General features: G+C 64.8%; 53 protein-coding genes and 1 tRNA gene (1 of these 54 cut by a window edge). 23 read left to right on the forward strand and 31 right to left on the reverse strand.

All coding sequences use genetic code 11. From position 1 onward, the window contains the following. Together GSQ89_RS02500 and purD are read right to left on the reverse strand one after the other, a co-directional pair. Nucleotides 1–331: S4 domain-containing protein (locus tag GSQ89_RS02500; RefSeq protein WP_174254820.1), on the reverse strand; the 331-nt coding region annotated here is incomplete at its 3' end. Next, nucleotides 328–1596 carry a phosphoribosylamine--glycine ligase gene (gene purD / locus GSQ89_RS02505; RefSeq protein WP_158921678.1) on the reverse strand — a complete coding sequence of 423 codons (1269 nt, stop codon included), beginning with the start codon at nucleotides 1594–1596 and terminating at the stop codon, nucleotides 328–330. The genes purD and GSQ89_RS02500, both read right to left, overlap by 4 nt. A 60-nt stretch (nucleotides 1597–1656) precedes the next feature. Between purD and xseA the strand changes: the two genes are divergently transcribed. Beyond that, nucleotides 1657–3192: an exodeoxyribonuclease VII large subunit gene (xseA, locus tag GSQ89_RS02510; RefSeq protein WP_158921680.1), complete on the forward strand. Its 1536-nt coding sequence runs from the start codon at nucleotides 1657–1659 to the stop codon at nucleotides 3190–3192. A 109-nt stretch (nucleotides 3193–3301) separates the two neighbouring features. Here xseA and GSQ89_RS02515 read toward each other — a convergent pair whose 3' ends face one another. From GSQ89_RS02515 to urtA, 14 genes are all read right to left on the reverse strand, one after another. Then, complete coding sequence (locus tag GSQ89_RS02515) at nucleotides 3302–3688, reverse strand: carboxymuconolactone decarboxylase family protein (RefSeq protein ID WP_158921682.1); 387 nt, start codon at nucleotides 3686–3688, stop codon at nucleotides 3302–3304. Nucleotides 3689–3742: 54 nt separating this feature from the next. Then, the gene (gene ureG / locus GSQ89_RS02520; RefSeq protein ID WP_158921684.1) at nucleotides 3743–4366 is read right to left on the reverse strand and encodes an urease accessory protein UreG; all 624 of its coding nucleotides are present in this window, start codon (nucleotides 4364–4366) and stop codon (nucleotides 3743–3745) included. Further along, entirely contained in the window at nucleotides 4363–5025 is a 663-nt protein-coding gene (locus tag GSQ89_RS02525) for an urease accessory protein UreF (protein ID WP_216855974.1), read from the reverse strand. The genes ureG and GSQ89_RS02525 overlap by 4 nt, the downstream gene beginning before the upstream one ends. Continuing rightward, complete coding sequence (locus GSQ89_RS02530) at nucleotides 5009–5482, reverse strand: urease accessory protein UreE (RefSeq protein ID WP_158921686.1); 474 nt, start codon at nucleotides 5480–5482, stop codon at nucleotides 5009–5011. The genes GSQ89_RS02525 and GSQ89_RS02530 overlap by 17 nt, the downstream gene beginning before the upstream one ends. After that, the gene (ureC, locus tag GSQ89_RS02535; RefSeq protein ID WP_158921688.1) at nucleotides 5482–7191 is read right to left on the reverse strand and encodes an urease subunit alpha; all 1710 of its coding nucleotides are present in this window, start codon (nucleotides 7189–7191) and stop codon (nucleotides 5482–5484) included. The genes GSQ89_RS02530 and ureC overlap by 1 nt, the downstream gene beginning before the upstream one ends. Further along, nucleotides 7191–7499: an urease subunit beta gene (locus GSQ89_RS02540; RefSeq protein ID WP_158921690.1), complete on the reverse strand. Its 309-nt coding sequence runs from the start codon at nucleotides 7497–7499 to the stop codon at nucleotides 7191–7193. Before GSQ89_RS02540 ends, ureC begins: the two co-directional genes overlap by 1 nt. A 70-nt stretch (nucleotides 7500–7569) precedes the next feature. Further along, nucleotides 7570–7938: a DNA-binding transcriptional regulator gene (locus GSQ89_RS02545; RefSeq protein WP_158921692.1), complete on the reverse strand. Its 369-nt coding sequence runs from the start codon at nucleotides 7936–7938 to the stop codon at nucleotides 7570–7572. 157 nt (nucleotides 7939–8095) lie between these two features. Then, on the reverse strand, nucleotides 8096–8398 hold the full coding sequence (locus tag GSQ89_RS02550) for an urease subunit gamma (protein WP_158921694.1): 303 nt from the start codon (nucleotides 8396–8398) through the stop codon (nucleotides 8096–8098). A gap of 13 nt (nucleotides 8399–8411) precedes the next feature. Next, a complete protein-coding gene (locus GSQ89_RS02555) occupies nucleotides 8412–9218 on the reverse strand; it encodes an urease accessory protein UreD (protein WP_216855975.1) in 807 nt (268 codons plus the stop codon). Between the two features lie 7 nt (nucleotides 9219–9225). Beyond that, nucleotides 9226–9921, reverse strand: a complete 696-nt coding sequence (gene urtE, locus GSQ89_RS02560; protein ID WP_158921696.1) for an urea ABC transporter ATP-binding subunit UrtE — start codon at nucleotides 9919–9921, stop codon at nucleotides 9226–9228. Between the two features lie 15 nt (nucleotides 9922–9936). After that, nucleotides 9937–10683 carry an urea ABC transporter ATP-binding protein UrtD gene (urtD, locus tag GSQ89_RS02565; protein ID WP_158921698.1) on the reverse strand — a complete coding sequence of 249 codons (747 nt, stop codon included), beginning with the start codon at nucleotides 10681–10683 and terminating at the stop codon, nucleotides 9937–9939. Then, entirely contained in the window at nucleotides 10680–11798 is a 1119-nt protein-coding gene (gene urtC, locus GSQ89_RS02570; protein ID WP_158921700.1) for an urea ABC transporter permease subunit UrtC, read from the reverse strand. Before urtC ends, urtD begins: the two co-directional genes overlap by 4 nt. Then, nucleotides 11795–13399, reverse strand: coding sequence for an urea ABC transporter permease subunit UrtB (gene urtB / locus GSQ89_RS02575; protein ID WP_158921702.1), 1605 nt, complete (start codon nucleotides 13397–13399; stop codon nucleotides 11795–11797). Before urtB ends, urtC begins: the two co-directional genes overlap by 4 nt. A gap of 69 nt (nucleotides 13400–13468) precedes the next feature. Next, a complete protein-coding gene (urtA, locus tag GSQ89_RS02580) occupies nucleotides 13469–14806 on the reverse strand; it encodes an urea ABC transporter substrate-binding protein (protein WP_158921704.1) in 1338 nt (445 codons plus the stop codon). A 314-nt stretch (nucleotides 14807–15120) separates the two neighbouring features. On the opposite strand from urtA, the gene GSQ89_RS02585 reads away from it, so the two are divergent. Next, nucleotides 15121–16089, forward strand: coding sequence for a 2-hydroxyacid dehydrogenase (locus GSQ89_RS02585; RefSeq protein ID WP_158921706.1), 969 nt, complete (start codon nucleotides 15121–15123; stop codon nucleotides 16087–16089). Here the strand turns inward: GSQ89_RS02585 and GSQ89_RS02590 are convergent. From GSQ89_RS02590 to GSQ89_RS02600, 3 genes are all read right to left on the reverse strand, one after another. Continuing rightward, complete coding sequence (locus tag GSQ89_RS02590) at nucleotides 16086–17291, reverse strand: MFS transporter (protein WP_158921708.1); 1206 nt, start codon at nucleotides 17289–17291, stop codon at nucleotides 16086–16088. The genes GSQ89_RS02585 and GSQ89_RS02590 overlap by 4 nt on opposite strands. Nucleotides 17292–17295: 4 nt before the next feature. Continuing rightward, complete coding sequence (locus tag GSQ89_RS02595; protein WP_158921710.1) at nucleotides 17296–17619, reverse strand: PRC-barrel domain-containing protein; 324 nt, start codon at nucleotides 17617–17619, stop codon at nucleotides 17296–17298. A gap of 513 nt (nucleotides 17620–18132) precedes the next feature. After that, entirely contained in the window at nucleotides 18133–19020 is an 888-nt protein-coding gene (locus GSQ89_RS02600) for a DMT family transporter (RefSeq protein WP_158921712.1), read from the reverse strand. Nucleotides 19021–19125: 105 nt separating this feature from the next. Between GSQ89_RS02600 and GSQ89_RS02605 the strand changes: the two genes are divergently transcribed. After that, nucleotides 19126–20430: a UdgX family uracil-DNA binding protein gene (locus GSQ89_RS02605; RefSeq protein ID WP_158921714.1), complete on the forward strand. Its 1305-nt coding sequence runs from the start codon at nucleotides 19126–19128 to the stop codon at nucleotides 20428–20430. On the opposite strand, the gene GSQ89_RS02610 is transcribed toward GSQ89_RS02605, so the two are convergent. Next, complete coding sequence (locus GSQ89_RS02610; protein WP_158921716.1) at nucleotides 20427–20810, reverse strand: VOC family protein; 384 nt, start codon at nucleotides 20808–20810, stop codon at nucleotides 20427–20429. The two genes, GSQ89_RS02605 and GSQ89_RS02610, sit on opposite strands and share 4 nt — an antisense overlap. 218 nt (nucleotides 20811–21028) lie before the next feature. Between GSQ89_RS02610 and GSQ89_RS02615 the strand changes: the two genes are divergently transcribed. Both GSQ89_RS02615 and GSQ89_RS39985 read left to right on the forward strand, forming a co-directional pair. Further along, nucleotides 21029–21118: transfer RNA gene (locus GSQ89_RS02615), tRNA-Ser, on the forward strand. Nucleotides 21119–21203: 85 nt separating this feature from the next. After that, complete coding sequence (locus GSQ89_RS39985) at nucleotides 21204–21335, forward strand: DUF1993 family protein (RefSeq protein ID WP_158921718.1); 132 nt, start codon at nucleotides 21204–21206, stop codon at nucleotides 21333–21335. 119 nt (nucleotides 21336–21454) lie between these two features. Here the strand turns inward: GSQ89_RS39985 and GSQ89_RS02625 are convergent, their stop codons facing one another. The 5 genes from GSQ89_RS02625 to GSQ89_RS02645 are packed head-to-tail and all read right to left on the reverse strand — an operon-like array spanning nucleotide 21455 to nucleotide 26035. After that, nucleotides 21455–22825 carry an MmgE/PrpD family protein gene (locus GSQ89_RS02625; RefSeq protein WP_158921720.1) on the reverse strand — a complete coding sequence of 457 codons (1371 nt, stop codon included), beginning with the start codon at nucleotides 22823–22825 and terminating at the stop codon, nucleotides 21455–21457. A gap of 13 nt (nucleotides 22826–22838) precedes the next feature. Next, nucleotides 22839–23630: an enoyl-CoA hydratase-related protein gene (locus GSQ89_RS02630; protein ID WP_158921722.1), complete on the reverse strand. Its 792-nt coding sequence runs from the start codon at nucleotides 23628–23630 to the stop codon at nucleotides 22839–22841. Further along, nucleotides 23627–24742 (reverse strand): serine hydrolase, encoded by a 1116-nt coding sequence (locus GSQ89_RS02635; protein ID WP_216855976.1) that lies wholly within the window; start codon nucleotides 24740–24742, stop codon nucleotides 23627–23629. The genes GSQ89_RS02630 and GSQ89_RS02635 overlap by 4 nt, the downstream gene beginning before the upstream one ends. Nucleotides 24743–24776: 34 nt before the next feature. Then, nucleotides 24777–25379, reverse strand: a complete 603-nt coding sequence (locus GSQ89_RS02640; RefSeq protein ID WP_158921724.1) for a TIGR04282 family arsenosugar biosynthesis glycosyltransferase — start codon at nucleotides 25377–25379, stop codon at nucleotides 24777–24779. Then, a complete protein-coding gene (locus GSQ89_RS02645; RefSeq protein WP_158921726.1) occupies nucleotides 25376–26035 on the reverse strand; it encodes a TIGR04283 family arsenosugar biosynthesis glycosyltransferase in 660 nt (219 codons plus the stop codon). The genes GSQ89_RS02640 and GSQ89_RS02645 overlap by 4 nt, the downstream gene beginning before the upstream one ends. Before the next feature lie 682 nt (nucleotides 26036–26717). On the opposite strand from GSQ89_RS02645, the gene GSQ89_RS02650 reads away from it, so the two are divergent. From GSQ89_RS02650 to GSQ89_RS02680, 7 genes are all read left to right on the forward strand, one after another. Beyond that, nucleotides 26718–28226 carry a sugar ABC transporter ATP-binding protein gene (locus tag GSQ89_RS02650; protein ID WP_158921728.1) on the forward strand — a complete coding sequence of 503 codons (1509 nt, stop codon included), beginning with the start codon at nucleotides 26718–26720 and terminating at the stop codon, nucleotides 28224–28226. After that, a complete protein-coding gene (locus tag GSQ89_RS02655; protein WP_254073045.1) occupies nucleotides 28219–29259 on the forward strand; it encodes an ABC transporter permease in 1041 nt (346 codons plus the stop codon). Before GSQ89_RS02650 ends, GSQ89_RS02655 begins: the two co-directional genes overlap by 8 nt. Nucleotides 29260–29279: 20 nt before the next feature. Further along, nucleotides 29280–30404, forward strand: coding sequence for a substrate-binding domain-containing protein (locus GSQ89_RS02660; protein WP_158921732.1), 1125 nt, complete (start codon nucleotides 29280–29282; stop codon nucleotides 30402–30404). 5 nt (nucleotides 30405–30409) lie between these two features. After that, nucleotides 30410–31645, forward strand: a complete 1236-nt coding sequence (locus tag GSQ89_RS02665) for an LVIVD repeat-containing protein (RefSeq protein ID WP_158921734.1) — start codon at nucleotides 30410–30412, stop codon at nucleotides 31643–31645. Next, on the forward strand, nucleotides 31642–32325 hold the full coding sequence (locus GSQ89_RS02670) for a GntR family transcriptional regulator (RefSeq protein WP_158921736.1): 684 nt from the start codon (nucleotides 31642–31644) through the stop codon (nucleotides 32323–32325). The genes GSQ89_RS02665 and GSQ89_RS02670 overlap by 4 nt, the downstream gene beginning before the upstream one ends. A 23-nt stretch (nucleotides 32326–32348) precedes the next feature. Next, the gene (locus GSQ89_RS02675; RefSeq protein WP_158921738.1) at nucleotides 32349–33413 is read left to right on the forward strand and encodes an amidohydrolase family protein; all 1065 of its coding nucleotides are present in this window, start codon (nucleotides 32349–32351) and stop codon (nucleotides 33411–33413) included. A gap of 185 nt (nucleotides 33414–33598) precedes the next feature. Beyond that, nucleotides 33599–33880: a hypothetical protein gene (locus tag GSQ89_RS02680; protein ID WP_158921740.1), complete on the forward strand. Its 282-nt coding sequence runs from the start codon at nucleotides 33599–33601 to the stop codon at nucleotides 33878–33880. A 93-nt stretch (nucleotides 33881–33973) separates the two neighbouring features. Here GSQ89_RS02680 and GSQ89_RS02685 read toward each other — a convergent pair whose 3' ends face one another. Continuing rightward, nucleotides 33974–37537 (reverse strand): PAS domain S-box protein, encoded by a 3564-nt coding sequence (locus tag GSQ89_RS02685; RefSeq protein ID WP_158921742.1) that lies wholly within the window; start codon nucleotides 37535–37537, stop codon nucleotides 33974–33976. A gap of 202 nt (nucleotides 37538–37739) precedes the next feature. Between GSQ89_RS02685 and GSQ89_RS02690 the strand changes: the two genes are divergently transcribed. Both GSQ89_RS02690 and zwf read left to right on the forward strand, forming a co-directional pair. Further along, a complete protein-coding gene (locus GSQ89_RS02690; RefSeq protein ID WP_158921744.1) occupies nucleotides 37740–38546 on the forward strand; it encodes an enoyl-CoA hydratase-related protein in 807 nt (268 codons plus the stop codon). 35 nt (nucleotides 38547–38581) lie between these two features. Beyond that, complete coding sequence (gene zwf, locus GSQ89_RS02695; RefSeq protein WP_158921746.1) at nucleotides 38582–40165, forward strand: glucose-6-phosphate dehydrogenase; 1584 nt, start codon at nucleotides 38582–38584, stop codon at nucleotides 40163–40165. 128 nt (nucleotides 40166–40293) lie between these two features. Here zwf and GSQ89_RS02700 read toward each other — a convergent pair whose 3' ends face one another. After that, nucleotides 40294–40740, reverse strand: coding sequence for a hypothetical protein (locus GSQ89_RS02700; RefSeq protein WP_158921748.1), 447 nt, complete (start codon nucleotides 40738–40740; stop codon nucleotides 40294–40296). Nucleotides 40741–41147: 407 nt separating this feature from the next. Between GSQ89_RS02700 and GSQ89_RS39990 the strand changes: the two genes are divergently transcribed. Further along, nucleotides 41148–41618, forward strand: a complete 471-nt coding sequence (locus tag GSQ89_RS39990) for an RcnB family protein (RefSeq protein ID WP_371734207.1) — start codon at nucleotides 41148–41150, stop codon at nucleotides 41616–41618. A 32-nt stretch (nucleotides 41619–41650) separates the two neighbouring features. Further along, complete coding sequence (locus GSQ89_RS02710; RefSeq protein ID WP_216855978.1) at nucleotides 41651–43063, forward strand: DUF2252 domain-containing protein; 1413 nt, start codon at nucleotides 41651–41653, stop codon at nucleotides 43061–43063. On the opposite strand, the gene GSQ89_RS02715 is transcribed toward GSQ89_RS02710, so the two are convergent. Both GSQ89_RS02715 and GSQ89_RS02720 read right to left on the reverse strand, forming a co-directional pair. Continuing rightward, nucleotides 43053–43820, reverse strand: a complete 768-nt coding sequence (locus tag GSQ89_RS02715) for a hypothetical protein (RefSeq protein WP_158921750.1) — start codon at nucleotides 43818–43820, stop codon at nucleotides 43053–43055. The two genes, GSQ89_RS02710 and GSQ89_RS02715, sit on opposite strands and share 11 nt — an antisense overlap. Before the next feature lie 27 nt (nucleotides 43821–43847). After that, a complete protein-coding gene (locus GSQ89_RS02720) occupies nucleotides 43848–44855 on the reverse strand; it encodes an AraC family transcriptional regulator (protein WP_158921752.1) in 1008 nt (335 codons plus the stop codon). A gap of 127 nt (nucleotides 44856–44982) precedes the next feature. Between GSQ89_RS02720 and GSQ89_RS02725 the strand changes: the two genes are divergently transcribed. The 5 genes from GSQ89_RS02725 to GSQ89_RS02745 all read left to right on the forward strand — a co-directional run bounded on the left by GSQ89_RS02725 (nucleotide 44983) and on the right by GSQ89_RS02745 (nucleotide 51058). Next, complete coding sequence (locus tag GSQ89_RS02725; RefSeq protein WP_158921754.1) at nucleotides 44983–45873, forward strand: SDR family oxidoreductase; 891 nt, start codon at nucleotides 44983–44985, stop codon at nucleotides 45871–45873. Between the two features lie 130 nt (nucleotides 45874–46003). Further along, entirely contained in the window at nucleotides 46004–47365 is a 1362-nt protein-coding gene (locus GSQ89_RS02730) for an aspartate aminotransferase family protein (protein ID WP_216855979.1), read from the forward strand. A 58-nt stretch (nucleotides 47366–47423) separates the two neighbouring features. Beyond that, nucleotides 47424–49145 carry a gamma-glutamyltransferase gene (ggt, locus tag GSQ89_RS02735; protein ID WP_254073046.1) on the forward strand — a complete coding sequence of 574 codons (1722 nt, stop codon included), beginning with the start codon at nucleotides 47424–47426 and terminating at the stop codon, nucleotides 49143–49145. Nucleotides 49146–49264: 119 nt separating this feature from the next. Continuing rightward, nucleotides 49265–49909, forward strand: a complete 645-nt coding sequence (locus tag GSQ89_RS02740; protein WP_158921758.1) for a hypothetical protein — start codon at nucleotides 49265–49267, stop codon at nucleotides 49907–49909. A gap of 198 nt (nucleotides 49910–50107) precedes the next feature. Beyond that, nucleotides 50108–51058, forward strand: coding sequence for a hypothetical protein (locus GSQ89_RS02745; protein WP_158921760.1), 951 nt, complete (start codon nucleotides 50108–50110; stop codon nucleotides 51056–51058). A 113-nt stretch (nucleotides 51059–51171) separates the two neighbouring features. Here GSQ89_RS02745 and GSQ89_RS02750 read toward each other — a convergent pair whose 3' ends face one another. Both GSQ89_RS02750 and GSQ89_RS02755 read right to left on the reverse strand, forming a co-directional pair. Continuing rightward, nucleotides 51172–52857 (reverse strand): methyl-accepting chemotaxis protein, encoded by a 1686-nt coding sequence (locus GSQ89_RS02750; RefSeq protein ID WP_158921762.1) that lies wholly within the window; start codon nucleotides 52855–52857, stop codon nucleotides 51172–51174. 157 nt (nucleotides 52858–53014) lie between these two features. After that, complete coding sequence (locus GSQ89_RS02755; protein ID WP_158921764.1) at nucleotides 53015–54223, reverse strand: MFS transporter; 1209 nt, start codon at nucleotides 54221–54223, stop codon at nucleotides 53015–53017. Nucleotides 54224–54442: 219 nt separating this feature from the next. Between GSQ89_RS02755 and GSQ89_RS02760 the strand changes: the two genes are divergently transcribed. Together GSQ89_RS02760 and atpA are read left to right on the forward strand one after the other, a co-directional pair. Next, nucleotides 54443–55024, forward strand: coding sequence for a F0F1 ATP synthase subunit delta (locus GSQ89_RS02760; RefSeq protein ID WP_158921766.1), 582 nt, complete (start codon nucleotides 54443–54445; stop codon nucleotides 55022–55024). Between the two features lies 1 nt (nucleotide 55025). Beyond that, on the forward strand, nucleotides 55026–56536 hold the 5' portion of the coding sequence (gene atpA, locus GSQ89_RS02765) for a F0F1 ATP synthase subunit alpha (protein ID WP_158921768.1). 22 nt of this gene lie beyond the right edge of the window; 1511 of the gene's 1533 nt are visible here — the first part of the coding sequence; the start codon lies at nucleotides 55026–55028; its stop codon lies off the right edge, out of view.

Genomic DNA, 56536 nt, shown 5'->3' on the forward strand with positions numbered 1-56536 from the left:
CGAGCCGCCCGACGCTGATCACCCGCGGCAACTGGTGCTTCAGTTTGTCGAACACCGTCGGCCGCCCTTCGGGGTCCTTGTGAGTGGTCACCAGCCCCTCGGGCTTGTGGTAGCGCCACACCCGCGTGCGATCCGGCTGGTCCACCACCTTGCCGTTCACCTGCACCACGTCGCCGGGGGAGATAAACGTCGCCGGATGCGTCACCACCTTGCCGTTCAGCTTGATCCCGCCCTCGGCCAGCATCCGTTCGGCATCCCGCCGGCTGGCCACACCCGCTCGGGACAGCCACTTGGCGATCCGGTCGCCGCGTTTTTCGTCAGTGTCACTCACAGCGCGCGCGCACCGATGTCGCGACGGCAGAATCCGTCGGGCCAGACGATCGCATCCACAGCAGCGTATGCGGCATCCCGGGCACCCTTGATATCCGGGGCGGTGGCACACACCGTCAGCACCCGCCCGCCTGCCGCCAGGATAGACCCGTCCGGCTTCGCTTCGGTGCCGGCATGGAAGACCGACACACCCGGCACCGAAGCGGCCGCATCCAGGCCGCGGATCACCGAACCCCGCTGCGGCGCCTCCGGATAGCCCCGCGCGGCCATCACCACGGCGACCGAGGCCAGATCGTTCCAGCGCAGGTCGAAATCCCGCAACTCGCCGTCGCAGGCCGCCTGCAGGGCCGGCAACAGATCGGACTTCATCCTGGCCAGCAGAACCTGGCACTCCGGATCGCCGAACCGCACATTGAATTCGATCAGTTTCGCCCCTTCCTCGGTCAGCATCAGGCCGGCGAACAGGATACCGCGAAACGGCATCCCCTTGCGCGCCATTTCCTTCAGCGCCGGCCGGATGACCTTGTCCATGCACGCGTGTTCCAGATCGGCTGGGAAACTGGGCACCGGCGTATAGGCGCCCATTCCGCCGGTGTTCGGCCCGGTATCGCCGTCGCCGACCCGCTTGTGGTCCTGCGCCGATCCCAGCAGCAGAGCGTCCTCACCATCGCACAACGCGAACAGCGAGACTTCCTCGCCCACCAGGCATTCCTCGATCACCACCGCCGCGCCCGAGTCGCCAAATACCTTCCGGTCCATCATGGCGTCGATCGCGGCCAGCGCCTCATCTTCCGTCGCCGCGACAACCACGCCCTTGCCGGCCGCCAACCCGTCCGCCTTCACCACCACTGGTGCGCCGCGTCGGCGTACGAATTGCCTGGCCGCGTCGGCGTCCTCGAACCGTTCCCACAACGCTGTGGGGATCCCGGCTGCATCGGCGATTTCTTTGGTGAAGGTCTTGCTGCCCTCCAGTTGCGCCGCCGCGCGCGAGGGGCCGCAACAGGGGATGCCGCCGGCCTCCATAGCGTCGGTGATCCCGGCGACCAACGGGGCTTCCGGGCCGGGAACCACCAGGTCGATCGCATTGTCCTGGGCGAACCCCACCAGCGTCGGGATATCCAGGGCGCCGATATTCACGCACTCCGCCACCGTCGCGATCCCCGGATTCCCCGGCGCGCAATACAGCTTCGTCAGCAGCGGACTACCCGCCAAGGCCCAGCACAACGCGTGCTCCCGCCCGCCCGATCCGACGACCAGCACCTTCATCGCACTCTCCTGTTCACGCGTCCGGTTTCCTGCGCGCACGCCGTAGCATAGGCTGTGGATATGGACGACCCACGCCCCGCCCCGGTTTCCAATATGCCGGAATACACAGTCTCCGAAATCTCCGGGGCGGTGAAACGCACGCTGGAAACCACCTTCGGCCGCATCCGCATCCGCGGCGAGTTGACCGAGGTCAAGCGGTATCCGTCCGGCCATATCTATCTGTCGCTGAAGGACGAAGGCGCCAAAATCGCCGGCATCGTCTGGAAAAACGCCGTCCCCCGGCTCGGCATGGTCCCGGAGAACGGCACCGAGGTGATCGCCACCGGCCGCATTACCGCCTACGGCGAACGCTCCTCCTACCAGCTTATCATCGAGCGGATGGAATATGCCGGCGTCGGCGCCCTGCTGGCCCGAATCGAGATGATCCGTCAGCGCCTCGCCGCCGAGGGTGTCTTCGATGCCGACCGTAAGCGCCCCCTGCCCGGCCTGCCGCGCGTTATCGGCGTCGTCACCAGTGAGCGGGGGGCGGTCATCCAGGACATCAAGACCACCATCGCCCGCCGTTTCCCGACCTCCATCCTGGTCTGGCCGGTGCCGGTCCAGGGCGAGGGCGCGGCCGAACGCATCGCCGCCGCCATCGCCGGCTTCGACGCCATGCCGGAAGGCGGCGATCCGCCTCGGCCCGACGTTGTGATCGTCGCCCGCGGCGGCGGCAGCCTGGAAGACCTGATGGCGTTCAATGAGGAGATCGTCGTCCGAGCGGCGGCGGCCTGCCGCATCCCGCTGATCTCCGCCGTCGGACACGAGACCGACACCACACTGATCGACTTCGTCTCCGACCGTCGCGCACCTACGCCCACCGCCGCGGCCGAGATGGCGATCCCTGCCCGATCCGACTTGATTGCCGATCTGGCCCAAAAGGCCGCGCGATTGGTCGGCGGGTTGAACCGGCTGGCACAGGAAAGCCGTCTGCGCCTGGCCCGGGTCGAACGCGGCATCCCCGACCTGCCGGCGCTTCTGGGGTCCGCGCGCCAGCGGTTGGATGATCGGACCGAACGGGTGCTTCTGGCCCTGCCGTCGCTGGTGGCCCGCCGGCGCGTCGTGTTGACGTCGGTCGAACGCCGGCTGCCCGATCCGCGGACATTAACCGCCCGAGCCCGCGAAACCGTCAGGGACCGGGACCTGCGATTGCGCCTGTCCGCCCCCGGGCTGGTCGCCGCCCATCGATCCAACCTGGACCGGACATCGCAGCGCCTCGCCGGCGCCGTGCATCGCGCGCTGACCGTCCTGCGCGGCCAAGCGGAGCGGGTCATGGGCCGCGTATCCGAGGCGCCGCTGCGAGCGTCACTGCGCGAGGCCCGAGCGCACCTCGCCGGCCTGGGGCCGAGATTGGAGTCGGCATCGCCGATGGCCCTGCTGCAACGCGGCTACGTGCTGGTGACCAATCCCGCCGGCCGGCCGGTCACAACCGCCGCATCGGTCAAACCCGGCAACAAACTGCGGCTACACTTCGGCGACGGCGAGGTCGATGTCACTGCCCAGGGCGGCACCGGACGCGGCCATTCCGCGGCAACACAAGACCAACTGGACCTATGACCGATCGGTCGTCGGGTGCTGTCATTGCGAGACTCGTAGCGACGCGGCAATCCCCGAACCCACAGACACCGCGGGAAAAACGCGATGCCAGCGGGACCGAAGCATCCCCCTACTCGGCCGCGACTTCCTTGAACGTTTCGATCGCGGTCAATAGCGCTTCGCGCACCAGCGGCGCACCGACATAGCCGGCAAGGTGCAGCAAGGCCTCGGACAGTTCATCCTCCGTCCAACCCTGGTTGAGCGCGAACCGCAAATGCAGTTTCAGTTCGGGATCACGCCCCTGTGCCGCATCTGAAATGACACAGATCAACGCTCGTGTTTTCAGATCCAGCCCTGGTCGGGTCCATAGCGATCCGAATATCGCTTCCTGCGTGTAGGCGGCGAATTTCTCCATGATCGGATGCTGATAAACGTTCTTGTCGAGCTTATCCGCATACGCATCGCCCATCAGTTTCCGCCGCATCGCTCGGCCTTGGGCGCGTCTGTCATCAGCCATTTTGATATCCCTCCCGCTGGTCGTCGCCAGTGTCCAACAACAAGGGAGGTTTGGCTAGACCGACCGCAGGCCGCCCTGCTTTTCGACGAATGCGGCAATGTCAGCGACGCCCTTCCCCGCTCGGACATTCGCAAATACGAACGGCCGGTCACCGCGCATCTTTTTCGCGTCCCGGTCCATCACCTCCAGGCTAGCCCCGACGTAAGGCGCGAGATCGATCTTGTTGATCACCAGCAGATCGCTGCGCATGATCCCCGGGCCGCCCTTGCGCGGGATTTTATCGCCTGCCGAAACGTCGATCACATAGATCGTCAAATCCGCCAGTTCCGGACTGAATGTCGCTGCCAGATTATCGCCGCCCGATTCGATCAGGATCAGATCCAGGGCGGGAAATCGCTTCCGCAGATCGGCGACGCCCGCCAGGTTGATCGATGCATCCTCCCGGATCGCCGTATGTGGGCACCCGCCAGTCTCGATGCCCATGATTCGTTCCACCGGCAACGATCCCGCTCGGGTCAGAAATTCCGCGTCTTCCTTGGTATAGATATCGTTGGTGATCGCCGCGATGTCGTAACGATCACGGAAATGCTTGCACAACGCGTCCATCAGCGCGGTCTTGCCGGTACCGACCGGGCCGCCAATACCAACCCGCAACGGCCCGTTCGGAGAAATCGTCATGATCGGAACAACCTCGTGTACTGGGTCTCATGCCGCATGGCGGCCAGATCGGATCGGAACGCGCAGCCGCCAACATCGTCGAGCGTCGCATCGGCCGTCGCGGTGGCCGTCGCCAGGATAACCGGTTCCAGCGCCGCCAAAACCCGCAAACCAGCCGTTTGTCCGAGCGGGACCAGGCGCACGGCCGCCGAAATCAGGTTGGTCGCGAACGCCTGCAGATAGGCAACAGCCGTGTCGTCCTCTGGAACGCCTCGCCCCCCAGCCGCTGCACCCACGGCAACAGCGTACGGTGCATCTTCCGGCAATTCAATCGCTGTCCACGGCGCCACCGCAAGCTGAAACGCCCGCCCCTGGTTCAGTGTCTCATCACGACGTTCCCGAGCCGGTGCAGACGCCGTTGCAAGGGCAACAATCTCCTGCAACGCCGCGCGATCGGCCGCCGCCCGATGCGCATGGCGCAACAGTATCGTATCGGAACGGCCCGAACCGCATACCAATACATCCGTCAACCAATGCAGCAGACTGTCGCCATCCATGACGTCGCCTGCTTCGACCGCCCATTCCAGCCCATGCGAATAGGCGAACGCACCCGTCGGAAACGCCGGCGACAACCATGCCAGCAGATTCAGCAGAGGCCTGTGGTCAGTGGTGGTGGTCATCGTCGTCGTCATGGTGATGATGATGGCCGCCGCCGGAATATGCGCCAGCTTCGGGGTCAAACGGTGCCTGGATCAGGTCTACGTGGCCGCCCAGTCCCTCGACCATTTCGCCGATCACATGATCGGCCCGAATGCGGATCCGGTCGTCCAGCAACTGCACCGGTAGATGGCGATTTCCCAAGTGCCACGCAATCCGGACCAGTTCCCCATCCTCATGCGCGTGGATTTCCATCAGGTCTTCCGCTTGCGCACAAATCCGCACCACACCCGTCGAGACCGACAACCCGTCGCCATCGCGCAACCGCACCGCCTGAGGCAGATCGATCAGTACCTCCGCCCCCAGGACCGTTGTTAGAACGATCCGACGCCGGAAACGCCGGTCATAGTCGATCATCACGCGATCGACCTCCCGTGCCACGTCCCAGCTACCCGCCGGCAGGATGGTTTCGGCGCGCATCAGAACAGGAAATACCGTTGTGCCATCGGCAAAATCGTCGCTGGCTCGCACGTCAGCAGCACCCCATCCGCTCGGACTTCATACGTTTCCGCATCGACTTCGATCACCGGAGTCGCATCGTTATGGATCATCGCCTTCTTGCCGATCCCACCGCGCGTGTTCGACACCGCCGCCAGACGGCGTTCCAACCCCAGCGCCTTACCAACCCCCGCCTCGATCGCCGCCGCCGAAACGAAGGTGATGCAGCTTGCCGCCATCGCTCGCCCGAACGCGCCGAACATCGGCCGGTAATGCACCGGCTGCGGCGTCGGGATGGACGCGTTCGGATCGCCCATAGGCGCACAGGCGATCGATCCACCCTTGATCACCAGATCAGGCTTCACCCCGAAGAACGCCGGCGACCACAACACCAAATCCGCCAGCTTTCCCACCGCGATCGATCCGATCTCGCTCGCGAATCCCTGCGCGATCGCCGGGTTGATCGTATATTTGGCAATGTACCGCTTCACGCGCGTATTGTCGTTGCGCTCGCTGTCCCCCGCCAGAGCGCCGCGCTGCATCTTCATCTTGTGCGCGGTCTGCCACGTCCGAATGATGACCTCACCCACCCGCCCCATCGCCTGGCTGTCCGACGACATCATCGACAGCGCGCCCAGGTCGTGCAGGATGTCCTCAGCCGCGATGGTTTCCTTGCGAATTCGGCTTTCCGCGAACGCAACGTCCTCGGGGATCGAGCTGTCGAGGTGATGGCACACCATCAGCATATCCAGATGCTCATCCAGCGTATTCGCCGTGTATGGCCGCGTGGGATTGGTCGAACTGGGCAACACATTCGGCAGCCCCGCCACCTTGATGATGTCAGGCGCATGCCCGCCGCCGGCGCCTTCGGTATGGAAGGCATGGATCGTGCGTCCCTTGAACGCCGCGATGGTGTCTTCCACGAAGCCGGACTCATTCAGCGTATCGGTATGGATCATCACCTGAACGTCGAAACGATCAGCCACCGACAGGCACGTATCGATCGCCGCCGGAGTCGTGCCCCAATCCTCATGCAGCTTCAGGCAACACGCACCGGCGCGGATCATCTCCTCCAACGCCTGCGGCTGGGATGCGTTCCCCTTGCCGGCAAAGGCGATGTTGACCGGCAACCCCTCCGCCGCCTGCAGCATGCGCGCCATATGCCAGGGTCCTGGCGTGCAAGTCGTCGCCGCCGTCCCGGTCGCCGGTCCTGTCCCGCCGCCCACCAACGTGGTGATACCGGCCGCGATCGCATCGTCCACCTGTTGCGGACAGATGAAATGAATATGCGAGTCGATTCCCCCGGCCGTCAGGATTTTCCCCTCGCCGGCGATAACCTCCGTCCCCGGCCCGATGATGATATCGACGCCGGGCTGAACATCGGGATTGCCGGCCTTGCCGATCGCCGCGATCCGGCCGTTCAGCAGCGCCACATCAGCCTTCACGATGCCCCAGTGGTCGATGATCAGCGCATTGGTAATGACCGTATCGACTGCGCCCTGCGCCTGCGAGTAAGGTGACTGCCCCATCCCGTCGCGGATCACCTTGCCGCCGCCAAACTTCACCTCCTCACCGTAGAGGGTGAAATCCTTTTCCACCTCCACGATCAGATCGGTGTCGGCCAGCCGCACCCGGTCACCCGTCGTCGGGCCAAACATGTCGGCATAGGCCGCGCGGGTAATACGAGCCATCAGTCCAACGCTCCCATCACATCGCCGCGAAAACCAAACACCAAGCGCTTGCCTCGATACGGTATCAGAGTGACCTCTCGGGACTGCCCCGGTTCGAACCGCACCGCGGTGCCCGCCGCGATATCCAGCCGCTGCCCTTTGGCGACGCCGCGATCGAACGACAGCGCGGCATTCGTCTCGGCGAAGTGGTAATGGCTGCCGACCTGGATCGGCCGGTCACCGGTATTGGCCACCGTCAGCACGGAACGCGGCAAATCAGCGTTCAATTCGATGTCGCCTGGTTCAGGGAGGAGTTCGCCGGGGATCATGCAACGTCCTATGGTCGGCACAGTGACAAACTTGTATACTAATCAGCACGATCGATCGCGCCAGTGGCTTCTATGCCGCCGTCGCACTTTCCGCTGCCAATACGCGCTTTACGACTTCAGGTTCCCGCTCGATAACCGCCAAATACGCCAACAATGCGCTATCCGATCGGGATCGCCCCTGCTCCAGATCGCGCAGCCGACCAACATTGATCCGGTATTCGGCCGCAAACCGAGCCTGGCTCTGCCCGGTTCGCCGGCGTATGGCCTGAGTACGGCGCGCGGCGGCAACACGTGCCATTTCATCCGCCGTCCAGGGCAAATTATCCGGGTCCGACAGTGCGGCCGCGGTGATTTCCGCGTCGGTCATCGCATCGAGCCGGGCCAGCGCTTCGGCACTTATGCGGGGTGGATTGTGCGGATCAAGTGTGAAACGAGCCATACATCTTGCTTTCCATCGTGTTATACCCCGAAAGACCGACATTCGGCATGGCCCCTCGCCGTCATGGTGGGCGAAGGCCCGCCATCCATGCCTCTGGCTGGAACAACCAAAGGCGTGGATGCCGACCGTCGTCGGCATGACGAGTTGGTCCCGGCATCTACCGTATCGGCTCATGCACGGTGACCAACTTGGTCCCGTCCGGGAACGTCGCCTCCACCTGCACATCGTGGATCATCTCCGAAATTCCCGGCATCACCTGATCGCGCGTCAGCACCTTCGCCCCCGCTTCCATCAGGTCGGCCACGCTGCGCCCATCCCTCGCCCCTTCCACGACGAAATCCGTGATCAGCGCTACCGCCTCGGGGTGGTTCAGCTTCACCCCCCGTTCCAGCCGTCGCCGGGCCACCATCGCAGCCATCGATATCAGCAGTTTGTCTTTCTCTCGCGGAGTCAGGTTCATTCCGGCAACCTCATCAACACAGCCATACGCGCGGCAACGGACGATTCTCCCGCAGCACGTTCAGCGCGGCAACCACCGTCCCTCGCACACCGGCGCTATCCGGTCCCAGGATACGCGCAACCAACATGCCGTTCCACACGCTGGCCCCGGCCTCGGCCGAACCCAGCGCCGCCCGCACTTCATCCAGCCGTTCCCCGGCATCCGGTGCCACATACACCACCGTCGCAACCACCCTGGCACCGCCGCCAATCGCCGGCCGTGCCATGGCCGCGTCGATGTCGCCATCCAACCGGACCGCGTCATGCAGCAGCAACGACCCGCCGACCCGAACCCGGATCAAATCCCGCAGCCACCCCTGCCGGACCCGTTCACCCATTGCCGTTCGGCCGAACACCAACGTCTCGACACCCAGAAATCGGGCGTCCGCCGCCAGATTGACCTCCAGTTGCCGGTCCAGCGCGGACCGGTCGAACAGGATCGTCTCCTGCGGCAGCCACTCCAGAAACCCACCCGGCTCCACCGTCAACCGAGTCCGCACAAACGACGGCGCATCACCCGGCAACGCCCGGTAGAACCGCTCCGCCGCCTGTGCCGCGATCGTCATCCGGCCGCCGGCCGCAACGCCAAACGCCAGATCCAGCCGATCCCCACCGGCGACACCGCCGCCGGTGTTCAGCATCACCACATCCATCCAACCCGGAACGATCCGCCGTGGAAACCGAGCCTTGAGGCAGCCGGCCTGGCGGAGTTCGTCGAGCACCGTCTCGGGGCCGAATCGCTTGACCACGACACGCAGTTCCCCGACTGCACGCTGCAGCAAACTAGGTTCAGACAGACAGCCGCCGTCGTACATCAGCCTCGTCCAGGTCCTCTCGCCGCCCGGACAGAACCACGTCACCCCGGTCCAACACGACCATCGTTTGCGCCAGTTCCTGGGCGAAATCGAAATACTGTTCCACCAGCAGGATGGCCATATCGCCCCTGGCGCGCAACAGCGCGATCACCCGCCCGATATCCTTGATGATGCTGGGCTGGATACCCTCGGTCGGTTCATCCAGCACGATCAGCCTTGGCTTCATAACCAGCGCCCGAGCGATGGAGAGCTGTTGCTGCTGGCCGCCGGACAGGTCGCCGCCACGTCGGCCCAGCATTGTCTTCAGCACCGGGAACAGGTCGAAGATTTCATCCGGAACTTTCCGCTGCCCGCGCGGCAAGACGGCAAACCCGGTCTCCAAATTCTCCTTGACCGTCAGCAGCGGAAACACGTCGCGCCCCTGCGGCACCCACGCGATTCCCCGTTTTGCCCGGTCGTACATCGGCAGGCGGGAAATCTCCTCGCCCTCCCACTTGATCGAACCTGACGAAATCGGGTGCGCCCCGGTGATCGCCCGCAACGTCGAGGTCTTGCCGACGCCATTGCGGCCCATCAGGCACGTCACCGCACCCACTTCCACCTTCAGCGAAACCTGCCGCAGCGCGATCGCCGCGCCGTAATGCAGATCGACTTTTTCAAAGTCCAGCATCAGCGCCCCCCAATCTCAGCGCCCAAGGTACACTTCGATTACCTTCGGATCTTCGCTGACGAAATCCAACGACCCCTCCGACAGCACCGATCCTTCGTGCAGCACCGTTACCTTCACCCCCAACGCTCGGACGAAGGCCATATCGTGCTCCACCACCACCACGCTGCGGGTCTTGTTGATCTCCCGCAGCAGCACCGCCGTCTGTTCGGTCTCCGCGTCCGTCATGCCGGCCACCGGTTCATCCACCAACAGAAGCTTGGGTTCCTGGGCCAGCAGCATCCCGATCTCCAGCCATTGCTTCTGCCCATGCGATAAATCCGCCGATCGCCGCTTCCGCTGATCGGTCAGCCGAGTCGTTTCGAGGATCGATTCGATCCGCCGCTTCTCCTCCGGCGTCTCGCGCGCGAACAGGGTGAACCGCGCGCCTCGATCCCCCGCCAGAGCCAACAGCAGATTGTCCCAGACCGTATGCGGCTCGAACACCGTGGGCTTCTGGAACTTCCGTCCGATCCCCAGAGAGGCAATGGCCGGCTCATCCAACCTGGTCAGGTCGGTATCCTTGCCGAACACCACCTTGCCCGAATCAGGACGGGTCTTGCCGGTGATCACGTCCATCATCGTGGTCTTGCCGGCGCCGTTCGGGCCGACCATCGCCCGCATCTCGCCTTCTTCCAAGGTCAGCGACAACGCATTCAGTGCCTTGAAGCCGTCGAAGCTGACGGTGACGCCGTCGAGATACAGCAGGGTGTCGCCTTCGCTCATCCCGTCACCTCATGCGCCGCGGCGACCGCCGGGGTTTCTGGTTCCGGCTCCTTGGGTGCGCTGGTCCGGACCAATCCCATCACCCCGCGCGGCAGGAACAGCGTCACGAAAATGAACATCGCCCCCAGCGCGTAGAGCCACACTTCCGGCAGCGCGCCAGTGAACCAGGTCTTACCGAAGTTGACGATGATTGCGCCCAGGATCGCACCCACCAGCGTGCCACGGCCGCCGACTGCCACCCAGATCACCGCCTCGATCGAATTCCCCGGCGCGAATTCGCTCGGGTTGATGATCCCGACCTGGGGCACATACAGCGCGCCGCCGATGCCGGCCATGATCGCGGACAGCACCCACACCACCAGCTTGTAGGATTCCGGCCGGTATCCCAGAAACCGTGTGCGGCTCTCGGTATCCCGCACGGCGATCAGGATTTTGCCGAACCGCGAGTCCACAACAAACCGCGCCAGCAGAAACTGTCCGCACAGCACGACGGCGGAGATCACCAACAGTGCCGACCGGGTCGAGTCAGCCTGCACGTTGAACCCCAGGATGTCCTTGAAGTCCGTCATCCCGTTGTTGCCGCCGAATCCCATGTCGTTGCGAAAGAACGCGAGCAACAGCGCGTAGGTCAGCGCCTGGGTGATGATCGACAGATAAACGCCGGTGACCCGAGACCGAAACGCCAGCCAGCCGAACACGCCGGCCAGGACCGCGGGTACCAACATCGCCATTAAGATCGCGAAACCGAACCATTCGAAGCCGGTCCAATACCAGGGCAGCGCCTTCCACCCCAGGAACACCATGAAATCCGGCAGGTTCGGATTACCGTAAACGCCTCGCGTGCCGATCTGGCGCATCAGGTACATGCCCATCGCGTAGCCGCCCAACGCGAAGAACGCCGCATGGCCCAGCGACAGAATGCCGGCGAAACCCCAGACCAGGTCGACGGCCAGCGCCAGCATCGCGAAGCACAGATATTTCCCGGCCAGCGCGATCACATAGGTCGGGACATGCGCCGCCGACGCCGCCGCCGTCATCTGGTTCAGCAGCGCCAGGACCAGGGCGGCGCCCATCACGGCGATGAGGGTAATGAAACTGGTGCGATCGAGCTTCATGCTTCCACCGCCCGTCCCTTCAGCGGGAACATGCCGCGCGGATTGCGCTGCACGAACAAGATCAGCAGGACCAGCACGATGATCTTGCCCAGCACCGCGCCGGCGATCGGTTCCAGGAACTTGTTGACGATGCCCAGGGTCAACGCGCCCAGCGTCGTGCCCCACAAATTGCCGACGCCGCCGAACACCACCACCATGAAACTATCGATGATGTAGCCCTGCCCGAGATTGGGCGACACGTTGTCGATCTGCGACAGTGCCACGCCGGCGATCCCGGCGATCCCGGAGCCCAGCCCGAACGTCAGCGCATCGATCCATGGCGTACGGATGCCCATCGCCGCGGCCATGCGCCGGTTCTGCGTCACCGCCCGCATCCGCAGGCCCAGCGGCGTGTAGCGCAGCGCGGCCATCAGCGCCGCCACGACCAGGAAGGCGAAAATGATGATATAAAGCCGGTTCCAGGTCAGCGTCAGGCCACCCAACTGGAACGCGCCGCTCATCCAGCCTGGTGTATCGACATCCTGGTTGTTGGCGCCGAACAACGACCGTACCACCTGCTGCAACACCAGCGACAAGCCCCATGTGGCCAGCAGAGTCTCCAGAGGACGCCCATACAGCCAGCGGATCAGGCTGCGCTCGATCACCACGCCGACGGCACCGGACACCAGGAACGCCATCGGCACCGCGATCAGCAGGCTGATGCCGTACAGCGACGGCAGATAGGCGTGCATCAGTTGCTGGACGACGAAGGTCACATAGGCGCCGATCATCACCATCTCGCCGTGCGCCATGTTGATGACGCCCATGACGCCGAAGGTGATCGCCAGGCCGGCGGCAGCCAGCAGCAACACCGAACCCAGGCTGATGCCGTAATAGACGCTCTGGGCGACGCTCCAGATTTGCAGGAAATGATCGATCGAAACCACTGCCGCGGCGGCGGCGGTACCCACCGGCCCGGACTGACCGGCCAGCGCCGACAGCACGCTGCGCGCATCCTGATCGCCGCGTGCCCGCAGGGTCGCCACGGCGTCCAGCTTCTCCGCCTCGCTGGCATCCGGCGCGGACAGCAACGCCGCCGCCTGCGCCTGCTCCATCAGCCGCTTCACAGCGGGATCGGATTCCTTGGCCAACGCTTTTTTCAACGCCGGCAAGGCAGCCGGGTCATGTGAGGTAAACACCGCGGTGGCGGCGTGCAGCCGTGTCGGGGCATCCGGCGCAAATAGCTGCAATCCGCCGAGCGCGGCGTCGATCGCGCTGCGGACCGCGTTGTTGACGCGGACCTTCTTCACGTCGTCGTCGGTCACATCCGGCGCTTTTGCCCCGGTATGCGCGTCGACATAGCTGCCGTCCGGCTGCTGGATGAACAGCGCGTGGTCGTCGTTGGCGTACAGCGTGCCATCATGCAGCGCACCGATCACCACGGCCGCTCGGGGATCGCCGGACTCCGCAAGCTGTTCGATGCCGTGCCGGACCGAATCGAAACTCTCCGGTGAAATCGCCAGGGCCGAGGCTGACAACGCGTCATAGGCATCGTCGGCGTGCGCGCGCGATCCTGGCAGCACCAGAACAATCAGCAGCAGCAATGCGATCAGCCGAGGCATCGCGAACCCTTCACTGAACGGAAGAAAGAGGAGGCGGCCGGGGAGAAACGACCGCCTCCGTTCCGGCAATCAGGCCTTCTTGCCGGAGGTGCAGGTACCGGTCTTCACGTTGAACGCACCGCATTTCAGCGGCGCGCGCCAATCGCCGATCAGGTCCTTGGTGTCCTCGACATAGGGCGACCATTCCTGGGCGACCACGAGGCCGGGCGTTTCCGAAACGATGTTGAATTGCCCGTCCGGCTGGATCTCACCGATCAGCACCGGCTTGGTGATGTGGTGGTTGGGCATCAGCGCCGAGTAGCCGCCCGACAGGTTCGGCACCGAAACGCCGATCAGCGCGTCGATGACGGCATCGGGATCGGTGGTCCCGGCCTTCTCCACACCCTTCACCCACATGTTGAAGCCGATGTAATGCGCCTCCATCGGATCGTTGGTGGTGCGCTTGGGGTTCTTGGTGAACGCCTTCCATTCCTTGATGAAGGCCTTGTTCTCACGGGTATCGACGCTCTCGAAGTAATTCCAGGCCGCGAGGTGGCCGAGCAGCGGTTTGGTATCGACACCGGCGAGTTCTTCCTCACCCACGCTGAACGCCACCACCGGGATATCGGTCGCCTTGATCCCCTGGTTGCCCAGTTCCTTGTAGAACGGCACGTTGGCGTCGCCGTTGATGGTGGACACCACCGCCGTCTTCTTGCCGGCCGACCCGAACGTCTTGATCGACGACACGATGTTCTGCCAGTCGGACTGACCGAACGGCGTGTAGTTGATCATGATATCTTCCTGCGCCACACCCTTCATCTTCAGGTAGGCTTCCAGGATCTGGTTGGTGGTGCGCGGGTAGACATAGTCGGTGCCGGCCAGCACCCAGCGCTTCACCTTGTTTTCCTTCATCAGGTAATCCACCGCCGGGATCGCCTGCTGGTTCGGCGCCGCACCGGTGTAGAACACGTTGCGGCTGCACTCCTGCCCCTCATACTGCACGGGATAGAACAGGATGCCGTTGAGTTCCTCGAACACCGGCAGCACCGACTTGCGCGACACCGACGTCCAGCAGCCGAACACCGCCGCGCATTTGTCGACCGAGATCAACTGGCGGGCCTTTTCGGCGAACAGCGGCCAGTTGGACGCCGGATCGACCACCACGGCCTCCAGCTTCTTGCCCAGCAGGCCGCCTTTCTTGTTCTGCTGTTCGATCAGCATCAGCATGACGTCTTTCAGCGTGGTCTCGCTGATCGCCATGGTGCCGGACAGCGAATGCAGAACACCGACCTTGATGGTGCCGCCGGTGGCCTGCGCTTCCGCCGGGGTTGATGCGGCCTTGACGGCACCGACCGCGGCGAGTGTTGCCGCGGCGACGCCTAACCGGCCGAGACCGCGACGGGAGAGAATGGGTTCGTCCAATGACATCAGTGCCTGTTCCTGTGCCTGTTGTTGTTTCGGTTTCCCCGTCGGATGGACGGCAAAATCAGACATGCAACCAATGTGCCACAGACACGCCGCCGTGATCGCAGCCGCATTAGGGCCGCATATCTGACCAACACAGGGCAGATTTTCCGAACCTAGAATCTAAATCACTCATTTGCTCATAAATTCGTCATATTTGATGCGATCGATACGATCCGTTGATGCCTATTATTTAGGCCATACCGCGCAGCCCTCTCGTTTGGCCGATGAAGCGAACCGGTCTAGGCTGTCGTCCTCAACGCAATCAGGGGAAGCCTATGGCCAGGATCATCATCGCGGACAATCCATTGAACGAAATCAGCATCGCCCAGGAGTTGCTGCCACCCAGCCTCGACGCGGTGATCGCCCGCCATGGCAGCCCGGAATTCAACGATGCGCTGACCGATGCCGTCTGCCTTGTCGGCTTCGGCGACGGCACGATGGACGACGCTTTCTACAAATCCGCCCCGAATCTGAAGCTGGTCCAGCTTCTGTCCGCCGGCTATGACCGCTGCGACATTGAAGCCGCCCGCCGCGCCGGCGTGCCGATCTGCAACAACGGCGGCGCCAACTCCACCGCGGTCGCCGAACACGCGATCCTGCTGATGCTCGCCGTCTCTCGTCGCCTGGTCTGGCAGCACGCCAACGTCTCGGCTGGGCGCTGGCGCGGCAACAACGTCGACGACGTCAAGCTGTATGAACTGAAGGGCAAGACGGTGGGCATCGTCGGCCTGGGCACCATCGGCAAGAAGACCGCCAAGCTGGCCAAGGCATTCGGCGTCGATGTGCAGTACTACGATGTTGCCCGCCTGACGGAGGGGCAGGCCGACGAACTCGGCGTCCGCTTCGCCCTCCTGGAAGAATTGCTCCGCACCTCCGACATCGTGTCGCTGCATGTGCCGCTGAGCAAAGCAACCAAGCATATGATCAGCACCGAGCAGTTGAAGCTGATGAAGCCCAGTGCCTACCTGATCAACACCTGCCGCGGTCCGGTAGTCGACGAACCCGCGCTGATCGAGGCCTTGACCAACGGCACCATCGCCGCCGCCGGCCTCGACGTCTTCGACCAGGAACCGCCGCCGCCGAACAATCCACTGTTTTCGCTGCCCAACGTCGTCCTGACCGCGCATTTGGCCGGGCCAACCTACGACACCCAGTTCTCCCGCTTCCGCAATGCCTTCGACAATTGCCAGCGTGTCATTCGGGGCGACAAACCGCTGTGGGTCATCCCCGAACTGGCGGACTAGCGCTCGTCCTTGGCTGGCCGTGTCTCCGGCATGGCCAGCCAAATCACCAAGGTACCGACCGCACCGACCGCGGCGAGGACGATGAACGCCGCCTGCATCCCGACGCCGTCGGCGATGGCACCCGACAGGGTCGTGCTGGTTGCCGCCCCGACATACATCGCCAGCGCCAGAATCCCGATACACAGATTGAAATGCGCCGTCCCGATCGTGAGGTCGGCGGCCAGCAGTGGCAGAAGCACGCCGAACGCGGCGGCGCTGACCCCGCTGATGGCTTGACCCATCACCAGCGGCCATGCACCCGGCAGTACCGCCAGCAACAGCCCACGCAGCGGCAACGCCCCCCAACCCAGCAGCAGAAGCCGCTTTCGGCCAACCGCCTGCGCTGCTCGTCCCACCCATGGCGACATCAGCGCTACGACGCATTGCGGCACCACGATGCACGCGGCGATGATCAGATTGGCGAAATGCCCGGCACGCATGGTCACCTCCGACCCGGCCAGCGGCAGCATCGCGGTGTTGGACAGGTGGAACAGCATCACGCAAACGGCGAAGATCAGCAGCCGGCGATCGGACAGCAGTCGCTTCAGGCCGGCGATATCCATCATCCGGCTGGTGGTCTGCGCCCGCGCATGGGCGCCCGCCCCGATCGACCACAGCGCGACCAATGCGGGAACGCACAGCGCGGCGGTCAGGAAGAACACGAACCGCGACGAGAAATACGCGCCCGTCACCCCCATGACGGCGGCGGCGAGGCCATTGCCGATCGACCCAAAACGGGCGTTTCGCCCCAGCCGCTCCCCCAGCCCGGCATGACCGACCAAATGAAGGCTGATCGCCGCGATCGCCGGGGTGATCACGCAACTGGCGATGCCATGCAGCATCTGTGCAACCAGCACCGGCAGTTGGTTCGGCCGCAGCGCCAACAGCAGCGCGGCGACGATGATGCCGATCAGCGCCCAAGATGCGGCCGTCCGCTTGTTGCGCATCGAGTCCACCAGCGCACCTGCCGGAAGCTGGCTGATCAGCGACGTCATGGTGCCTAATGTCAGGGCATAACCGATCTCGATCTGCGTCCATTTATGCGTGGTCAGATAGACGGCGACAAATGGACCGAACCCCGTCTGCACATCCGCCACGAAGAAATTGACCAGATCGAGGGCTCGGTTTGCTCCGAGGCGCGGGAAAGCAAAACGTTGGGCCATATGGTTAATGCGCGATTGGAACGATGTCCGCGGGCGTGACGACGGGCGCCGCCTTGTTGGAATCCAGGAACTCGGGGGCTGCCTTGATCTGATCGGGGGTCATCTCCAGCGAAACCTTGTGCTTCGGGTCCCCGGGATTGAAGCGAAGGACACTCCAATGCACGGCGACCTTGCGGTTGCCGACACCCATGAAGCCGCCGAAATCGATAACGGCGGCCTGCGGTTCGCCGTTTGCATCCACGAGCACATCGACCAACCGCCCGATTTCCTTGCCTTTCGGATCGGTCACGCGTTGCCCGAGAATCGCCTCCGCGATCTCGGGCGCCACGGATTGGATGGAGCTTCGCAGCGGGGTCTTGGCAGCAACCGGGGGCGAAGCCGCCGGGACCGCACCTTGCAACGGAGCCGGGGCGGCAACCGGCGGTGAACTGGGGACAGCACTTTGCGACGGAGCCTGGGCAGTAGCCGGAGGCGAAGCCGGAACAGCACCTTGCGACGGAGTCGGTACAGCAGCCGGCGGTGAACTGGGGACAGCACTTTGCGACGGAGCCGGGGCAGCGACCGGCGGTGAAGCCGGAACTGCACTTTGCGACGGAGTCGGGACAGCAACCGGCGGCGAACCGGGGACAGCGCTTTGCGACGGAGTTGGGGCAGCAACCGGTGGTGAACCGGAGTCATTACCTTGCGATGGCGCTGCGTCCGCTCGCGCAACCACGCCGGCCGCCAAAGCAGTGACAGTTCCAATGACCATAGCCAATCGCCGCATCTCCGCCCCCGGGGTCCAAGGTTTCAGGTCGACATCAGCCAAGCTGTGATCAAGCAGCCGGAGGCGTCAATCCGTTCACGTTGGGGTGGGGTTCGGAAGCGCCCGAGGGCGCCGTGCCGTTCTAAATGAGGCCAGCACGATCCCCGCTGCGATCAGCGCGATCCCAAAGGCATGGTAGGTGCGGAATTGCTCATGCAGGAAAAACACGGCCAATATGCTGCCGAACAGCGGCATCAGATGCATGGACTGCCCCGCCGGGCCGGCGCCGATCAACTCGACCCCGCGATTGAAGAACAGGTAGGCGATGAAGGACGGCAGCACGGCGGTATAGGCGATCCCCAGATATGACGGCAGGCCGCCATGAATACGAGCGCCGGCGGCAAACTCCCACAGCATGAACGGCAGCATCATCAGCGATCCCAGACCCATCGCGGCCACAAGGAAGCTCAATGGATGCACCTGCGGCCGCTTGCGCAGCGTCACGCAGTAAAAACTGTAGATCACCAGGGCGACCAGGACCCAGATGTCGCCGCGGTTCAGGCGCAGATGCGCCAGCGCCTCCCACGACCCATGCCCGGCGATGGCGGCGACGCCCGCCAGCGACACCAACACGCCCAACGCCTGCCGGGTCGTCGGCGTTTCGCGGAACAGCATGTAGGCCCAGACGATGATGATCAGCGGCGTCGCCGATTGCAGCAGCAGCACATTCAGCGCTGTCGTGCTGGTCAGACCGATGTAGGACATCGTGTTGTAGGACGCGATGCCGGTCGCCGACAGCACCAGCATCATCTTCCAGTGCCGCAGCATCACCGGCAGATCGGTCTTCAGGCGGGGCCACGCGAAGCCGACCGCGATTACGAACGCGCCGGTCCACCGCCAATACGCCAGCGCCACTGGTGGAACCTGCCCGGCCAGCCCGCGCGCGAGCACGATATTGCCCGCCCAGAACAGATTGGCTGCCACCAGCAGCCCCCAAGCCGAATGCCATAATGACCGGACCATAAGCTACCCAACATAGTTTGAACCGCGGGCTTGGAAAGCCAGCCATCCTGGAGTTTGCTGCTTCGTATGCAACGGATCGTGCTCAAGAGCGAGACGGACTGGGAAGGCTGGCGCCAGGCAGCGCGCGCCCTTGTCCTGACCGGCGTCGAGCCGGACGCGCTGACCTGGGCGGTTGGCGGCAAAACCGCCCCCCTGCCCGACGCGACCGGCAGCTTCCATGTGCCGCGAGCGCTGGTGTCGCTGGCGTCACAGGCGATCCAGGCGCGCGACGCCGAACGCTTCGGGCTGCTCTACAGCCTGGTATGGCGGGTCAACGCCGGCGAGAAATTGCTGGAGGACAATAGCGACCCCGACCTGTCGCTGGCCAGACGGATGGCGCTGACGGTCCGGGCCGATGCCCATCGCATGCGCACCAACATGCGGTTCCTGGCGGTGCCCGAGGACGGCGGAACGCGCTTCCTCGGCTGGTTCGAACCGGCCCATTTCGTGCTGCAAGCGAACGCCCAACTGATCGTGCGGCGGTTCCCCGACCTGACGCTGTCGATCGTGACACCGGACGGGGCCGCACACTGGGACGGCACGTCGCTGCTGTTTGGCTCCGGCCTGCGCCACGCCGAGGACGACGAAGCGCTGCAGGCCTGGTGGGAACGCCACCGAGACACGCTGCTCGAACAGGCGACGGAAGATGTCTCGGTTCCCGAAGCCGAGGCGGTGGACGAAGCGCCCCGGTCACCCGACCTGCCTGCCCTGGGCTCGGTTGTCCTGCACGCCACGCCCGATCGGGCAGTACTGCGTTCGGCAAGGGAGGCGTCGGCCTGTCGCCGATGCCCGCTGTACGAACCGGCGACACAGGTCGTTTTCGGTGAAGGACCCGCGGATGCATCGGTCATGTTCGTCGGCGAGCAACCAGGCGACCAGGAGGACGTCATCGGGCGTCCGTTCGTCGGCCCCGCGGGCCAGATGATGGATCGGGCGATGGAGGAAGCCGGCATCGACCGCCGAACGGTCTACGTCACCAATGCCGTCAAGCACTTCAAGTTCACGCCGCGCGGCAAGCGCCGGATTCACCAGACGCCGGAGGTGCCGGAAATCCAGGCATGCCGCTTCTGGCTGGATGTGGAACGCACGCATGTGCGGCCCCGGTTTCTGGTGGCGATGGGCGGATCGGCGGCACGCAGCCTGCTGGGCCGAGCGGTGACGATCGGGCGGGAACGGGGCCGGCCGATCCAGATGCCCGACGGGCAGACCGTCTTCGTCACGGTCCACCCGTCGTTCCTGTTGCGTGTGCCGGACGAGGCAGCCAAGGCCCGCGAATACGCCGCCTTCGTGCGGGACCTGAAAGCGATCCGCGCGCTGATGACGGCAGATTAGCCCCGCTGGATCAGCTCGATCGACACGTTCTCGGGCGCGGTCAGGAATGCAATCTGCACGCCCGGTCGGTTGACCGTCACATCCATCGTGAAGTGCACGCCTTTCGCCTTCAGTTCGGTGACCGCCGCCTTGATGTCGGGGACAGTCAGTCCGAAATGGTCCAGCCCGAAATACGGCGATGACGGCGCCTCACCAGCCTTCCCCGGCTGGGCCTTGGCGATGAATATCTTCTGGCCGGCAAGGTTGAGATCGATGCGCGTCGACCCATCGGCCTGGTTGGATCTGATGACCTCGGCGCCCAGCTTGTCCTGGTACCATACCGCGGTCGCCTCGGGATCGGGCGAGCGCAGATGGATGTGTTCCCAGTTGAATTTCGTCATATTTCCCCCAAACGGTCTGGTTCGACGGCATTAATCCACCACGGCGCAGCTTGGGCAAGGGGCGCGGCCGGCTCGGGTATGGATCCCCCGTCGGCGGGATCAATTGATCTTAAAAATGCGCGCCAAACCGCCGCGACGTGTTTCTGGCGCTTGCATAAGGGGGGTGTAACCGGCTAGGTCACGCCTCCGACGCGACAAGCGCTTGCGCTTGTGTCACTGGAGAGGTGCCAGAGCGGTCGATCGGGGCGGTCTCGAAAACCGTTGTGCCTTTGCGGGTACCCAGGGTTCGAATCCCTGCCTCTCCGCCACTTTCGCGACAGAACCGCGAATACAAAGCATCGCGCGTCCGATGTGGGTGTTTGCTGTCGATCCCGCCTACCGACAACGCCCTTGATGCCCTACTGGGCCACCGCCTTCGCCATGCCCGATCTCTATTTCCATGTCGCAACGGCCCATGGCCTGCTCCGCCATAAGGGTATTGAGATCGGCAAGTTGGATTATTGGGGGTGGCAGCCTTGTGAATAAGTATCCTGCCAGAAAATCCACTGAAAACAAAGAAGTCGCTCACCGAGCGCTAACTGCCTAAAGGCAACAGCCGCAAATCCGGCGAAGCAACTTCCATTTTCTTCCTTGCGCAGGCGGCTTTACCCGCCGCACATCCGCAGCAGTCCCGACACTTCCGGTAACGAGTCCAGACGCCCGATATCGGCGATCAGGCGGGCGGTTTTCTCCGTGCCTAGGACAGGATCGACCAGCGCGGCGAACTTTGACTCCAATCGCGTACCCTGGTGCGCCACGTCGGCGGCCGGCACGCCCGAATCATGCCGCGCGGTCAGTTTGGAGCCATCGCGCAACGACAACTCGATCTCGGTGAACGTATTCGGGATACCGGTGCGGAAATCGAACGACACTTTATCACGCAGGCCGACTAGCACCGGGTCAGCGGCAACCTCGGCCGAGTAGGTGGACAGGCGGCTGGTATCCAGGCCGGCCAGCCCCATCGCCGTGGTCAGGCGCAGGGAGAATTTCGCTTCCAGGCCGGTCTTCGGTTCGGGAATGTTGCAGACGCGGTCGCAGGCTTCCTCGAGCTGGACGTTGATCCGTTCTACCTGGTCGGGTGCGAAGCCATGCTGTTCCCGCAACTTGCGGGCCGATTCGATCGCGGCATGAGTCATGTAGCACGACGCGTGGTATTTGAAGAGATTGTTGGCGATCCACCAGCCGTTCGGCGGCGTATCGAACGCTTTCTCCGGATTGAAGTCGGGGCTGTGGGTGCGGGCGAAGCCCTGGCCGCACTCGATCACGTCGGTGCGGGAGGTGAAGCCTCGGGCCGCGAGTTTCGCCGCCATCAGCCCGTGATACGATGCCTTGCCCGCGTGCAGTGGCTTGCACATCGTGCCGAACATCGATTTCAGGCCGGCCGCCTGGGTGCCGGCGATACCGAGTGCGGTGGCGAAACGGTCGGCGTCCAGGCCAAGCAGGTGCGCGCACGCGGCGGCGGCGCCGAAGCTGCCGACCGTGGCGGTGGCATGGAAGCCCAGCACATCGTAATGACCGGGCGAGATCGTCCGGCCGATCCGGCACTGCAATTCGTATCCGGCAACGAACGCCGTCAGCACGTCGGCGCCGGACGAACCACGTTCCTCAGCCAACGCCAGCAACGCCGGCAGGATGGCGACCGACGGATGGCCCGGCATCGCCAGGTTGACGTCGTCGAAGTCGAGCGCATGCGACGCCGCCCCGTTCACGATCGCCACCGAAGCCACAGGCAGCCGGCCGGCATGACCCAGCACCGAGGCGACCTCTTTGCCACCCTGTTCCTGCATTTCCGCCAGCAGGATCGTTACCAGTTCGTCGGACGCACCGGCGATGCCGCAGCCGATATAGTCCAGCACGCATTGCCGAGCCCAGGACTGGACCGTTGCCGGAATGTCCTGCAACCGCAGGGCGCGGGCTTGTTCCGTCAGTGCTCGGGTCAGGCCCTTGCCGGCCTGGATGTCGCTGATCGCGTTCATTGGACTTTCTCCTTTACCGTCCCTTATACACCGGCTTGCGCTTTTCGTTGAATGCGGTGATGCCCTCGCGCCGGTCGTCGGTGGGGACCATGCGGTTGTAGGCCTCGATTTCGAACATCATGCCGGTTTGCAGGTCGGTATTGAGGCCCATGTTCACCGACTGCTTGATCTGGCGGGTGGAGATCGGGGCATTGCCGGCGATCACCGCGGCGGTTTCCAGCGCCTCCGCCACCAGCGTTTCCGCTTTGCAGATCCGGTTGACCATGCCCCAGTCGAACGCCTGCTGGACGCCGAATGGGCGCCCTGTCAGCAGGATTTCCTTGGCTCGGCGGCTGCCCACAGCGCGTGGCAGGTTCTGCGTGCCGCCGGCGCCGGGCATGATGCCCAGGGTGACCTCGGTCAGGGCGAAGCGGACGTTTTCCGACGCGTAGATGAAGTCGCAGCACAGCGAGATTTCCATGCCGCCGGCGTAGGCCGCCCCGTTCACCGCGGCGATGATCGGGACCGGGCAGCCGACGACCGCGCGGATCATGCGTTCGAAGATCAGGTGCTGGTCCTGCCACTGCTCATCGGTCATGCCGTTGCGCTGCTTCAGGTCGCCACCGCCACAGAAGGCTTTCGCGCCCGCGCCCGTCAGCACGATGCAACGCTGCTTGTTCGGCGCGGCGCAGAAGCCGTCGAACACCGCCAGCAGGTCCAGGCCCATCTGGGTGTTCATCGCGTTGGCGACCTCGGGGCGGTTCAGGGTCACCAGGACGGTGTGTTCCTGGGGATAGTCGACGGTGATAGTTTCGAAAATCGTCATTCTTCCACTGCCTGCATGATCAAACGGACAAACGTGTCCATCGCGGTCGGGTCGATCCAGCGCAGGACCGCGACCAGTTCCTGTTTCGGTGCCACCCAGGTCAGGTTGCCACCGGCGCCGGAGGCGAAAAAACTGTCCTCCGGTCCGCTTTTGTAACGGCTGCCGTTGGTGTTCAGCCACCAGAGCAGGCCGTAATTCGGGTTCAGCGCACAGGGGCGCAATGATTCGACGACCCAGCTTTCCGGCAGAATGCGGCTTCCGTTCCACTCACCCCGGCGCAGCATCAGCAGACCGATGCGGGCCTGGTCCTCGGCATGGATCAGCATGCCGCCGCCCCAGTGCGTGCCGCCGGAGACGCTTTCGATCATGCGCCCGTCGATCTCGACCGAGGAGGTGCGGTAGCCGAACCAGGACCAATCGTGGGAGGCGCCGATCGGCTCCATGATGCGTTCGGCGAACACGTCCGGTAACGGCCGGCGGAAGCGACGCAGCAGCGCCAGGCTCAGCCGGTTGACGCGGACGTCGTTGTATTCCCAGTGCGTGCCGGGGGCCTTGAGTGGACGTGGGTCGCCTTTGCGGCCCTTTCCCTCCAGCCCGAGGTTGCGGTTGCGGTCGATCAGGTCGGATTTGCCGAACAGGTCGCCTTCCCATTCGGATGTGTTCTGCAGCAGGTGGCGCCAGGTGATACCGCGGTTCTGCGGGCTGTCGAAACCGCCGTCATCGACGGTGCGGCCGACCGGTTCGTCCAGGTCGGCGATCAACCCGTCCATCACCGCGATGCCGGCCAGCAGGCTGAGGTAGCTCTTGGCGGCGGAGAAGGTGAAATCGGCTTGGTCCGTCTCGCCCCAGGACGCGATCTTGAAGCCGCGCCGCAGCACCAGCCCGTTGGCGGGGCCGCGGGGACGGATCGGGCCGAGGATTTCGTTGAACGGCGGCGGCTCGAAAAAGCCGCCTTCGAGGTGAAGGCGCAGGTCGTTGGGCCACGGGGTTTCGTTTTCCGTCGCAAACCGGGCGGCTTCCTCCAGCCACATCCAGTTCATGCCGGCGACGTCGGCCGGGGCCTCGGGCCACGACTTGCCATGCGGCGGTGGCGCGATCGACGGCAACTCCATCCAGGCGTTTCCTTTTGGTTTCGGGTGCGGGCGACTATGCCGCCGGCGGGCTGGCATGGCTACCCCGGCGGGAGGTGCGGTGGCGGTGGTAGTCTGCGGCGGTGTCGACGTCGGGCAGGCGGCGGATGAAGCTGACGCGGTGGTGGCGGAACTGTTTCAGCGTGTCAGCCAGCGCGTGTTCGGTGGACCAGCGGACGGTGCCGAACAGATTGGCGGGACGGCGGAGTCCCAGGGCGATCAACCAATAGCCGCCGTCGGTGGCTGGGCCGAACACCGCGTCGGCGGTGCCCAGGCGGCAGAAAGCGGTTTTTATGTCCGCTGCGCCGGCTTGCGGGATGTCGCAGCCCATCAGTGCCACGCGGCGATACCGGCCGAGTGCCTTGGTCATGCGGCGACCGAGGTCGCCGTGGCCTTGGCCGATGTGCTGGACGTTGACGGGCAGGCGGATGCGCGTTCGGTCGGGCGTGACGGCCAGCACGGTGTCGAAGTGGCGGCAGGCGGTCAGGTCTCGCAGCAACGCGGTCAGCGTGGCGATGTGGAAGCGAAGCGCGGCTCGGTCGCCGATGTCCTTGGCCAGGCGGCGCTTCACCGTTCCCAGGCGGGGTGCTCGGGCGAAGACGATGACGGTGTCCCTCATCCGTATAGTCGCTGGATTTTTTCTGGTGGTACGCCGGCGAACCAGAGCGACAGGCAGAACAGGTTGCGGGTGGAGCGGCGCAGGTAGCCTTGCCGCTCCCATTTATGCGCCGAGGTGACGGCGTCGGCGGCGAGCGGCACGAGGCGGTGGCGGCCGAGGCGGCGTATCAGGTCGACATCTTCCATTAGCGGCAGGGGACGCATGCCGCCGACGGCGCGCAACAGGTCTCGGTGGATCAGCAGGCCCTGGTCGCCATAGGGCAGACCCAGGGCGCGGCTGCGCCAGGCCACCAGGCGCTCGAGGCGGCGGGCACGCGGGTCGTCGCTGTCGAGGACGAAACGGAAATAGCCGACGTGGGCGGTGTCAACGGGGCGTTTGGCGTGCCAATCGGGTGATAGGCGCGTGTCGGCGTGCAGCAGCAGCAGCCAGGGGCGCGTCGCGGCGGCGATGCCGGCGGCGAGTTGAGTGCCTCGGCCGCGCGGGGCGGTCAGGACGCGGGCGCCGAGGGCGATAGCCAGTTCGGGGGTGCCGTCGGTACTGCCGCCGTCGACGACGATGATCTCGCCATGGTCCCCCAGCGCGGCCAGGGTTCCGGGCAGGAAGGCGGCGGCGTTCAGGGTGGGAATGATGATGGACAGGTCGGCGGCGGTCGCCATGTGGCCTGACGCCTTACGGCAGAAGCGTTGGGTGCGCCGTCATGGCGGCATCGGAAGGATAATGCTGGGCGGGTTGGGCGAGATAGAGGGGGCGGCAATCGAGTGAAGCCGCCGGCACGCTTTTCGCCAGACTGTGCGGTTTCGGCAAGGAAGGCTCCCAACGCAGATAAGGAGGGATGCACGCGAATGCACGCGGATGGCGTGGGATCGCAGGCCGTTGGGTATGCGTCCAAGGTCCGGCGGCGATTTGCCGACTTCCGTTTTACGTGGCGTATGGATCAGAGTGTCTCGCCGGGCCTTTTGTAGAAATCTCATCCCGAGCAGGTTGGATGAGACTGGGTCTGTATATTCATAAGTATTTGTTTTTTAACGCCATTGATACCCTCCTTGGCGCTGGAAGCACGGATTGTTCAGACAAATCAGCATCCGCGTGCATTCGCGTGCATCCACTTCTTATCTGCGTAAGGATTCTTCCTTCCCGATGCAAAACCCACTGAAGCATTGACCCACCAGCGGTGACCCAACGTGCCACGGCCAAACCGACGCATGTCCGCCGCAGTCATGCGATATTCGACCCCGAACGCCAGGATACTGCATATTTTCTATCTTGCCGCTAAAATATATCCTGATACCTTGCCGGCGACGGGTCGTAACAAAACGATCGCCAGGGGAAGGACGGGCCATGGCTGCGGCGATCGTGGCGATGACGAACATCGTGAAGACCTTCGGCGGCACCCAGGCCGTCAACCAGGTCGATTTCGCGGTCGCCTCGGGTGAGGTGCATGCCCTGCTGGGCGGCAACGGCGCCGGCAAATCCACTCTGATCAAGGTCCTGGCCGGGGTTTATCCCGCCGACGCGGGCGAAATACGCGTGCATGACCGACTGGTCGATCCGCGCACCGACAAGCTGCCGATCGCCTTCATCCATCAGGACCTTGCACTGGTGGAGTGGATGAGTGTCGCGGAGAACATCGCGCTCGCCGCCGGGTATCCGCGCAAGCGGGGGCTGGTGGACTGGGCCGGCGTGCGCACCCAGGCTCGGCGTGCGCTGGATCTGATGGGGTGCGTGCTGGACACCGAGGCGCGCGTTGTCGACCTGACCCAGACCGACAAATCCATCGTCGCCATCGCACGTGCCCTGGCGACCGAGGCGGAGGTGATCGTGCTGGACGAACCCACCGCCAGCCTGCCGGAAAGCGAAGTGGCCAGGTTGTTCGCGGTCCTGGACCGGCTACGTCGCGCCGGCCGGGGCATGGTATATGTGAGCCACCGGATGGACGAGATTTTCCGCCTCGCCGATCGGGTCACGGTCATGCGCGACGGGCTCCGTGTGGCCACGCGAGCGATCGGCGAAACTTCACCGGCCGAGCTGGTGCAACTGATCGTCGGCCGCACACCCAAGCGACTCGCTGACCGGCCGCCGGTGGATCGTTCGGTCGCACTGCTGGCGTGCCGCGATCTGCGCACCGAGGACGCCGGCCCTGTCAGCGTCTCCGTCCACCCCGGTGAAATCCTTGGCTTTGCCGGGCTGCGCGGCGCCGGGCAGGACAGCGTCGGGCGTGCCATCTGCGGCATCGTGCCGGTTGATTCGGGCAGCATCGTCCTGGACGGCTGCCCGATCGCGCCGCGCAGCCCGGCGGATGCGGTGGCCGAGGGGATCGCCTTCGTGTCCAGCAAGCGGCAGGAGGAAAGCCTGGCGCTGATCCTGTCGGTGCGGGAAAATCTGTTCATGAACCCCGCGGTGGAGGGGCGCGGCGCGTTTTCGCCGATGCGGCAGGCGCGCGAGGTGGAACTGGCCGATGTCCGCCTGCGCGCGGTGGGTGCTCGTCCGCTGGTGACGGAACCCGCCATCCATACGTTTTCCGGTGGCAACCAGCAGAAAGTGGTGCTGGCGCGCTGGCTGGGCGGGTCGTCTCGGCTGCTGGTGCTGGAAGAGCCGACCATGGGGGTCGATGTCGGTGCCAAGGCGGATATCTATGGGCTGCTGGTGCAGCATGCCGCGGGTGGCGGCGCGGTGATCGTGGTGTCCTCCGACCTGGAGGAGATCGCCGCCATCTGCGATCGGGCGGTGATCTTCGATCGTGGCGTGATCTCGGCCGAGTTGCCGCGTGCAGACCTGACTGTCGCCAATCTGATTTCACATGTTGGCGGCGCGGTTGCCTCGCCGACCGGGGTGCCGCTGCATGGCTGAACGCAAATCGCATGTGCTGTTCAGGCTGATGTCGAACCAGGCACTGCTGCTGCTGACGGTGCTGTTGGCGCTGCTGTTCTCGGTCATCATGCCGCGGACGTTTCCCACCCTGCTGACGGTGCAGTCGATCCTGAGCGACAAGGCGATCGTGGCTTTCCTGGCGCTGGCCGAGATGGCGGTGATTTCGTGCGCGCAGTTCGACCTGTCGATTGGGTTCAATGTCAGCCTGCTGCACAGCCTGGCGATCGGGTTGATCGTCAACGACAACCTGCCGTGGCCCGTGGTGTTCGCCATCGTGCTTGCCCTCGGCGTGTTCATGGGCGTGGTCAACGGGTTGCTGGTGCGGGTGGCGAAGATCGACAGCTTCATCGCGACGCTGGGTGTCGGCACGTTCAATTATGGTCTCGCCGGCTGGTACACGGGCGGGCAGCAGTTGATCGGAAATCTGCCGGCGGGGTTCACCGCACTGGATCAGATCAGGGTGTTCGGCGTGCCGTTCTCGGCGCTGCTGTTGCTGGCCATCGCCGTGGTGATGTGGATCGTCTTCGAGTTCCTGCCGATCGGCCGGTACCTCTACGTGATCGGCGCCAATGAACGCACCGCGGAGCTGACCGGCATTCGGGTGAACCGCTATGTCATCGGCACCTTCATGGTGTCCGGGCTGCTGACCGCCGTCGCCAGCCTGGCGCTGGCCGCGCGCATCCAGGTGGGCCAGAGCAATGTCGGCCAGGAGTTCCTGTTGCCGGCCTTTGTCGGCGCGCTGCTGGGCGCCACCACGGTGAAGCCGGGGCGGGTCAATGTGTGGGGCACGCTGGTGGCGGTGCTGATCCTGGCGGTCGGGATTTCCGGCATCGAGCAACTCGGTGGCGAGTTCTACGTGGAATCGCTGTTCAACGGCGGCGCGCTGGTGGTCGCCGTGGGCATGGCGGGGTGGGCTTCCCGTCGCCGCCTGAGGGCGTCCCGCGACAGCAGGGCCGCCGCTCGTGTCATCCCGCCCGACCCCGCTGCCGCGCCGCCGACCAAGACAACCTGATCAAGAAAAAGGGAAACACCATGATCAAACGCAGACACATCGTATTGGGATCGGCCGGCTTGCTCGCCGCGCCGGCGCTGATCCGCTCTGGCTGGGCACAAGATTCGTCGGCCGCCGCCGTGTTGGCCGACGCCAAGGGCAGTATCGCCACGGCTGCCGCGCCGGCCAGCACCTGGACGGGACCGACCAGCGGGCCGAAGGCGCAGAAGGGGAAGAAGATCGTCTACATCTCCTCCGATCAGCGGAATGGCGGGGCGCTGGGGGTCGGCAAGGGAGTCGAGGAGGCGGCCAAGGCGATCGGCTGGGATTTCAAGATCATCGACGGCCAGGGCTCGGTGCCGATGCAGACCAGCGGGGTCGGGCAGGCGATCGCACAGCGGCCGGACGGCATCATCCTGGGGACCATCGATGCGGTGGGGCAGAAGGCGACGCTGGTGCAAGCGACGCAACTCGGCATCAAGGTTGTGGGTTGGCACGCCAGCGCCGCGCCCGGACCGATCGAGGACCCGGCGGTGTTCGCCAACATTACCACCCCGCCCAAACAGATCGCGCTGACCGCGGCGAACTATGCGATCGCCATGTCGGACGGCAAGGCGCAGGTCGCCATCATGCGCAATTCCGAAACCGCCATCGGGCGGCTGAAGGGCGATACGATCCGGGAGCGGATCGAGCAGTGCTCCACCTGCAAGGTGCTGTCGTTCAACATCATGCCGATCACCGAGAGCTCGGAACGGATGCCGGCGCTGACATCGTCTCTGCTGCAACGATTCCCCGGCCAGCTCAACTGGATGCTGGCGATCAACGATCTGTATTTCGACTTCGCCGTGCCGTCGCTGCGGTCCGCCAACATCCCTGTTGCGGGCTCGATTTCGCTGGTTTCGGCCGGCGACGGCAGCGTGTCGGCGTATCAGCGCATCCGGGTCGGCCAATACCAGGTCGCAACGGTGCCGGAGCCGCTGAACCTGCACGGCTGGATGGCGGTGGACGAACTGAACAGAGCATTTTCGGGCGACAAATGGAGCGGGTACGTTCCGGGGGTGCATCTGGTGACCAAGGACAATGTCGGCAAGGACGGCGGCCCGCAGAACCGCTTCGATCCGGACAACAAATATCGCGACGAATACCGCAAGATCTGGGGAGTCTGACCGTCATGACGCCCATCGCCAACAGCGCCAACATCTCCGTGCTCGGGCACACCGACCAGGGTGGCAAGCCCGACGGTGTGCAGATCATCGTGCATAACGACCATGCCTATATCGGGCATATGTTTAGCGACGGCATTTCGGTGGTGAATGTTGCCGATCCGCGTAACCCTAGGGTGGTGAATTTCCTGGCCTGCCCGCCGAATACTCGGGCAAGCCACCTGCAGGTGCACGACGGTCTGATGCTGGCGGTGAACGCCGCCAATATGTGGGCGCTGCAGCAGTACCAGGATCAGAAGGATTATTTTTCCGCGCCGCTGGCCGACAGTTTTTCCAAGCGGGAGCGCGGGTTCGCGGCCGGGCTGCGCATCTACGATGTGAAGACCGATCCGGCCAACCCGCGGGAGATCGGGTTCTGCCCGGTCGAAGGAATCGGTCTGCATCGCATCTGGTGGGTGGGCGGACGCTACGCCTACGCATCGACGCATTTCGATGGCTATACCGACCATATCATGGCGGTGTTCGATGTGGCTGACCCGACCAAGCCGCGGATGGTCGGAACGTGGGCTTTGCCGGGAATGAACCGGGGCGCGGGGGAGGAGCCGACGTGGCAACAGGGCAAACGCCGGGCGCTGCATCATGCTATCCTGGCGGGCAATCTGGCCTATGGCGCCTGGCGTGACGGCGGCTTTACCGTGCATGACCTGACCGACCCGGTGGCGCCGAAGTTGGTCAGCCATCGGCTGTTGTCGCCGCCGTTTGCCGGCGGCAGCCATACGCCACTGCCGTTGCCGGGACGCGGGCTTGTCGTGTTGGCGGATGAGGCGACCACGGCGAATTGCGCGGCGGGTCATGCTTATACCTGGATCTTCGACGTGCGCGACCCGGGTAATCCGGTGTCGATCAGCACTCTGCCGCAGCCGACGGAGGCCAATTACTGTGCGGTTGGTGGCAAGTTCGGGCCGCACAATCTGCACGAGAACCGGCCGGGGTTGTTCCAGAGCGAGACCATCATCTTCGCCACCTGGCATAATGCCGGCGTGCGGGTGTTCGACACGTCGAATGCGTTCCAGCCGAGGGAAATCGGGTTCTGCGTGCCTCAGGCACCGGATCGGGTGGTGGATATCAGGCCGGGTGCCGTTCCGGTGACGCAATCCTGCGATATCTGCGTGGACCGGAATGGCGTGATGTATGTCACCGACACCAATGCGGGTCTGTCCATCCTGCAATTCAACGGGTCATGAGCGGCAGCGCATCCAAGACCAAGGGGGCCAGTCCCCCCACCAGGTCCGGCATGATCTACTCGACCTTGCGCCAGGATATCCTGCTGGGTGAGCTGGCACCGGCCGGGAAGCTGCGCATCGATCATCTGTGCCAGCGCTACGGTGTGACCAGCACGCCGATCCGCGAGGCGCTGAATCAGCTCGCCATGGAAGGGTTCGTGCAGCGCCGCGACCAGCGTGGGTTCTTCGTCGCCGAAGCGTCGATGACGGAGCTGGAGCAACTGACCAACACGCGCTGCTGGGTCGAGCCGATCGCTCTGCGCGAGGCGCTGGCGCATCGTACCGTGGCGTGGGAGGAGCATCTGGTGCTGACCTGCCACCGGATGCTGCGGGTGGAACGTTCGGTCACTGCCGAAACGTTCAAGGACAACCCGGAATGGGAAAAGGCACACCGAGCCTTCCACATGGCGCTGATCGCGACCTGTCCATCGCGCTGGCTGGTGGATTTCTGCGCGCTGCTGTCGGACCACGCCGCCCGCTATCGCAACCTGGCGATGTCGGTGATCTATCCGCAACGCGACATCGCCGGTGAACATCGTGCGCTGATGGAAGCGGCGATCCACGGCGATGTGGAGGATGCGGTTACCAAGCTGGTCCAGCACTATCGCCGGACCGCCGATATCATCGTCAATTCAAAATAAAAACGAAACGAAGGGGAAGAGCCGTGCTGATCAAACGGGATCGTATTGAATTGGGTCATGCCACGGCGCCGTGCGGTTGCGGCCTGCATCGCCGCGGCTTTCTGGGTGCCGCGGCGGCTCTGGGCGTTGCCGCGATGACGCGTGGTGCCCGAGCGGCGCCGCAGCCGACGGTGATCGACGTGCATCATCATTACACGTCCCCCGCGTTGCTGGCGATGATGCGGGGGCGCCGGACCCATCAGGGGTTCAACGAGGCGTGGACGTTGCAGAAGTCGTTGGATGCGATGGATGCCGCCGGGGTGGCCACGGCGGTGGTGTCCACCAGCGATCCCGGCGTGTTCTTCGGCGACTACGACGCGGCCAAGGCGCTCGCCAGGGACTGCAACGAATACCAGGCGCGTATGGTCGCGGACCACAAGGGCCGGTTCGGCATGTTCACCACACTGCCGCTGCCGGATATCGACAACACACTGGCCGAGATCGCCTATGGCATGGACACGCTGAAGGCGCAGGGCGTGGGCATGATGACGAGTTACGGCACCAAATATCTTGGCGATCCGGCGTTCGTGCCGGTAATGCAGGAACTCAATCGCCGGAAGGCCACGGTGTTCGTGCATCCGCTGCAACCGGCCTGTTGCACCAACGTGGTCGCCGGCGTGCCTGACGTGGTGGTGGAGTATGGGACGGAAACGTCTCGCACGGTCGCCAGCCTGCTAATGAACCACACGACGATTCGGTTTCCTGATATCCGCTTTATCTTCTCGCATGGGGGCGGGGCCGTTCCGTTCCTGACGTTCCGCTTCTCGCGGATGGTCAGCGGCGATCCGGAACTGATGAAGGCCGAACCCGGCGGAGCGGTGCCGCTGATCCAGAAACTGTATTTTGACACCGCCCAGGCATGGAATCAGTACACCATGCCGTCGCTGACCAAGCTGATGCCGGTCGATCATATCGTGTTCGGTTCGGACTTTCCGGCCGCGTCGCCGCTGGACGCGGTGAACGGTCTGCGCGCCTTCGGGTTGAGCGAGGACGCTCTGGGCAAGATCGAGCGGCACAACGCGCTGGGGATCCTGGCCAACCTCGCCTGATCCACCGAGGTCTATCGTCACTTTATCAGAACTATTTCGTCGTTGCGAAATCCGTCATGACAACGAAGGTGTGATCGGGCAACGCAAAACTGTTGCGGTATGATCGAGACGTCACGCGGCCTTGAAGCCATCGGCGCTGTGCTGGTGGTCACGGAGCATGCTCGACCGCGAGGAGATACCTTGAGATGAATCGTAACAAAATGGTCATTGCCGTTACTTTGGCGACCTTGACCGTTGCACCTGGATTTGCGCGTGCCTGCACGCAGCAGGACGTGATGGCGAAAGGCGCGCAGCTCAGCCAGTTGATTCAGGCGAAGATGGCGGCGGATCCGTCCCAGGGGCAGGCGTTGATGGCGAAGATGCAGCCGGTCATGATGTCCTACCAGACGCAGATGACGAGCGGCGGCGCGGTCGATTGGGACAAGGTCTGCGGTGAATATGACGATCTGATCAAGCAAGCCCAATAACGAGCGAAACGATATCGCGATCGGCGTCCGCCATGGGCTTCGGTCGCGGTTCGCCCGCTCGCATCGCGGCCGCAAAGATACGCGCGACCGCCCTTATGCCCGGTTGATCTGCTTCCTGGACATCAGCAGGGCGTTGATCCGGTCGGCCAGTTGCATCCCTGTCACCGGCTTGCGCAACAGGGAGAATGTGCCGCTGATCGCACCGCCCACCGCCAGGGTGGCACCATCGCCGGCATATCCCGTCAGCAGTACGGCGGGCAGGCCCGGCCGCCGTTCCTGCGCCGCGCGGATCAGCGCCAGCCCGTCCATCCCCGGCATCGTCAGGTCGGAAACGATGATGTCCACGCGTTCGCCCGCCGCCAGCCGAACCAGGGCCGCCGCCCCACTGTCCGCGGGCAGCACCGCATGGCCCGCGTCCTCCAGCGACAGCGCCAGCACCTCCCGCACGATCGCGTCGTCATCGACCAGCAGCACGCGGGGCTTGCTGGCGATGGCCGCTGTCGCGGCGATGGTTTCCGCCGCAAACGGCGTCGAACCCGCGGCCCGCGGCAGCCACAGGCTGATGCGGGTGCCCCGGCCGACCACACTGTCGATGGACAGGCTGCCGCCGCTCTGTTCGACGAAGCCCTTTGCCATTGCCAGCCCAAGTCCGGTGCCCTTGCCTGGCTCCTTGGTGGTGAAGAACGGTTCGGTCACACGCGCCAGCACAGCGTGGTCCATGCCGTCCCCGGTATCGCTGACCACGATCCGCACGTAGTAACCTGGGGCAAGGCCGGCCGGATGCGGCAAGCCGGGCGACACCGTTTCCGACCCGGCGGCCAAGGTCAGCGTGCCGCCCAACGGCATCGCGTCCCGGGCATTGGTGGCCAGGTTGACCAGCACCGTTTCCAATTGCCCGCGATCCGCCAACAACGGCGGAATGCCCGCCGGCACATCGATTTTGCACACGACCGAACCACCCAGCGTGTGGGTCAGCACCTCCGCCATGTCGGTCAGCAACGCGGCGACGTCGACGCTTTCCGCCCGCAGGTCGCCGCGGCGGGAAAACGCCAGCAACCGGCTGGTGATGGCCGCGCCGCGCCTGGCGGCATCCAGCACCATCCGCACATTGCGCAGGACGCGCTCGACGTCGTCCGGCCGGCGTTCGATCAGCGCTGCGCCACCCGAGACGGCCTGCAGCACGTTGTTGAAGTCATGCGCGATGCCGCCGGCGATCTGACCCAGCGCATGCATCCTCTCGGCATGGGCGGCCCGCTGCTGTGCCGCCTCGCGCGCCGCCATTTCCTCCCGCACCCGCTGCTCCAGCCGGACATTGATCTGCTGCTGGAAGTCCAGCAGGCGCTTTTCGGCGTCGATATCCAGGAAGATGGCCAGGGCTTCCCGAACGGTCCCGTCTTCCTGCCGAAACGGGACGCTGCCGACCTTGAACCATTTCTCGCTGCCGTCGGCGTCCCGGAACAGCATCTCCGCCCCCGGCAACGTGGTGTCGCCCCGATACAGCGCCCGCTGGATCGGGAAATGTTCGGCTGGCAGAGGATTTCCACCCGGATCGTAGGCAATCCATTCGCCGCGCGGCGCGACCGCCATGGACGGAAGCACCGGGCCGATCAGGCGTTTCATGTGCGCGTTGCCCAGGACGATCCGCCCGTCGGCATTGACGATCCCTACCCCGATCGGCATCGCCTCGATGACTTCCGACAGCCGGCTCCGTTCGGTTTCCAGCATCGAGATCAGCCGATCACGAGCCATTTCCGCTTCGTATCGCGCCGTGACGTCCATGTTGATGCCGACCATGCGGATCGCCCGTCCGTCGGCCCCGCGAATGGTCTGGCCGCGGCCCAGCAGGCGGCGCAGCGACCCGTCAGACAAAACCACGCTGTATTCCGTCATATAGGAACGCCCTGGCGACTTCAGCGCGGCCAGCAGCTCCTCCTGCACCCGGCGCAGGTCGGACCGATGCACGGTTTGCTGCCAGAGTTCGGGGCTTGGACCGCCGGGCCGCGGCTCCAGCCCATGCAGGCGCCACTGATGCTCGCTCCAGGTCAGCGTGTCGTTCACCACATGCCAGTCCCAGATGCCCAGGTTCGCACCCTCTCTGGCCAGTTCCAGGCGGTCCTCGTTGACGCGCAGCCCGGCTTCCGCCCGGCGCAGGTTGGTGACGTCGATCTGATTGATCAACACCAGGGTCCGCCCCTTCACAGGCACCGGCGCAACCGCGATCAGCAGGTCGCGCGGGCCCAGTCTGCCCTGAACCCGGGTTTCGTAGCTGGCGCTGTGGCCGGCGACGACCGACTGGCAAATCGCCCGGATCCGTTCGTGACTTGTCTGCAGGGCGAAATCGGTGATTGCGCGGCCGCGAAACTCCTCGATCGAGTAGCCCACATACGACGCCGCGACCGCGTTGCTGTCGATGACCCGCGTGGTGTCGGGGTCCAGCAGGATCGCGCCGCCGGGCGACCACTCGAACAGTGCTCGGAAGCGCGCCTCACTCTCCGCCAGGGCGTTGGCCGAGTCCCGTCGTCCGGCCGCCGCCGTCGTCAGCGCCAGGGCAACCATGTCGAATTCCGGCAGGCCGGTCGCCGACGGGCCGGCCGGCCCGATCTGGCCATCCTGCATCGCCAACCGCCGAAGTTGTTCGATTGGCCGGGTGATCCCCTTGGCGACCCACATCGCCATCGCCATGGCAATGGCCAGGACGACGGCACCGATCCCGACCACCCGCAGGATGGCCTCCCGCACCGGCCCGAAGACAACGTCGTTCGGCGCGGCGACAACCACCGTCCAGCCGAATGGCATGACATGCGTATAGGCCGCCGACGTTAAGACGTCTTTCGCAGCGGCCACCTGCGTCACCCCTTCCGCGTTGCTTCGGATGGTGTCCCACAGGGCGGCAGAGACTGGGGTGCCGGCGAACCGATCCAGTTCCGGAACGCGCGCGGCGATGACGCCAGCCGCGTCGACCACCATCACGCTGCCGTCCTGCGGCAGGCGCTGGCGGGCGATCAGGTCCGCGATCACGCCGGGCAGCAATCTGATATAAAGGTCGTACACCACGCGATCGTCGCGAAACACCGGAACATCGACGCTGAAGCCACTTCGTCCGGTGGCCCGGCCGAGATGCATGTCGGTCACCACGGGACCATGCTTGTCGAAGACCTGAATGCCATCCGCGTACGACTGGCGGGGCAGCATGGGTGTAGACTTGCCCGGTGGTAATCCATAGACCCGCACGCGCCGCAGGTCCGGACCGGCGATACCGAGCACGGAACCGAGTGGCTGACGCGCCAGGAAGGTCTCGGCCAGATGGTCGAACTGCCCCCAGTCACCTTCCTGCAGGGCAGGCGACAACGCCAGGGTCTCCAGCGCCGACACGCGAAGCTGCAACTCCCGCTCGACCGCGATGGCGGTACCATGGGCGGTTGTCAGCAACCCGTCGTACACCGCCTCGCGCTTGTCCTGGTAATCCAAATAGCGGCGAACCAGGCCCGTGCAGCCCAGCGGCACGATGCAGGCCATGACCAGCAGGATCAGCCGGGATCGCAGCGACAGATCGCGGCGCCAGCCAAGGCGCCGAACCACCCGCGTGGCACGCGAAGCAGGCGGGCCTCCGGCTATCCGAACCGACGGTTCCTGGTTCGCGTCCCGATGGGGCGCCACGCTGCTTCAACCTCCTGTGCTTTGCCGAGTCGGCCGGCGGCGGTATTCAATCACAAAGAAGCGAGCGCTGGCGACACCTTCCGACCATTGTTTCATCCTGGCGCCGCGGCGGCGACATCGCTCGCCACGGTTGCCAGATCGGCCCTTGCCATCCCCAGCCGCTCCGGCAATCTCCCGCACCAGCATTCAGACCGGATTTCCGATGCCCCAGCCCCCTGTCCTTCTGTCCACCGACGCCAACGGCGTCGCCACCGTCACCCTCAACCGCCCCGAGGTCGGCAACGCCTACAACACCGCCATGCTGGATGGGCTGATCGACGGCCTGACCGCCCTGGCAAAAGACCCCGCCGTCCGCTGCCTCGTCATCCGAGGCGCCGGCAAGCACTTCCAGGCTGGTGCCGACATCAGGTGGCTGGGCGAGGTCGCCCATTACCCGCCGGCCGAGAACTACGCTGCCTCCATCGCCACGACACGCGCGATGCAGTTGCTGAACGAATTCCCCAAGCCGACGATCGCCCTGGTCCATGGCGCCTGTTTCGGCGGCGGGGTCGGCATCGTCTGCTGCGTCGACGTCGCCTTCGCCACGCCGGACTCCCTGTTCGGCATCACCGAAATCCGCGTCGGCGTCGCCCCCACCCCGATCTCCACCCACATGGTCAACGCCATCGGGCTGCGCCACACCCGCCGCTACGCCCTGACCGGCGAACGCTTCGACGCGCGAGAGGCGGAGCGTATCGGCTTAATTCATGAAATCGTCTCGGAGGCGGAAACCGAAACGAAATTAGCCTCCGTGCTCGACGCGATCATGCTGGGCAGCCCAACGGCGATCACGATGACCAAAAGCAGTTTTCTAGGCGCAAACAATCTGTTGCTGGACGATCGGCAGGTCTCGATGCTGGCACACGAGGGATGGACCCAGCGCCACTCGCCGGAAGGCCATGAAGGCACCACCGCCTTCCGCGAGAAGCGGACGCCATCTTGGTACAAACAGGTTCACCCCAACGTGTAGCCACACCGAACCGACGGAGCCTCATGTTGTCAGCCATGACCGACGCCAAACCAGTCGCCGCCCAAGTTCTCACCGCCCCGCCCCGCCGATCACCGAAACCACCCGGCCCTTGTGCCATGGTGATCTTCGGCGCCGGCGGCGACCTGACCAAGCGCCTGCTGGTCCCGGCGCTCTACAACCTGGCCACCACCGGCCTGCTGCCGGAGCACTTCGAGCTGATCGGTGTCGATCTCGCCGACCTCGATGCCGACAAGTGGCGCGACAGCCTGCACACAATGATGGAAAGCTTCGTCGGCAAGACCGCCAGCGAAAGCCGGATCGACAAGGTCGATGAAGACACTTGGAAGCACCTGACCGGTCACATGACCTACATCAAGGGCGACCTGACCGACGACGGCCTGTACGAAAAACTCAAGCAGCACATCGACCAGAAATCCGACACCGGCGGCAACTGCCTGTTCTATCTGGCCATCGCCGACCGCTTCTTCAGCCCCGTGGTGACCCATCTCGGCAAGGCCGGGTTGTTGGAGGAAAACTGGGACGAAGACGGCAAGGCGCCGGAACACTGGCGCCGCGTGGTGATCGAAAAGCCGTTCGGCCACGACCAGGCCTCCGCCAGAGCGTTGAACACCGCCATTCTGCGCGTCGCGCGGGAACACCAGATCTTCCGCATCGACCATTTCCTCGGCAAGGAAACGGTGCAGAACATCATGGCGCTGCGCTTCGCCAACGGCATGTTTGAGCCGCTGTGGAACCGCGACCGCATCGACCACGTACAGATCACCGCGGCCGAGACGGTCGGCGTGGAAACCCGCGGCCGCTTTTACGAAAAGACCGGCGCGCTGCGCGACATGATCCCCAACCACGTGTTCCAGCTTCTGGCGATGGTGGCGATGGAACCGCCCGGCGGCTTCGACGCCGCCGCGGTGCGCGGCCGCAAGGAAGATGTTTTCGCGGCGATGCGCACAGTCGCGCCGGAAGACGCGGTGCGCGGCCAGTATGGCCCCGGCCCCGACGGCGTGGTGGGCTACCGCGAGGAACACGACGTCGCACCGGACTCCGGCACCGAAACTTACGTCGCCATACAACTGGCGATCGATAACTGGCGCTGGGCCGGCGTGCCGTTCTACCTGCGCACCGGCAAGCACATGTCCCGCCGCGTGACGGAAATCGCCATCCGCTTCAAACCCGCGCCGTTCGCACCCTTCGAGAACACCGACGTCGGCACCCTGCCGCCCAACTGGCTGCTGCTGCAGATCCAGCCCGACGAGGGCATCGCGCTGCAATTCGAGGTCAAGCGCCCCGGCCCGGTCGTCGACCTGGCCGCTGTCCGCATGGCATTCAAATACGCCGACTGGTTCCCGAAGGAACCGAACATCGGCTACGAGACCCTGATCTACGACGTGATGATGGGCGACCAGACACTGTTCAACCGGGCCGACATGGTCGAGGAAACCTGGCGCGTGGTCAGCAAGGTTCTGGACAACTGGTCGACGGAAACGCCCGAGGGCTTCCCCAACTACGCCTCCGGCAGCGATGGCCCGGCGGAAGCGGACGCCCTGCTGGCCCGCACCGGCCGAGCCTGGCGGCCGACAATGGACGATGGAAAGTCCAGGTAGCGGCGCCGGCCGACGGGGACCGCGGGCTAGCCTGGATGACGCCGTTCTCCCTATGCGTGGTCGAGTTCAAGCCAACCCGACCCCAGGGCAGCGACGTCATCCAGGCCAGCGCGCGGTCGTGCCGACGGTTAAGTCGGCCAGTGGCCCGACGACCTGGCGATCGCCTCATCGAAAGCCGCCAACACCTGCCGATGGCTGGAGTTGTCGTTCATGCTCTCAATGTCGTTGAACCCACGGCTCATCGCCACCGACAGCAAGACTGCGTTCGCGCCGGTCTGTCCCCCATGCGCGTTCAACAGCCGGGATGCGCCGCGTAACGCGCCGACGGCACAGCGGCGTCCATCGCGCGTCTCATAGCGTCGCTGTACCCAGTCCTTCCGGTCCTCGATCAGCGCTCGGCCGATCGTCAGAACCTGCACCGTCACCGCATCCGGCTGGTCGGCCGGTATCGGCTGAAACGCATGCAACGGAATGGTCTTTGTGATCGGGGGGGCGCCTACGAACAATTGCGTCATACGCGCCCAAAACGAAGGCTTCGTGGTTGTCGTTACATAACCAAGTCCATCGAACGGCATGGTTGTCTCCCCTGCTTTACGGGATGCCCCCACTAAACCACGGTTCAGAGCCAAATGTTCACAACGCACGATAATTTGGCTGAAAAACACCGAACCGCCGACGCCGGCCCCGCGGCCGGAGCCACCCCTGCGCCAGATCTCCCCCCTTGGCACCGGCACACCGATCGTGCGCGCGCCAGCGACACCGCCAAATTTGGCCCGTCCGCGAAAATTAACCGTCGGTCGCCTTGCAAGTTCACGCCGGGAGGATTGCTATAATTGCCTGACAATCGAGTCGAGGAAGCAATCGAATGATACGGGCATTCATGGTCGTGGCAGCGCTGAGTCTCGTACTGCCCAGTATGTCGATGGCGCAGCAGCGACCACCGGACGCCGGCCAATCCGGCAAGCCGGGCGGTAGGCCGGAAATGCCCAACAATCGTCCGAGCAACCCCGGCCGCCCCAATCCGCCGGCCCAGCCGAACCGACCCGCTCGGCCCCAACCTGCCCGGCCCCAACCTCCCAGGCCCCAACCTCCCAGGCCCCAGCCCGCCCGGCCAACCCCGCCGCAGGCCGGCCGGCCCGGAAACCGCCCACGCCCCATCGCCCAGCCGCAGCCGCCACGCGGCAACCAGTTCTGGCATCGCGGGAGATACTACAGCCGCATCCGTGGTCCCGCCTTTGCCTACCCGCCAGGCTACCAATACCGCCGCTGGTCGATCGGCGTCCGGCTGCCGCCGGTGCTCATCGCACCCAGCTTCTACTACACGGGCTGGGCGGCATTGGGCCTCCAGCAACCGCTGCCGGGATATTCCTGGGTTCGCTTCGGACCCGACCTGCTCCTGGTCAACCTGACCACCTATGAGGTCGAGGACGTGGTCTACGGGGTGTTCCAATAACAGGCCAACCACGCGAGCGCGGCGAGGCGTCGGTGATAAAACCCGCCTCGCGGCGCCTCGTGCTGTTGCACGAACAAGGTAAGCAGCGGCGGAAGACGCTTCCAAGATCGGAACTGGGTCGCCTGGATATCGTCAAACGCGATCCGGTCGACCTGATCCGCATCGCGGCCCATAGCCGGGTGCAAGCGCTGGTGGGATTGCGCCACAGCCGGATGCTGGCGTCGCCGTTCACCTTCTTCCGCGGCAGCGCCAACCTCCAGGCTTCCGATCTCGTTCGGATGCCGCATACCAGCCTCGAATTCCCGATCTGCGGCGACTGCCACCTCATGAATTTCGGTGGCTTCGCGACGCCCGAACGCAATCTCGTCTTCGACATCAACGACTTCGACGAAACCCACCCCGGCCCGTGGGAATGGGACCTGAAACGTCTGGCGACCAGCCTGTATATCGCCGGCCAGCATCTCGGCCACGGCGACACCGGCGCCGAGGCAGCCGCCCACGCCGCGGCCGCACGATACCAGACCGCGATGAAGACCTATGCCGCGATGGGCGCGCTGGAGCTCAACTATCAGAGCCACACACTGCAAAATCTGCTGAAGTCGCTCGACGATGGTGTGGCCCGTGACCGTCTCCAGCAGGTCATCAAACGCGCGCAGCGGCGCACGCATGAGGATTTGCTGCCGAAGATCGCGGTGAATGAGGGAGCAGTCCGGAAAATCCGCGACACGCCGCCATCCGTCTTCCATTTGTTCGGTGCGTCGACATTGCTGGCGGCCGATGACGACTGGATGCGGCTGACCGACTGGCAGACCGTGATCGGCGGTCTCTATAAGAAGTACCGGGCCACGCTCAGCAGCGACCGAGCGGCCATTCTCGATCATTTCCGCATGCAGGACCTGACGTTCAAGGTCGTGGGCGTCGGCACGCGGTGCCTGGTCCTGCTGCTTGTGGACGAACACGACAAACCGCTGTTCCTGCAGATCAAGGAGGCACTGCCATCGGTCCTCGCGCCTGAACACGACAGGCGGCCAGCCTACCGCCACCAGGGCCAGCGGGTCGTCGACGGGCAGCGGCGACTGCAAAGCGCGAGCGACCTGTTCCTCGGCTGGTCGACCGGCCCCTCGGGACGGCACTTCTATGTCCGCCAACTGCGCGACATGAAAGTCTCCGCCAACATCGAGACCTACGACAACACGCTTCTCGTCGAATATGCCGCGACCTGCGGCGAGGTGTTGGCCCGCGCACACGCGAAATCGAGCGGACGGGCGCCCGAGATCAGCGGCTACATCGGCAAAAGCGACGCTGTCCCCGACGCGATGGTGCGGTACGCCCGCGCATACGCCGGACAGGCCGAAGCCGACTACGACGTATTTCGCTCCGCTTGCCAGAACGGCACCCTGCAAGTCCGTTCGGATGAGGAATTCCTGCTCGACGTCACGGCTTGAGCGATGCCTTCAGATCGAGCAGCGGCGCCTGGCTGACCACGATCGAACCGGTGCGCGGCCTGTCGAGGTCGAGGACCAGCGTGATCGCCAGGGTCACCAGCACGAACAGGACAAAGGCGCTTATTTGCGCGTCACGCCGGTTTCCTCGGGTCACGTAACCCAAGATACCCGCCGAGATCACCGCATACGCCAACAGAGCCAGCACCACGCTGCCCGGCAACCGTTCGGCGAGCGCGGCCTTGCGGGAGGCAGCGAAGTCGATCGTGTCATTGACCGCCGCAGTCAGCAGGGGACCAGCGACCGGCGGGTCGATATGGGGGATCGCCACCACGGTCGTATCCCACATCTGCCGTTGGAGTAGCGCAGCCTGCGCTTCGGCCCGAGCGATCGCGGCGGCGTCCTCGCCGGCGTCGGCCAATGCCAGCCGAACGTCGACATAGCGGCGGACCAGGGTCTGTAGTTCCGAACGGAACGGATCAGGGGCCAACTCCGCGCGCAGGTAGGTCGTGCCGATTGCATTCGCTTCCTGCAGCACGAGATCGCGCCGCATCTCATACTGGTTCAGCGCGAGCGAGAACGTAAAGCCGATCAGCAGCGCCAGAAGTCCCAGGGCGGCGGACAGAATATAACCGCCATCCTCCTGGCTGGCATTGCCAGTCAGGGCACGCAACGAGACCCCTATGCGGGATGCCAGCGTCAGCACTGCCAGAACCACCAGGCCCACGGCCCAGACGGGCAGGCTGTCAACGACACTCATGCGCCGGGAGTCACGGTCATGCAGTCGTCAGCGACGCGGCGAGTCATTGACTTCGCCTAACATGGTGGAACCAGCCCGCAAAGTATCGGGTAACTGGGGTTGTAACTCGGTTTGGGTGCGCGAAGCCGGAGCCCGGTCGCGGCCATATTGCCGTGGCGAACAGCCCATGACCCTCTTGAACGCCACGCTGAAGGCGCTCTCGGATTCGTAGCCGAGCGACCGGGCAATGACGGAAATAGGACCTCTGGCGTTCGTCAGCCTGTCTCCGGCCAATAGCATGCGCCAGCGCGTCAGGTAGTCCATGGGTGACGCTCCGACCGTCGCCTTGAATTTCAGGGCGAAGGTCGATCGCGACATGCCGGCATGCTCCGCCAGCGCCTGCAATGTCCACCGATGCGCCGGATCGTGATGCATGGCGTTGATCGCCGCGCTCATCTGCTTGTCGGCCAGGGCGAATAGCCACCCGACGCCGCCTTTCAACCCTTCCGCCAAATGCTGCCGCAGCGCCTGGACCAGCATCATGGTAGCGATGTGCTGCGCGACCAGAAAGCCGCCCGGCTGCCGCTCCCGCAACTCCTGCCGCATCCGTTCCATGGACCAGCGTAGCGCCGCTCTGTCCGCTTCCGTCCGAAGATGCACGATGGGCGGCAGCATCCCCAGCAGGTCGCCGGCGTGATCGCCGGTCAACGCAAAGTGCCCGCCGACAACCGAGAAATCCCCGCCACCATTGAGAACGGCGATGCCGCCATTCATCGGGACCGAAAAAAACGTGCGAGCATCGGTCGGCGTCAAAGTCAGATCGCTTGCAACGCGGAAGGGCCACCCGCGTGGCAGCAGGAAGCAGTCCCCCGTCTTCAGGCGCACCGCTTCGGGAACGCCCTCCACGGACAGCCAGCACTGACCGGAACCCACCGCGTAGCACTTGATGCCTTCGTGCGGGCCGAACCGGATCGACCATTCTCCACCCGCATCGAAGCCACCGAACATATAGCTCCGCGGCTTCAACAGCGACAGCACATCAGACAATGGGTCCATCGGTCACTCCGGACGATCGCGAAGATAATACGGATTTCATAACATAGGTCGTATTACCTCAAGCACCTATCTTGATTGTCTCGGGGCTGCGAGCGCGGCTTCGAAACGAAGTGAAGGACAAATCATCATGCGTGTATTCGTCACCGGCGCGACCGGCTTTGTCGGCTCCGCCGTCGTTCAGGACCTCATCAGCGCGGGCCATCAGGTGCTCGGTCTTGCCCGCTCCGATGCCGCCGCCGGCTCTCTTATTGCTGCCGGCGCCCAGGTACATCGCGGTGACCTTGAGGATCTGGAAGGCCTGCGCAGTGCGGCGATCCTGTCGGATGGCGTGATCCACACCGCCTTCATCCACGATTTCACGAAGTTCGCGGCCAACTGTGCGATCGACCAGCGCGCCATCGAGGCGCTCGGCGGCGCCCTCGCCGGCTCCGGCCGTCCTTTGATCGTCACCTCCGGGACTGCGCTGCTGACGCCAGGCCGCCTCGCGACTGAGGACACCGTGCCCCCCCATTCCACCGTGTTTCCCCGCGTTTCGGAGCAAACCGCGTTTTCGATGGCAGCGCATGGCGTACGCGTGTCGGTGGTGCGCTTGCCGCCATCCGTCCATGGCGACGGCGACCACGGCTTCGTCCCGAGACTGATCGGCATCGCACGTGAGAAGGGCGTTTCCGCCTTTGTGAGCGACGGCCTCAACCGCTGGCCCGCAGTACACCGCCTCGATGCCGCCTCTCTCTACCGGCTGGTGCTTGAGAACGGGTCCATTGGCGCCCGGTATCACGCGATCGCCGACGCAGGCGTGCCATTCCGAGACATCGCCGGCGTGATCGGCCGTCGCCTGAACCTGCCGATCGTCAGCAAGACCCAGGAGGAGGCAACCGACCACTTCGGCTGGTTCGCGCAGTTCGCGGCGATCGACAGCCCGGCCTCCAGCCAGCGGACGCAGGAACTGCTGGGATGGCAGTGGTCGCAGCCCGGGCTGATTCCCGATCTCGACCGGCCGCGCTATTTCGAAACCTGAAGCATCCCGCAAGAGGTCCGGCGGCCTGACCATGGGGGCCTGGCCGCCGGCATTTGGTCTAATCGGCCAGCGCTTCAAACGCCGCCACGAATGATCTAGCCTGCGTCCGCCATCACGAAGGACGCAGACGATGAACGATCTTATGCCGGACAGCGAACTGCTGCTGGCAACCGACCAGCGCCATCTGATCCACCCGCTGCATTTCGCCAAGGATCACGCCACCGCCAAGGTCTTCGTGTCCGGTGAGGGTGCCATCCTGCGCACCGCCGATGGCCGCGAATACATCGATGCGCTGTCCTCGCTGTGGAACGTCAACATCGGGCACGGCCGCAAGGAACTCGCCACCGCCGCCGCGGCGCAGATGGAGAAACTGGCCTACGCATCCGCCTATGCCGGCTTCAGCAATGAACCGGCGATCAGGCTGGCCGAGAAGATCGTCAGCCTCGCCTACGACAACATGGCGGCGGTGTATTTCACCACCAGCGGTTCGGAATCCAACGAGAGCGCCTTCAAGTTCGCCCGCTATCACTGGAAGCGGCTGGGCAAGCCGAACAAGGTGAAGGTCATCTCCCGCCGCTACGGCTATCACGGCGTCACCCTGGCATCGATGAGCGCCACCAGCCTGCCGAACTACCACAAGATGTTTGGCCCGACGGTGGCGGAGTTCCTGCAGGTCGCCCCGCCCTACCCGTATCGCTGGCCCGGCAACGGCGACGCCGGCATCGGCGCGGCGGACGCGGTGGAGGAAGCCATTCTGGCCGAGGGTGCCGACACCATTGCCGCCGTCATCGCCGAACCGGTGATGGGGTCGGGCGGCGTCATCGTGCCTCCCGCCACCTACTTCCCGCGCCTGCGGGAAATCTGCGACCGTCACAACGTGCTGCTGATCGCCGACGAGGTCATTACGGGCTTCGGCCGCACGGGCGAGTGGTTCGGCATGGGCCACTGGAACACCAAGCCCGACCTGATGTCGTTCGCCAAGGGCGTTACCTCCGGCTACCTGCCGCTGGGCGGGGTCATCATCTCCAAGCACATGCACCAGGTGCTGCTGGATGCGCCGGCAGACGAGAAGTTCATGCACGCAGCGACCTATTCCGGGCATCCGGTGTGCTGTGCCGTCGGCCTGGCCAACATCGACATCATGGAAAAGGAAGGCATGGTCGAACGCGCGCAAGTGCAGGGCGACCGCTTCCGCGCTGGGCTGGAGACGCTGGCGACGCTTCCGAACGTCGGCGAGGTGCGCGGCATCGGCATGCTCGCCGCGATCGAGCTGGTCGAGGACAAGGGCAGCAAGGCGCCCGCCAAAGGCCTGGGCGCGCGAGTCGTCGCCGAAGCCGCGAACCGAGGCGTGATTCTGCGCTTGCGCGCGGCGGCAGACGGCCCACCCGCCAGTGGCGACACGCTGTGCTTCGCCCCGCCGCTGCCAACGCCCGAAGCCACTCTGGACCGCATCGTCCAGATCGTAGGGGAGTCCATCCAAGCAGTAACCTAAAGTCATGGGATCAAAGGGGCCTTCGGCCCTTTTGCGGGTCCAGGGCAGCGCCCTGGCCTTGTCTTTGCTGCTGGTTATGCCGGCCGCCGCCGCGTCGTTACCACCGGTCGAATCCACCACCGGCCTGGTCGTCTCCGCCCAGCACCTAGCCGCCCAGGCCGGCGCGGACATCCTCCGCCAAGGCGGCAACGCGATCGACGCCGCCGTGGCGGTTGGCTATGCCGAGGCAGTGGTCAACCCTTGCTGCGGCAACATCGGCGGCGGCGGCTTCCTGATCGCCCATCTGTCCGACGGCCGCGACATCTTCCTGAATTTCCGGGAAACCGCCCCGGCCGCCGCCAAGCGCGACATGTATCTCGACCCCAACGGCAAGCCGATCCCGGGCGCCAGCCTGCACGGCTGGAAAGCCGTCGCCGTCCCGGGCACCGTGCTGGGCCTGGACACCGCGCTGACAAAATACGGTACAATGCCGCGCGCCACCGTCATGGCCGCTGCCATCCGCCTGGCACGTGACGGCTTCGTCCTGACCCAGGCCGACGCCGATATCCTGGACCGAGGCGCCAAGCTGCTCCGCGAGAACCCCGCCGCCGCTCGGGTGTTCCTGCGTCCGGACGGTTCACCCCTGCAACCCGGCGACCGCCTGCGCCAACCGGACCTCGCCGCTACCTTGCAGGCAATCGCCGACCACGGTCCCGACGCGTTCTACAAGGGCGCCATTCCCCAGGCAGTCGAAGCCGCTGCCCACGCCGGCGGCGGGCTGATCACCGCCGCCGATTTCGCCAACTACCGGGTCACCGAATCGCCGCCACTGACCTGCGTCTATCGCGGCTACACCATCGAATCCGCTCCGCCGCCCTCATCCGGCGGCACAGCGATTTGCGAGACCCTCAACGTCCTGGAGGGCTACGACCTGCGCGGCCTCGGCTTCCACGCCGCCGAAGCGGTCCACGTCATGACCGAGGCCTTCCGCCGAGCCTTCCTGGACCGCAACACCTGGCTCGGTGACCCGGCTTTCGTGCGCATCCCGCTGAACCGCCTGCTGTCCAAGGCCTACGCCGCGCAGCTACGCGGCACGATCGGCGAGCAGGCGACACCATCCGCCAGCCTGGCCCCCGCCATCCCCCCGCCCGGCGAAAAAAACGAGACGACGCATTTCTCCATCCTCGACAAAGCCGGCGGCGCCGCATCCGTCACCTACACCCTCAACGGCGGCTTCGGTTCGGGGGAGATCGCCGGCGACACCGGCTTCCTGCTGAACGACGAGATGGATGATTTCACCATCAAACCGGACGTCGCCAACCAGTTCGGGCTGGTGCAGGGTAAGGCCAACGCCATCGCCCCCGGCAAGCGGCCACTGTCGTCGATGGCACCGACCATCGTGCTGAAAAACGGCGCGGTGGCGATGGTTCTCGGCTCCCCCGGCGGCCCCAGGATCATCACCGCGATCGTCGAAACGATCCTGAACGTGATCGACTACGGGATGGATGCGCAGCAGGCGGTGGACGCCCCGCGCCTGCATCACCAATGGCTGCCAGATGTGCTGTATGCCGAACCCTTCGCGCTATCGCCCGACACCAGGGATTTGTTGCAGCAGATGGGCTACGACATAGAGGAGCAGAAACCATCCGGCGCAGTGGCGCTGATCGCTTCCGGCGCCCTGGAGACCGTGCGGCCGTCGTCTCCCGGCATGGATGCCGTCGCGACCCACCGGCCGCGGCCGGATGCGTTCTATGGCGCTAACGATTCCCGCCGTCCGGCAGGCGTCGCCCTAGCACCATAGTCACGGACCATAATTTCCAGTTGGTTTCGTATTTTCCTGTTGTGTTCTCACGTCGCTTGCGGTAGAAGAAAAGAACATATTACGAACATATTTTTAGCCAACCCTATTTGAGCGACCCCATGTCCGATCCCGCATCGCAGCCTGACCTGACCGAGTGCCTGTTTTCGACGATCCTGGGCTTCACGCTGCCGTTCTATCTGGCCGGTGCGGGCGGGAATGTGGGCGCAGCCAATAAGGCCGTCGTGGAATTGGTCGCGGCTTATGGCGCCGTCACCGCGCCCGAACTCGACCTCGTCGGCCGCCTGGTCGGATTTAGCGCTGCCGCGATGGATAATCTGCGGCTGTCGATGCAAGCGGATCTGTCCGACGCAAAGGTGCTTCATTATCGCGGCAACGCCGTCGCTCTCGGCCGTTTGGCGGAACAGTGCCGCAAGGCGCTGGAGGCGATGCAGACCAAACGGGAGCAGGCCTCCGCGACCCGCCCGATGCCGCAACCCCGGCCCGCCCCGGTCGCGCCGCCAAAACCGCCCCTTCCCCCCCGCGAGATGCCGCCGGCGCAACCCCAGGCGTCGACGCCGATGGTCGAAGACGACCCCCAATTCACCTACGATATCGAAACAATGAAGCGTAACGCCCGCGCGATGATCGCCGACCTGCAAGCGAGGGGGCGAGCGCTAGGACCAGACTCGCCCGAAGCGTCGATTGCTTGGATGGAACTGGAACGCAACAAAAAGGACCACCCGACCGGCCGCGCGGTCGCCTAGAGACAAAGACTTTCAAGTGACGGACAGACGTCGCACCGGACCATGACGAACCATAGGTCCGCCGCAACCAGCATTGCCGTCACATCCAATATTTTTTCCGCGAACTGATCCTCGGTCCAATACCGATGGCCCCGGACCGCGACGGACACGCGCCATTCCATCACGACCAAAAGAATTTCCAAGGTAGTACATTCAGCCATGTCCACTCTGCCCATCCGGCCGGTTGACGCGCCGCTTTACGTCGTCACGCCCATCGTCAACCCATCCCGTTACCGCTCCCGCTACACGCTCTACCGCAACTTCGAGAAACACATCACCGATGCCGGCGCGATCCTCTACACCGTGGAAGCCGCCTACGGCGACCGCGGCTTCGAGATCACCGATGCCGGCAATCCCAGGCACATCCGCCTCCGCACCAATCACGAACTCTGGCACAAGGAAAACCTGATCTCGATCGGCGTGTCCCGCCTGCCGGCCGATTGGCGCTACGTCGCCTGGATCGATGCCGACGTCCAATTCGCCCGCCCCGACATCGTCGCTGAAACCATCCAGCAGCTTCAGCACTTCAGCGTCGTGCAGATGTTCGCCCACGCCACCGACCTCGGTCCCCGGTATGAACCGCTGCGGTCCTTCCAGGGCTTCGTCGCGCAATGGATGCGGCAGACCAGCCAGGCGCCCGGAGCGACGGCGCAATACGGTGTCTGGCATCCCGGCTATGCCTGGGCCTGCCGGCGCGACGCATGGGACCACCTCGGCGGCCTGATCGATTTCGCCATCGTCGGGTCCGCCGACCGCTACATGGCCTGCGGCCTGATCGGCGAAATGGCGCGAAGCCTCAGCACCGATCTCGTCCGCGGCTGTTCGGCGTACGCCGAATGGTGCTTCGAATGGCAAACCCGCGCTGAACTCTACATCAAACGCAACATCGGCTTCGTCGACGGCCTGCTGCTGCACCATTTCCACGGCACCAAGAAGAACCGCGGCTACTTCAACCGTTCGTCACTGCTGTGGAAGAACCACTTCGATCCGGCGAAGGACATCAAGCGCGACTGGCAGGGCCTGTGGCAACTGACCGACCGGAAGATCGCCCTGCGCGACCAGCTCCGCGCCTACTTCCGCTCCCGGAATGAGGACGGCACCGAGGTATAATACCAGTCGCCGTTAAGGCTGACTCTTGATTCGTCATGGCCCGGCGGCAACTGACGCCGGGCCATGACGAGGCTGATGCGTCAACGTCAACGGCCGTTGGTAAAATCCCCAACTCACGCCGCCCGCACCGTCCCCAGGAACCCATCCACCTCCCGCCGCAACACCGTCGCCTGATGGCCCAACAGGTCGGCGGCGGTCAGCACCGCGGCCGCCGCGGCGCCATTCTCGCCCAAACCGTTCGACATCCGCCGCAAATGGCCCGCCACCTGCTCCGTGCGGGCGGCAGCCTGCTGGATATTGCCCGACACCTCCAGGATCGCCGAACTCTGCTGATCCACCGTCGAGGAGATCGCCGCGGCGATTTCCTCCACCCCATGAACCGTCTGCGAGATCCCCTGGATCGCCGCCAGGGCAGAACTGGACTCGGCCTGGATCGAGGCAATCTGTGCCCGAATGTCGTCCGTCGCCTTCGCCGTCTGGTTGGCCAGGCTTTTGACCTCGCCTGCCACCACGGCGAAGCCCTTGCCGGCATCCCCGGCACGCGCCGCCTCAATCGTGGCATTCAATGCCAGCAGATTGGTCTGCGCGGCGATGTCCTGGATCAGCTTCACAACATCGCCCACCTTTTGCGCCGCCGCGGCGAGCCCGGCGACCTTGTCGTTGGTCCGGCGCCCCTCCTCCGCGGCGTCGCGCGAAATCGTCGCCGCGCGCGACACCTGGCGGCTGATCTCCGACCCGGTCGCGGCCATTTCCTCGATCGCCGCGGCGACGCCCTGCACGTTCAAAGTCGCCTGCTCCGCCTCGATCAACGCCGAACCGGATTGCTCGACCGCCGCACCCGCGGTCCCGCTGACTTTCCGGGCGGCCGCTCCCATTTCCCCGCCGGCCGTCGCCACCGCCTCCACGACGCCCCGCACTTCCTTGTCGAACCGGTCGGCGAGGCTTGTCAGCGACTGGCGCCGCTCCTCCACCCCACGCTGGCGTTCGGCCTGCTGCTCCTGCTGCAGCACGATCATCCGGCCGGCATTGTCCTTGAACACACCCACCGCCTGCGCCATGGCACCCAGTTCGTCCGTCCGCTCGATCCCCGGGATGGCGACCGTCAGATCGCCGCTGGCCAGGCGCTTCATGGTGTCGCGCAGACCGCCCAGCATCATGCCGATATCCCGGTTGACCAGCCAGCCGATGCCCAACGTCAGCAGCAGGGTCAGGCCCCCGATCAGGCTCAGCCGCAGCAGCGCCGAGTCGAACGTGGCATCCAGGTCGTCGACATAGGCACCCGACAGGAAAACCGCATGCCATGGCCGGAACGCGGCCACATAGGCGATCTTCGGTTGCCGTTGCGTCTCCCCAGGCTTGGGGAAGGTGTAGGAGACTGTGCCATCATCGCTGTTGCGCAGCGCCGCGTCGTATAGCGTGCTGAGCGGGTGGCCGTCGGCATCGGCGGCGGTGGTCGGCTTGCCCTCCCGCTCCGGGTCGACGGGCTGGATCATGACCGTGCCGTCGTCCGAGGAAATGGTGATATAGCCCGTGCCGCCGTCGTAACGCATATGATGGACGGTTTCACGCAGTTGGGCGAACGCCTGCTCGTGCGTCAACGTATGGGCGACGACCTGCGCGTCCAGTGCTCGGGCGACCCCCAGGGCGGATTGCGTCACGGCGCGCAACTTGTCCACCCGATCCGCTATCATGCGGTCGTGCAGCATACCGGCGGCAAAGCCAATCGAGACAACGACGGCAAAAACGGAAAGACCGAGCAGGACGATCAGTTTGGTACGAAGCTTGAGGCGGCTGAACATGGTCTTGGACATCCGATCAGGGGAACCCGGCGAAACGGGCTGGAACACCAATGATCGGCGACAGGAATGAAGAAACCATTAATGCGTCCGCGATCGGATCGCCCGTCACGAAAAAATTTGCGCCCTCACATCGCGAAAAGGTGCCCTTTTTGGAAGTCTACTCCGCCGGCAGCGCCACCGCTTCCTCGGCCCGAGCGGATACGCGGGCGGACCCGGCGCAGAACAGGCTGAGCAGCAGGATCACCGCGACCAGCACCAACACCAATTCGGGATGTCCCCGGTCGATCAGCATACCGAACGGCACTGGCGTGACCGCGCTGCCCAGCGGCAAGCCGGCGCTGACGAACCCGAACACCTTGCCGATCTGCCCCGGTGGCGCGGCATCCTTCACCATCACGTCGCGCGGGGTGCGGCTGGCACCCAGCGCCAGGCCGGACAGGAAGGTCATGCCGACGATCACCATCACCGGCACGTTCAGCCAGTTCACCCCCAGGATCAGCAGCGCCGACAAAATGGTCAGTCCGGTCACGAACGGCAGCACGTGCCGCTTGAACGTGTCGGCAAACCAGCCGCCCACAAGCACGCCACTGGTCGATCCCAGCATATAGGCGGTCAACGCCGTCGCCGCGACCGCCAGGCCGATCCCCTTCAGGTTATGCAGCACCGTTACCAGCCAGGACTGGACGCCGCCGCCGGCCATCGCGCCCAGCATGAAGAACATGAAGAACAAGATCATGGTGCGGCTGGTCAGCAGGTCGCGCGCCGACATGCGGACCGCGTCGTGCGCCACCTCCTTCACCTGGTCGCTCAGGATGCGGCTTTGCAGCACGATCGACAGCACCACCGGCACGCCCAGCAGCCCGACGGTCAGTAGCGTGCCGCGCCAACCCATCGCCAGCATCAGGAACGCCGCCACCGGTGGCCCGGCCGAGAACCCCAGATTGCCGCTGAACGTGTGCAGCGCGAACGACCGCCCCATCCGGTCCTTGTCCACCGATCCGGACAGGATCGCGTAATCAGAGGGATGGATGACGGAATTGCCCACGCCGGACAGCGTCGCCAGCACCAGAATTTGCCAGAACTGGGTCGCCAGCCCCATCGCCGCGATCGACAGCGACATCAGCAGCGCCCCGCCGATCAGGAACGGCCGGGCACCATACTTGTCCACCAGGAATCCCACCGGAGTCTGCAATATCGCCGTCGTCCCGGACATCAGCATGATGGTCATGCCGAGTTCGGCGAAGCTGACATGGAACGCATGCTGCCAGACCAAAAACATCGGCGGCAGGCACAGCACATAGAAGTGGGAAAGGAAGTGTCCGTTGCCGATCAGAATGTTGACGCGAGTGGAGCGGCTGAGTGTCATGCGGACGATCCAGATGAACGTCCTGTAAGATTGACGGCGCCGCCATGGTGCGTCAAGAACCGCGGGCTACCGGCCGCTCGGCCGCTGGCGAATGGAGAAAAGGTCATAAAGCTGGGGTGTGCATGTTGCGTGCCCCTATACCCCATGCTAGACGCCCGGCGCCGGTTTGGCCGGCCGGTCCCCCTACTCGCCCGCGCCCCGTCAGGGCTGGGCCAACATATGGAAACAAACGTGGCTTCTCAGGCTACGACAATCTCGTCCGGCGGCGGTCTGACCGACCGCTACGCCGCCGCGCTGTACGCGCATGCCGACGACAACCACGCGCTCGACACGGTCGTGTCGCAGATGGAAGGTCTCGGCAAGCTGATCGATGCCAGCGCCGATTTCCGCCGCCTGCTGGAATCGCCCCTGATCGATGTGAAGACCGCCACCAGCGCCGCCCAGGCGGTGCTGACGAATGAGGGCTTCGGCAAGGAAGTCCGCGACTTCGTCGGCGTCATCTCGGTCAACCGCCGCCTGCGCGAACTGCGCGGCATCGTCAGCGCCTTCGCCGCCCTGGTGGCCGAACGGCGCGGCATCGTCACCGCCCATGTCGCCTCGGCGCATCCCCTGAACGACGTGCAGCGCCAGCAGCTTCGCGCCCGCCTGATCGAGGCCGGCTATGGCAACGTCAACATCGATGAGCGGGTCGAACCCGACCTGCTTGGCGGCCTGATCGTCCGGATCGGCGCCCGCCTCTACGACACCAGTTTGAAATCCCGGCTGCAACGTTTGCAGTACGCCATGAAGGGAGCCGCCTAATATGGAGATCCGCCCAGCCGAGATCTCGGAGATCTTGAAGAAGCAGATCGCCGCGTTCGATACCGAAGCCAATGTCGCCGAAACAGGCCAGGTCCTGTCGGTCGGCGACGGGATCGCCCGCGTGTTCGGCCTGCAGAACGTGATGTCCGGTGAGATGGTCGAGTTCCCCGGGGCCGGCCTGCGCGGCATGGCGCTGAACCTGGAAACCGACAACGTCGGCATCGTGATCTTCGGCGACGACAAGCAGATCCGCGAAGGCGACACCGTCTCCCGCACCGGCTCGATCGTGGAAGTCCCGGTCGGAACCGGCCTGCTGGGCCGCGTGGTCGACGGGCTGGGCAATCCGATCGACGGCAAGGGCCCGATCATCGGTGCGAAAATGAGCCGAGTCGAGGTCAAGGCCCCCGGCATCATTCCGCGCAAGTCGGTGCATGAGCCGATGCAGACCGGCCTGAAGGCGATCGACGCACTGATCCCCGTTGGCCGCGGCCAGCGGGAACTGATCATCGGCGACCGTCAGACCGGCAAGACGGCGGTGATCATCGATACGATCATCAACCAGAAGGCCGGCAACGCGTCGGGCGATCCAAAGAAGGCGCTGATCTGCATCTACGTCGCCATCGGCCAGAAGCGGTCCACCGTGGCGCAGCTTGTGCGCACGCTGGAAGAGAACGGCGCGATGCAATACTCCATCGTCGTCGCCGCGACCGCGTCGGACCCGGCGCCGCTGCAATTCCTGGCGCCGTACACCGGCTGCACCATGGGCGAGTATTTCCGCGACAACGCCCAGCACGCCGTCATCTTCTACGACGATCTGTCGAAGCAGGCCGTCGCCTATCGCCAGATGTCGCTGCTGCTGCGCCGTCCGCCGGGCCGCGAAGCCTATCCCGGCGACGTGTTCTACCTGCACTCCCGCCTGCTGGAACGCGCCGCGAAGATGAACGACAGCCTCGGCGCCGGGTCGCTGACCGCGCTGCCGGTGATCGAGACGCAGGCCGGCGACGTGTCCGCCTACATCCCGACCAACGTGATTTCCATCACCGACGGCCAGATCTTCCTGGAGACCGAACTGTTCTTCCGCGGCATCCGCCCGGCGGTGAACGTCGGCCTGTCGGTGTCCCGGGTCGGCTCCGCCGCCCAGGTGAAGGCGATGAAGCAGGTCGCCGGCCGCATCAAGCTGGAACTGGCCCAATACCGTGAGATGGCGGCGTTCGCGCAGTTCGCATCCGACCTCGATGCCTCGACCCAGCAACTGCTGGCGCGCGGCTCGCGGCTGACCGAACTGCTGAAGCAGCCACAGTACAACCCGCTGCCGATCGAGGAGCAGGTTGTGGCGATTTTCGCCGGCGTCCGCGGCTATCTCGACAAGATTGACATCGGCCGGATCGGCCGGTTCGAGGCGCAGTTCATCACCGAACTGAAGGCGAAGGAGCCGTCGATCCTCGAAGCGATCCGCACCGATCTGGAGATCAAGCCGGCGACCGAGAAGAGCCTGATCGCCTTCCTCGACGC

Source organism: Acidisphaera sp. S103 (assembly GCF_009765975.1).
Classification (GTDB): Bacteria; Pseudomonadota; Alphaproteobacteria; order Acetobacterales; family Acetobacteraceae; genus Rhodopila.

What these genes read in the sequence shown, in the direction of transcription:
- purD (WP_158921678.1), bottom strand. Translation starts at nt 1,596, where the DNA reads ATGAAGGTGCTGGTCGTCGGATCGGGCGGGCGGGAGCACGCGTTGTGC.
- xseA (WP_158921680.1), top strand. Translation starts at nt 1,657, where the DNA reads ATGGACGACCCACGCCCCGCCCCGGTTTCCAATATGCCGGAATACACA.
- GSQ89_RS02515 (WP_158921682.1), bottom strand. Translation starts at nt 3,688, where the DNA reads ATGGCTGATGACAGACGCGCCCAAGGCCGAGCGATGCGGCGGAAACTG.
- ureG (WP_158921684.1), bottom strand. Translation starts at nt 4,366, where the DNA reads ATGACGATTTCTCCGAACGGGCCGTTGCGGGTTGGTATTGGCGGCCCG.
- GSQ89_RS02525 (WP_216855974.1), bottom strand. Translation starts at nt 5,025, where the DNA reads ATGACCACCACCACTGACCACAGGCCTCTGCTGAATCTGCTGGCATGG.
- GSQ89_RS02530 (WP_158921686.1), bottom strand. Translation starts at nt 5,482, where the DNA reads ATGCGCGCCGAAACCATCCTGCCGGCGGGTAGCTGGGACGTGGCACGG.
- ureC (WP_158921688.1), bottom strand. Translation starts at nt 7,191, where the DNA reads ATGGCTCGTATTACCCGCGCGGCCTATGCCGACATGTTTGGCCCGACG.
- GSQ89_RS02540 (WP_158921690.1), bottom strand. Translation starts at nt 7,499, where the DNA reads ATGATCCCCGGCGAACTCCTCCCTGAACCAGGCGACATCGAATTGAAC.
- GSQ89_RS02545 (WP_158921692.1), bottom strand. Translation starts at nt 7,938, where the DNA reads ATGGCTCGTTTCACACTTGATCCGCACAATCCACCCCGCATAAGTGCC.
- GSQ89_RS02550 (WP_158921694.1), bottom strand. Translation starts at nt 8,398, where the DNA reads ATGAACCTGACTCCGCGAGAGAAAGACAAACTGCTGATATCGATGGCT.
- urtE (WP_158921696.1), bottom strand. Translation starts at nt 9,921, where the DNA reads ATGCTGGACTTTGAAAAAGTCGATCTGCATTACGGCGCGGCGATCGCG.
- urtD (WP_158921698.1), bottom strand. Translation starts at nt 10,683, where the DNA reads ATGAGCGAAGGCGACACCCTGCTGTATCTCGACGGCGTCACCGTCAGC.
- urtC (WP_158921700.1), bottom strand. Translation starts at nt 11,798, where the DNA reads ATGAAGCTCGATCGCACCAGTTTCATTACCCTCATCGCCGTGATGGGC.
- urtB (WP_158921702.1), bottom strand. Translation starts at nt 13,399, where the DNA reads ATGCCTCGGCTGATCGCATTGCTGCTGCTGATTGTTCTGGTGCTGCCA.
- urtA (WP_158921704.1), bottom strand. Translation starts at nt 14,806, where the DNA reads ATGTCATTGGACGAACCCATTCTCTCCCGTCGCGGTCTCGGCCGGTTA.
- GSQ89_RS02585 (WP_158921706.1), top strand. Translation starts at nt 15,121, where the DNA reads ATGGCCAGGATCATCATCGCGGACAATCCATTGAACGAAATCAGCATC.
- GSQ89_RS02590 (WP_158921708.1), bottom strand. Translation starts at nt 17,291, where the DNA reads ATGGCCCAACGTTTTGCTTTCCCGCGCCTCGGAGCAAACCGAGCCCTC.
- GSQ89_RS02605 (WP_158921714.1), top strand. Translation starts at nt 19,126, where the DNA reads ATGCAACGGATCGTGCTCAAGAGCGAGACGGACTGGGAAGGCTGGCGC.
- GSQ89_RS02610 (WP_158921716.1), bottom strand. Translation starts at nt 20,810, where the DNA reads ATGACGAAATTCAACTGGGAACACATCCATCTGCGCTCGCCCGATCCC.
- GSQ89_RS39985 (WP_158921718.1), top strand. Translation starts at nt 21,204, where the DNA reads ATGCCCTACTGGGCCACCGCCTTCGCCATGCCCGATCTCTATTTCCAT.
- GSQ89_RS02625 (WP_158921720.1), bottom strand. Translation starts at nt 22,825, where the DNA reads ATGAACGCGATCAGCGACATCCAGGCCGGCAAGGGCCTGACCCGAGCA.
- GSQ89_RS02630 (WP_158921722.1), bottom strand. Translation starts at nt 23,630, where the DNA reads ATGACGATTTTCGAAACTATCACCGTCGACTATCCCCAGGAACACACC.
- GSQ89_RS02635 (WP_216855976.1), bottom strand. Translation starts at nt 24,742, where the DNA reads ATGGAGTTGCCGTCGATCGCGCCACCGCCGCATGGCAAGTCGTGGCCC.
- GSQ89_RS02640 (WP_158921724.1), bottom strand. Translation starts at nt 25,379, where the DNA reads ATGAGGGACACCGTCATCGTCTTCGCCCGAGCACCCCGCCTGGGAACG.
- GSQ89_RS02645 (WP_158921726.1), bottom strand. Translation starts at nt 26,035, where the DNA reads ATGGCGACCGCCGCCGACCTGTCCATCATCATTCCCACCCTGAACGCC.
- GSQ89_RS02650 (WP_158921728.1), top strand. Translation starts at nt 26,718, where the DNA reads ATGGCTGCGGCGATCGTGGCGATGACGAACATCGTGAAGACCTTCGGC.
- GSQ89_RS02655 (WP_254073045.1), top strand. Translation starts at nt 28,219, where the DNA reads ATGGCTGAACGCAAATCGCATGTGCTGTTCAGGCTGATGTCGAACCAG.
- GSQ89_RS02660 (WP_158921732.1), top strand. Translation starts at nt 29,280, where the DNA reads ATGATCAAACGCAGACACATCGTATTGGGATCGGCCGGCTTGCTCGCC.
- GSQ89_RS02665 (WP_158921734.1), top strand. Translation starts at nt 30,410, where the DNA reads ATGACGCCCATCGCCAACAGCGCCAACATCTCCGTGCTCGGGCACACC.
- GSQ89_RS02670 (WP_158921736.1), top strand. Translation starts at nt 31,642, where the DNA reads ATGAGCGGCAGCGCATCCAAGACCAAGGGGGCCAGTCCCCCCACCAGG.
- GSQ89_RS02680 (WP_158921740.1), top strand. Translation starts at nt 33,599, where the DNA reads ATGAATCGTAACAAAATGGTCATTGCCGTTACTTTGGCGACCTTGACC.
- GSQ89_RS02690 (WP_158921744.1), top strand. Translation starts at nt 37,740, where the DNA reads ATGCCCCAGCCCCCTGTCCTTCTGTCCACCGACGCCAACGGCGTCGCC.
- zwf (WP_158921746.1), top strand. Translation starts at nt 38,582, where the DNA reads ATGACCGACGCCAAACCAGTCGCCGCCCAAGTTCTCACCGCCCCGCCC.
- GSQ89_RS02700 (WP_158921748.1), bottom strand. Translation starts at nt 40,740, where the DNA reads ATGCCGTTCGATGGACTTGGTTATGTAACGACAACCACGAAGCCTTCG.
- GSQ89_RS39990 (WP_371734207.1), top strand. Translation starts at nt 41,148, where the DNA reads ATGCCCAACAATCGTCCGAGCAACCCCGGCCGCCCCAATCCGCCGGCC.
- GSQ89_RS02715 (WP_158921750.1), bottom strand. Translation starts at nt 43,820, where the DNA reads ATGAGTGTCGTTGACAGCCTGCCCGTCTGGGCCGTGGGCCTGGTGGTT.
- GSQ89_RS02720 (WP_158921752.1), bottom strand. Translation starts at nt 44,855, where the DNA reads ATGGACCCATTGTCTGATGTGCTGTCGCTGTTGAAGCCGCGGAGCTAT.
- GSQ89_RS02725 (WP_158921754.1), top strand. Translation starts at nt 44,983, where the DNA reads ATGCGTGTATTCGTCACCGGCGCGACCGGCTTTGTCGGCTCCGCCGTC.
- GSQ89_RS02730 (WP_216855979.1), top strand. Translation starts at nt 46,004, where the DNA reads ATGAACGATCTTATGCCGGACAGCGAACTGCTGCTGGCAACCGACCAG.
- GSQ89_RS02740 (WP_158921758.1), top strand. Translation starts at nt 49,265, where the DNA reads ATGTCCGATCCCGCATCGCAGCCTGACCTGACCGAGTGCCTGTTTTCG.
- GSQ89_RS02745 (WP_158921760.1), top strand. Translation starts at nt 50,108, where the DNA reads ATGTCCACTCTGCCCATCCGGCCGGTTGACGCGCCGCTTTACGTCGTC.
- GSQ89_RS02750 (WP_158921762.1), bottom strand. Translation starts at nt 52,857, where the DNA reads ATGTTCAGCCGCCTCAAGCTTCGTACCAAACTGATCGTCCTGCTCGGT.
- GSQ89_RS02755 (WP_158921764.1), bottom strand. Translation starts at nt 54,223, where the DNA reads ATGACACTCAGCCGCTCCACTCGCGTCAACATTCTGATCGGCAACGGA.
- GSQ89_RS02760 (WP_158921766.1), top strand. Translation starts at nt 54,443, where the DNA reads ATGGAAACAAACGTGGCTTCTCAGGCTACGACAATCTCGTCCGGCGGC.